64 protein-coding genes, 1 other RNA gene, 1 pseudogene and 1 other annotated feature (1 of these 67 cut by a window edge) are annotated in these 55573 nt (G+C 53.5%); of the genes and pseudogenes, 21 read left to right on the plus strand and 45 right to left on the minus strand.

Going from position 1 to position 55573, the window contains the following annotated elements:
• Positions 1-523: 523 nt before the first annotated feature.
• From clpB to rluD, 3 genes are all read right to left on the minus strand, one after another.
• Positions 524-3097: an ATP-dependent chaperone ClpB gene (clpB, locus tag PGR09_RS10230; protein WP_015703191.1), complete on the minus strand. Its 2574-nt coding sequence runs from the start codon at positions 3095-3097 to the stop codon at positions 524-526.
• 129 nt (positions 3098-3226) lie between these two features.
• Positions 3227-3958, minus strand: a complete 732-nt coding sequence (gene yfiH, locus PGR09_RS10235; protein WP_047044442.1) for a purine nucleoside phosphorylase YfiH — start codon at positions 3956-3958, stop codon at positions 3227-3229.
• Positions 3955-4935, minus strand: a complete 981-nt coding sequence (gene rluD / locus PGR09_RS10240; RefSeq protein ID WP_047044438.1) for a 23S rRNA pseudouridine(1911/1915/1917) synthase RluD — start codon at positions 4933-4935, stop codon at positions 3955-3957. The genes yfiH and rluD overlap by 4 nt, the downstream gene beginning before the upstream one ends.
• Positions 4936-5066: 131 nt before the next feature.
• On the opposite strand from rluD, the gene bamD reads away from it, so the two are divergent.
• From bamD to pheA, 4 genes are all read left to right on the plus strand, one after another.
• Complete coding sequence (bamD, locus tag PGR09_RS10245) at positions 5067-5804, plus strand: outer membrane protein assembly factor BamD (RefSeq protein ID WP_015370268.1); 738 nt, start codon at positions 5067-5069, stop codon at positions 5802-5804.
• Between the two features lie 272 nt (positions 5805-6076).
• On the plus strand, positions 6077-6412 hold the full coding sequence (gene raiA / locus PGR09_RS10250; RefSeq protein ID WP_002914111.1) for a ribosome-associated translation inhibitor RaiA: 336 nt from the start codon (positions 6077-6079) through the stop codon (positions 6410-6412).
• Positions 6413-6524: 112 nt separating this feature from the next.
• Positions 6525-6649: a sequence feature (Phe leader region), on the plus strand.
• Complete coding sequence (gene pheL, locus PGR09_RS10255; RefSeq protein ID WP_100279143.1) at positions 6526-6573, plus strand: pheA operon leader peptide PheL; 48 nt, start codon at positions 6526-6528, stop codon at positions 6571-6573. (Overlaps the previous feature by 48 nt.)
• A gap of 25 nt (positions 6650-6674) precedes the next feature.
• Positions 6675-7835, plus strand: coding sequence for a bifunctional chorismate mutase/prephenate dehydratase (gene pheA / locus PGR09_RS10260; protein ID WP_045395094.1), 1161 nt, complete (start codon positions 6675-6677; stop codon positions 7833-7835).
• On the opposite strand, the gene PGR09_RS10265 is transcribed toward pheA, so the two are convergent.
• From PGR09_RS10265 to aroF, 3 genes are all read right to left on the minus strand, one after another.
• The gene (locus PGR09_RS10265) at positions 7832-8704 is read right to left on the minus strand and encodes an SMP-30/gluconolactonase/LRE family protein (RefSeq protein WP_430916109.1); all 873 of its coding nucleotides are present in this window, start codon (positions 8702-8704) and stop codon (positions 7832-7834) included. The genes pheA and PGR09_RS10265 overlap by 4 nt on opposite strands.
• Positions 8705-8772: 68 nt before the next feature.
• Positions 8773-9894, minus strand: a complete 1122-nt coding sequence (tyrA, locus tag PGR09_RS10270) for a bifunctional chorismate mutase/prephenate dehydrogenase (protein WP_015703194.1) — start codon at positions 9892-9894, stop codon at positions 8773-8775.
• Positions 9895-9903: 9 nt separating this feature from the next.
• Entirely contained in the window at positions 9904-10974 is a 1071-nt protein-coding gene (aroF, locus tag PGR09_RS10275; protein WP_348876863.1) for a 3-deoxy-7-phosphoheptulonate synthase AroF, read from the minus strand.
• Positions 10975-11317: 343 nt separating this feature from the next.
• On the opposite strand from aroF, the gene PGR09_RS10280 reads away from it, so the two are divergent.
• Genes PGR09_RS10280 through PGR09_RS10290 form a run of 3 tightly spaced genes read left to right on the plus strand, consistent with a single transcriptional unit; the run spans position 11318 to position 13535 of the window.
• Positions 11318-11827, plus strand: coding sequence for a YfiR family protein (locus tag PGR09_RS10280; RefSeq protein WP_026612240.1), 510 nt, complete (start codon positions 11318-11320; stop codon positions 11825-11827).
• Complete coding sequence (gene dgcN / locus PGR09_RS10285) at positions 11820-13043, plus strand: diguanylate cyclase DgcN (protein ID WP_047044434.1); 1224 nt, start codon at positions 11820-11822, stop codon at positions 13041-13043. The genes PGR09_RS10280 and dgcN overlap by 8 nt, the downstream gene beginning before the upstream one ends.
• A gap of 12 nt (positions 13044-13055) precedes the next feature.
• On the plus strand, positions 13056-13535 hold the full coding sequence (locus PGR09_RS10290) for an OmpA family protein (protein ID WP_045395099.1): 480 nt from the start codon (positions 13056-13058) through the stop codon (positions 13533-13535).
• 5 nt (positions 13536-13540) lie between these two features.
• Here the strand turns inward: PGR09_RS10290 and PGR09_RS10295 are convergent, their stop codons facing one another.
• The 7 genes from PGR09_RS10295 to ffh form a co-directional block, all read right to left on the minus strand.
• Positions 13541-14911, minus strand: a complete 1371-nt coding sequence (locus tag PGR09_RS10295) for a PepSY-associated TM helix domain-containing protein (protein WP_430916110.1) — start codon at positions 14909-14911, stop codon at positions 13541-13543.
• Positions 14912-14967: 56 nt separating this feature from the next.
• Complete coding sequence (locus tag PGR09_RS10300) at positions 14968-15417, minus strand: DUF2946 domain-containing protein (protein WP_430916112.1); 450 nt, start codon at positions 15415-15417, stop codon at positions 14968-14970.
• A 120-nt stretch (positions 15418-15537) separates the two neighbouring features.
• On the minus strand, positions 15538-15885 hold the full coding sequence (gene rplS, locus PGR09_RS10305; RefSeq protein ID WP_002914145.1) for a 50S ribosomal protein L19: 348 nt from the start codon (positions 15883-15885) through the stop codon (positions 15538-15540).
• A gap of 39 nt (positions 15886-15924) precedes the next feature.
• Positions 15925-16692 (minus strand): tRNA (guanosine(37)-N1)-methyltransferase TrmD, encoded by a 768-nt coding sequence (gene trmD / locus PGR09_RS10310; RefSeq protein WP_008806092.1) that lies wholly within the window; start codon positions 16690-16692, stop codon positions 15925-15927.
• Positions 16693-16723: 31 nt separating this feature from the next.
• Positions 16724-17272: a ribosome maturation factor RimM gene (gene rimM / locus PGR09_RS10315; RefSeq protein WP_015703198.1), complete on the minus strand. Its 549-nt coding sequence runs from the start codon at positions 17270-17272 to the stop codon at positions 16724-16726.
• Between the two features lie 18 nt (positions 17273-17290).
• The gene (gene rpsP / locus PGR09_RS10320) at positions 17291-17539 is read right to left on the minus strand and encodes a 30S ribosomal protein S16 (RefSeq protein ID WP_015370257.1); all 249 of its coding nucleotides are present in this window, start codon (positions 17537-17539) and stop codon (positions 17291-17293) included.
• 238 nt (positions 17540-17777) lie between these two features.
• A complete protein-coding gene (gene ffh, locus PGR09_RS10325) occupies positions 17778-19142 on the minus strand; it encodes a signal recognition particle protein (protein WP_020078159.1) in 1365 nt (454 codons plus the stop codon).
• Positions 19143-19308: 166 nt separating this feature from the next.
• On the opposite strand from ffh, the gene PGR09_RS10330 reads away from it, so the two are divergent.
• Both PGR09_RS10330 and PGR09_RS10335 read left to right on the plus strand, forming a co-directional pair.
• Positions 19309-20100 carry a cytochrome C assembly family protein gene (locus PGR09_RS10330; RefSeq protein ID WP_015703199.1) on the plus strand — a complete coding sequence of 264 codons (792 nt, stop codon included), beginning with the start codon at positions 19309-19311 and terminating at the stop codon, positions 20098-20100.
• Positions 20101-20117: 17 nt separating this feature from the next.
• Positions 20118-21404 (plus strand): HlyC/CorC family transporter, encoded by a 1287-nt coding sequence (locus PGR09_RS10335; protein WP_026612238.1) that lies wholly within the window; start codon positions 20118-20120, stop codon positions 21402-21404.
• 103 nt (positions 21405-21507) lie between these two features.
• Here the strand turns inward: PGR09_RS10335 and grpE are convergent, their stop codons facing one another.
• Positions 21508-22098, minus strand: a complete 591-nt coding sequence (gene grpE / locus PGR09_RS10340; RefSeq protein ID WP_015370253.1) for a nucleotide exchange factor GrpE — start codon at positions 22096-22098, stop codon at positions 21508-21510.
• A gap of 123 nt (positions 22099-22221) precedes the next feature.
• On the opposite strand from grpE, the gene nadK reads away from it, so the two are divergent.
• The 3 genes from nadK to bamE all read left to right on the plus strand — a co-directional run bounded on the left by nadK (position 22222) and on the right by bamE (position 25334).
• A complete protein-coding gene (gene nadK / locus PGR09_RS10345; protein ID WP_015370252.1) occupies positions 22222-23100 on the plus strand; it encodes an NAD(+) kinase in 879 nt (292 codons plus the stop codon).
• An 86-nt stretch (positions 23101-23186) separates the two neighbouring features.
• Positions 23187-24848 carry a DNA repair protein RecN gene (gene recN, locus PGR09_RS10350; RefSeq protein WP_047044422.1) on the plus strand — a complete coding sequence of 554 codons (1662 nt, stop codon included), beginning with the start codon at positions 23187-23189 and terminating at the stop codon, positions 24846-24848.
• A 147-nt stretch (positions 24849-24995) separates the two neighbouring features.
• Positions 24996-25334: an outer membrane protein assembly factor BamE gene (gene bamE, locus PGR09_RS10355; RefSeq protein ID WP_047044418.1), complete on the plus strand. Its 339-nt coding sequence runs from the start codon at positions 24996-24998 to the stop codon at positions 25332-25334.
• Between the two features lie 62 nt (positions 25335-25396).
• Here bamE and PGR09_RS10360 read toward each other — a convergent pair whose 3' ends face one another.
• Both PGR09_RS10360 and PGR09_RS10365 read right to left on the minus strand, forming a co-directional pair.
• Positions 25397-25687: an RnfH family protein gene (locus PGR09_RS10360; protein ID WP_015370249.1), complete on the minus strand. Its 291-nt coding sequence runs from the start codon at positions 25685-25687 to the stop codon at positions 25397-25399.
• Positions 25677-26114: a type II toxin-antitoxin system RatA family toxin gene (locus tag PGR09_RS10365; protein ID WP_015370248.1), complete on the minus strand. Its 438-nt coding sequence runs from the start codon at positions 26112-26114 to the stop codon at positions 25677-25679. The genes PGR09_RS10360 and PGR09_RS10365 overlap by 11 nt, the downstream gene beginning before the upstream one ends.
• Positions 26115-26267: 153 nt before the next feature.
• Here PGR09_RS10365 and smpB point away from each other — a divergent pair, with 153 nt between their 5' ends.
• Together smpB and ssrA are read left to right on the plus strand one after the other, a co-directional pair.
• A complete protein-coding gene (smpB, locus tag PGR09_RS10370; RefSeq protein ID WP_015370247.1) occupies positions 26268-26750 on the plus strand; it encodes an SsrA-binding protein SmpB in 483 nt (160 codons plus the stop codon).
• A gap of 143 nt (positions 26751-26893) precedes the next feature.
• Positions 26894-27256: a transfer-messenger RNA gene (ssrA, locus tag PGR09_RS10375) on the plus strand.
• Between the two features lie 181 nt (positions 27257-27437).
• Here ssrA and PGR09_RS10380 read toward each other — a convergent pair.
• The 14 genes and pseudogenes from PGR09_RS10380 to PGR09_RS10445 all read right to left on the minus strand — a co-directional run bounded on the left by PGR09_RS10380 (position 27438) and on the right by PGR09_RS10445 (position 39615).
• Entirely contained in the window at positions 27438-27656 is a 219-nt protein-coding gene (locus PGR09_RS10380; RefSeq protein WP_072056497.1) for an ogr/Delta-like zinc finger family protein, read from the minus strand.
• Positions 27657-27721: 65 nt separating this feature from the next.
• Positions 27722-28822: a phage late control D family protein gene (locus PGR09_RS10385; protein WP_430916114.1), complete on the minus strand. Its 1101-nt coding sequence runs from the start codon at positions 28820-28822 to the stop codon at positions 27722-27724.
• The gene (locus PGR09_RS10390; protein WP_430916115.1) at positions 28819-29304 is read right to left on the minus strand and encodes a phage tail protein; all 486 of its coding nucleotides are present in this window, start codon (positions 29302-29304) and stop codon (positions 28819-28821) included. Before PGR09_RS10390 ends, PGR09_RS10385 begins: the two co-directional genes overlap by 4 nt.
• Entirely contained in the window at positions 29301-32375 is a 3075-nt protein-coding gene (locus PGR09_RS10395) for a phage tail tape measure protein (RefSeq protein ID WP_430916116.1), read from the minus strand. The genes PGR09_RS10390 and PGR09_RS10395 overlap by 4 nt, the downstream gene beginning before the upstream one ends.
• On the minus strand, positions 32368-32487 hold the full coding sequence (locus tag PGR09_RS10400) for a GpE family phage tail protein (protein WP_012440340.1): 120 nt from the start codon (positions 32485-32487) through the stop codon (positions 32368-32370). Before PGR09_RS10400 ends, PGR09_RS10395 begins: the two co-directional genes overlap by 8 nt.
• Before the next feature lie 14 nt (positions 32488-32501).
• Positions 32502-32804, minus strand: coding sequence for a phage tail assembly protein (locus PGR09_RS10405; RefSeq protein WP_047079026.1), 303 nt, complete (start codon positions 32802-32804; stop codon positions 32502-32504).
• Positions 32805-32858: 54 nt separating this feature from the next.
• Positions 32859-33374, minus strand: coding sequence for a phage major tail tube protein (locus PGR09_RS10410; protein ID WP_047049581.1), 516 nt, complete (start codon positions 33372-33374; stop codon positions 32859-32861).
• A gap of 9 nt (positions 33375-33383) precedes the next feature.
• Positions 33384-34556, minus strand: coding sequence for a phage tail sheath protein (locus PGR09_RS10415; RefSeq protein WP_430916117.1), 1173 nt, complete (start codon positions 34554-34556; stop codon positions 33384-33386).
• A 314-nt stretch (positions 34557-34870) separates the two neighbouring features.
• Positions 34871-35062: a hypothetical protein gene (locus PGR09_RS10420; protein ID WP_430916118.1), complete on the minus strand. Its 192-nt coding sequence runs from the start codon at positions 35060-35062 to the stop codon at positions 34871-34873.
• Between the two features lie 1574 nt (positions 35063-36636).
• A pseudogene (locus tag PGR09_RS10425) lies at positions 36637-37191 on the minus strand (phage tail protein); the annotation flags it as partial.
• Positions 37188-37793, minus strand: a complete 606-nt coding sequence (locus tag PGR09_RS10430) for a phage tail protein I (protein WP_430916119.1) — start codon at positions 37791-37793, stop codon at positions 37188-37190. The pseudogene PGR09_RS10425 and the gene PGR09_RS10430, both read right to left, overlap by 4 nt.
• Positions 37786-38694, minus strand: a complete 909-nt coding sequence (locus tag PGR09_RS10435; protein WP_430916120.1) for a baseplate assembly protein — start codon at positions 38692-38694, stop codon at positions 37786-37788. The genes PGR09_RS10430 and PGR09_RS10435 overlap by 8 nt, the downstream gene beginning before the upstream one ends.
• On the minus strand, positions 38681-39040 hold the full coding sequence (locus PGR09_RS10440; RefSeq protein WP_087877061.1) for a GPW/gp25 family protein: 360 nt from the start codon (positions 39038-39040) through the stop codon (positions 38681-38683). The genes PGR09_RS10435 and PGR09_RS10440 overlap by 14 nt, the downstream gene beginning before the upstream one ends.
• Positions 39037-39615, minus strand: a complete 579-nt coding sequence (locus tag PGR09_RS10445; RefSeq protein WP_430916197.1) for a phage baseplate assembly protein V — start codon at positions 39613-39615, stop codon at positions 39037-39039. Before PGR09_RS10445 ends, PGR09_RS10440 begins: the two co-directional genes overlap by 4 nt.
• Before the next feature lie 130 nt (positions 39616-39745).
• Here PGR09_RS10445 and PGR09_RS10450 point away from each other — a divergent pair, with 130 nt between their 5' ends.
• Positions 39746-40525: a DUF2971 domain-containing protein gene (locus PGR09_RS10450; protein ID WP_430916121.1), complete on the plus strand. Its 780-nt coding sequence runs from the start codon at positions 39746-39748 to the stop codon at positions 40523-40525.
• 2 nt (positions 40526-40527) lie between these two features.
• Here PGR09_RS10450 and PGR09_RS10455 read toward each other — a convergent pair whose 3' ends face one another.
• The 12 genes from PGR09_RS10455 to PGR09_RS10510 all read right to left on the minus strand — a co-directional run bounded on the left by PGR09_RS10455 (position 40528) and on the right by PGR09_RS10510 (position 46339).
• On the minus strand, positions 40528-40977 hold the full coding sequence (locus tag PGR09_RS10455) for a phage virion morphogenesis protein (RefSeq protein WP_430916122.1): 450 nt from the start codon (positions 40975-40977) through the stop codon (positions 40528-40530).
• Complete coding sequence (locus tag PGR09_RS10460) at positions 40970-41401, minus strand: phage tail protein (RefSeq protein WP_430916123.1); 432 nt, start codon at positions 41399-41401, stop codon at positions 40970-40972. The genes PGR09_RS10455 and PGR09_RS10460 overlap by 8 nt, the downstream gene beginning before the upstream one ends.
• Positions 41364-41612, minus strand: a complete 249-nt coding sequence (lysC, locus tag PGR09_RS10465; protein WP_227509255.1) for an Rz1-like lysis system protein LysC — start codon at positions 41610-41612, stop codon at positions 41364-41366. Before lysC ends, PGR09_RS10460 begins: the two co-directional genes overlap by 38 nt.
• Entirely contained in the window at positions 41497-41925 is a 429-nt protein-coding gene (gene lysB, locus PGR09_RS10470) for an Rz-like lysis system protein LysB (protein ID WP_162619027.1), read from the minus strand. The genes lysC and lysB overlap by 116 nt, the downstream gene beginning before the upstream one ends.
• A complete protein-coding gene (locus PGR09_RS10475; protein WP_430916125.1) occupies positions 41922-42299 on the minus strand; it encodes a DNZ54_00345 family protein in 378 nt (125 codons plus the stop codon). The genes lysB and PGR09_RS10475 overlap by 4 nt, the downstream gene beginning before the upstream one ends.
• Before the next feature lie 4 nt (positions 42300-42303).
• Complete coding sequence (locus PGR09_RS10480; RefSeq protein WP_001069919.1) at positions 42304-42813, minus strand: lysozyme; 510 nt, start codon at positions 42811-42813, stop codon at positions 42304-42306.
• Entirely contained in the window at positions 42794-43009 is a 216-nt protein-coding gene (locus tag PGR09_RS10485) for an HP1 family phage holin (RefSeq protein ID WP_000171565.1), read from the minus strand. Before PGR09_RS10485 ends, PGR09_RS10480 begins: the two co-directional genes overlap by 20 nt.
• A gap of 3 nt (positions 43010-43012) precedes the next feature.
• Positions 43013-43216, minus strand: a complete 204-nt coding sequence (locus PGR09_RS10490; RefSeq protein ID WP_063160523.1) for a tail protein X — start codon at positions 43214-43216, stop codon at positions 43013-43015.
• On the minus strand, positions 43216-43680 hold the full coding sequence (locus tag PGR09_RS10495) for a head completion/stabilization protein (protein WP_047049561.1): 465 nt from the start codon (positions 43678-43680) through the stop codon (positions 43216-43218). Before PGR09_RS10495 ends, PGR09_RS10490 begins: the two co-directional genes overlap by 1 nt.
• A 93-nt stretch (positions 43681-43773) precedes the next feature.
• Entirely contained in the window at positions 43774-44424 is a 651-nt protein-coding gene (gpM, locus tag PGR09_RS10500; RefSeq protein WP_045895157.1) for a phage terminase small subunit, read from the minus strand.
• A 3-nt stretch (positions 44425-44427) separates the two neighbouring features.
• Positions 44428-45489: a phage major capsid protein, P2 family gene (locus PGR09_RS10505; RefSeq protein WP_047049557.1), complete on the minus strand. Its 1062-nt coding sequence runs from the start codon at positions 45487-45489 to the stop codon at positions 44428-44430.
• Between the two features lie 16 nt (positions 45490-45505).
• Positions 45506-46339, minus strand: coding sequence for a GPO family capsid scaffolding protein (locus PGR09_RS10510; protein WP_047079473.1), 834 nt, complete (start codon positions 46337-46339; stop codon positions 45506-45508).
• Positions 46340-46482: 143 nt separating this feature from the next.
• On the opposite strand from PGR09_RS10510, the gene PGR09_RS10515 reads away from it, so the two are divergent.
• The 6 genes from PGR09_RS10515 to PGR09_RS10540 all read left to right on the plus strand — a co-directional run bounded on the left by PGR09_RS10515 (position 46483) and on the right by PGR09_RS10540 (position 53362).
• Positions 46483-48249, plus strand: coding sequence for a terminase ATPase subunit family protein (locus PGR09_RS10515; protein ID WP_430916126.1), 1767 nt, complete (start codon positions 46483-46485; stop codon positions 48247-48249).
• On the plus strand, positions 48249-48956 hold the full coding sequence (locus tag PGR09_RS10520) for a terminase large subunit domain-containing protein (protein ID WP_430916128.1): 708 nt from the start codon (positions 48249-48251) through the stop codon (positions 48954-48956). The genes PGR09_RS10515 and PGR09_RS10520 overlap by 1 nt, the downstream gene beginning before the upstream one ends.
• Positions 48953-50005 (plus strand): phage portal protein, encoded by a 1053-nt coding sequence (locus PGR09_RS10525; protein ID WP_049045156.1) that lies wholly within the window; start codon positions 48953-48955, stop codon positions 50003-50005. Before PGR09_RS10520 ends, PGR09_RS10525 begins: the two co-directional genes overlap by 4 nt.
• Before the next feature lie 606 nt (positions 50006-50611).
• The gene (locus PGR09_RS10530; RefSeq protein ID WP_047079041.1) at positions 50612-51613 is read left to right on the plus strand and encodes a hypothetical protein; all 1002 of its coding nucleotides are present in this window, start codon (positions 50612-50614) and stop codon (positions 51611-51613) included.
• Positions 51613-52692 carry a hypothetical protein gene (locus tag PGR09_RS10535; protein WP_001085272.1) on the plus strand — a complete coding sequence of 360 codons (1080 nt, stop codon included), beginning with the start codon at positions 51613-51615 and terminating at the stop codon, positions 52690-52692. The genes PGR09_RS10530 and PGR09_RS10535 overlap by 1 nt, the downstream gene beginning before the upstream one ends.
• Complete coding sequence (locus tag PGR09_RS10540; protein WP_047079042.1) at positions 52679-53362, plus strand: hypothetical protein; 684 nt, start codon at positions 52679-52681, stop codon at positions 53360-53362. Before PGR09_RS10535 ends, PGR09_RS10540 begins: the two co-directional genes overlap by 14 nt.
• A 93-nt stretch (positions 53363-53455) precedes the next feature.
• Here the strand turns inward: PGR09_RS10540 and PGR09_RS10545 are convergent, their stop codons facing one another.
• The 3 genes from PGR09_RS10545 to PGR09_RS10555 all read right to left on the minus strand — a co-directional run.
• Positions 53456-53689 (minus strand): DinI family protein, encoded by a 234-nt coding sequence (locus PGR09_RS10545; protein WP_001217561.1) that lies wholly within the window; start codon positions 53687-53689, stop codon positions 53456-53458.
• 11 nt (positions 53690-53700) lie between these two features.
• Positions 53701-53889, minus strand: coding sequence for a hypothetical protein (locus tag PGR09_RS10550; protein ID WP_001154444.1), 189 nt, complete (start codon positions 53887-53889; stop codon positions 53701-53703).
• A gap of 161 nt (positions 53890-54050) precedes the next feature.
• Positions 54051-55573, minus strand: partial view of a replication endonuclease gene (locus PGR09_RS10555; RefSeq protein WP_430916129.1) — the 3' portion only. 886 nt of this gene lie beyond the right edge of the window; only the last 1523 of its 2409 coding nucleotides appear in the window; its start codon lies off the right edge, out of view; its stop codon occupies positions 54051-54053.

Consider the following 55573-nt stretch of genomic DNA (forward strand, 5'->3'; position numbering starts at 1 on the left):
TGTGTTAGGCCTGCCGCCAGCGTTCAATCTGAGCCATGATCAAACTCTTCAATTTAAGTTTGATGCTCGTGAATTAAACTTCGTAATGAATTACGTATGTTCACTCAGAGACTTGGTATTCATTTTTCGTCCGAGGACGTTAAGAATCCATGTCACTTTGAGTGCCCACACAGATTGTCTGATAAATTGTTAAAGAGCAGTTGCAACGCGGCTTTCAGCTCACCGTTGCGAGGTCCCGTATATTACGTTTTCCTCATTCAGAGTCAAGCGCTTATTTCGCTTTTCTCTGTCGGTTTTCAGCGTCGTATTTCTCTGCTGAAACCCTGCTGACCCGGCGGCTTGTTTGCCGTTGTTCCGTGTCAGTGGAGGCGCATTATAGGGAGTAATTCTGAAGTGACAAGCATAAATTCAAAAAAACAATTCAAGCGCTCACTTTTCAACCAAATCATCGTTTGGACTTTAATTCTTGCCTGGTTTTTAAACAAAAACGAGCCCAGAGGGCCCGTTTTTGTCGTTTTGTGACTTACTGCACTGCCACGATACGGTCGTCTTTCACCACCAGCTCGACGGTTTTACCCGGAACCAGCTCGCCAGACAAGATTTGCTGGGCTAACGGGTTCTCTATCTGTTGCTGGATGGCACGTTTCAATGGACGCGCACCGTATACCGGGTCGTAGCCATTTTCGCTCAGCAGCTTCAGCGCCTCATCGGACATATGCACTTCATAGCCGCGCTCTTCCAGACGTTTATACAAACGCTGCAGTTGGATCTGCGCAATAGAAGCAATGTGTTTTTCACCCAACGGATGGAAGACCACCACTTCATCGATACGGTTGATAAACTCCGGACGGAAGCGCTGACTAACCACGCCAAGCACCAGATCCTTCATATGACCGTAGTCCAGCTCGCCGAAACGTTCCTGAATCAGATCGGAACCGAGGTTAGAGGTCATGATGACAACCGTATTACGGAAGTCGACCGTTCTCCCCTGCCCGTCGGTCAGGCGACCATCGTCAAGCACCTGCAGCAGAATGTTAAATACATCCGGATGCGCTTTTTCCACTTCATCCAGCAGGATGACGGAATAAGGACGACGACGAACCGCTTCGGTCAGATACCCGCCCTCTTCGTAACCCACATATCCCGGAGGCGCACCGACCAGACGCGAGACGGAGTGTTTCTCCATAAATTCGGACATATCGATACGCACCATCGCGTCGTCGCTGTCGAACATGAAGTTAGCCAACGTTTTGCAAAGCTCGGTTTTACCCACCCCGGTCGGGCCGAGGAACAGGAACGAACCAATAGGCCGGTTCGGGTCAGACAGCCCGGCGCGGCTACGGCGAATGGCGTTGGATACCGCTTCAACCGCTTCATCCTGGCCAATGACGCGGTGATGCAGATCCTGCTCCATACGCAGCAGTTTTTCGCGCTCGCTTTCCATCATGCGCGCCACCGGAATACCGGTCCAGCGCGCCAGCACTTCGGCGATCTCGGCATCTGTAACTTTGTTACGTAACAGGCGCATCGTTTTGCCTTCAGACTGGGTGGCTGCCGCCAGCTGTTTTTCCAGCTCCGGAATTTTACCGTATTGCAGCTCGGACATCCGCGCGAGGTCGCCAAGACGTCGTGCTTGTTCGATGGCAATTTTGGCTTGTTCCAGCTCGGCTTTAATAGTCTGCGTACCGGAGAGTGATGCTTTTTCCGCTTTCCACTCTTCTTCCAGCACCGAATACTGGCTTTCTTTGTCCGCCAGCTCTTCATTAAGCATATCGAGACGTTTCAGGCTCGCTTCATCGGCCTCTTTCTTCAGCGCCTGCTGTTCCAGCTTCAACTGGATGATACGGCGATCGAGACGGTCCAGCTCTTCCGGCTTCGAGTCGATCTGCATACGGATGCTGGATGCCGCTTCATCGATAAGGTCGATAGCTTTATCCGGCAACTGACGGTCGGCAATATAGCGATGCGACAGGGTCGCCGCCGCCACGATGGCCGGGTCAGTGATCTGCACGTGGTGGTGCAGTTCATAACGTTCTTTCAGACCGCGCAAAATCGCGATGGTATCTTCTACCGTCGGCTCGGCAACAAACACTTTCTGGAAACGACGTTCCAGCGCAGCGTCTTTTTCAATGTACTGGCGGTATTCATCAAGGGTGGTGGCGCCGACGCAGTGCAGTTCACCGCGTGCCAGGGCCGGTTTCAGCATGTTGCCGGCATCCATCGCGCCGTCGGCTTTACCCGCGCCGACCATGGTGTGCAGCTCATCGATAAACAGGATAACGTTGCCTTCCTGTTTCGCCAGATCGTTCAGCACGCCTTTCAGACGTTCTTCGAACTCGCCGCGATATTTCGCCCCGGCCACCAGCGCGCCCATATCCAGCGCTAATACCCGACGGCCTTTCAGCCCTTCTGGTACTTCGCCGTTGACGATACGCTGCGCCAGTCCTTCGACGATTGCCGTTTTACCCACCCCGGGCTCACCAATCAGTACCGGGTTGTTTTTAGTACGGCGCTGAAGTACCTGGATGGTACGACGGATCTCTTCATCACGGCCGATCACCGGGTCCAGCTTGCCTTGTTCGGCCCGTTCGGTCAGATCGACGGTAAATTTTTTCAATGCCTGACGTTGGTCTTCGGCACCCTGATCGTTCACGCTTTCACCTCCGCGCATTTGTTCAATCGCCTGAGTCACATTGGCGGTTGTTGCTCCGGCAGATTTCAGCAGGTCGGTCAGCGTACCGCGTGATTCAAGCGCCGCCAGAACGAACAGTTCTGACGAAATAAAGTTATCCTTTCTCTTTTGCGCCAGCTTGTCGCAAAGATTGAGAATACGCACCAGATCCTGAGACGGCTGCACGTCGCCGCCGGTACCTTCTACCTGCGGTAAACGGCTCAGCGCCTGTTCGATTTGGCTGCGTAACGCCACGGCGTTAACACCCGCCGAGGTTAATAAAGGATGTACCGATCCCCCTTCCTGATTCAGCAAGGCGCTCATTAGATGAAGTGGTTCGATGAATTGGTTGTCGTGCCCGAGTGCTAGCGACTGGGCATCGGCAAGAGCAAGCTGGAATTTATTAGTAAGACGATCCAGACGCATAACTCCTCCCATAAACAGGTCAAATTTGCTACTGGAGATTAAATGAGGTCATCCCTCAATTATTCAAGGTTAAAGACCTGAACTATGTGAAAAATAAGTTTGCCTTCTGGATCGTCTTGATTCTCTAGGTTATATCAGCCAAATGAAACTTGCCATACGACCTGTGGTCTTGTCGCGACGATAAGAGAAAAAATCATCCTTTTCACTTAGAGTGCAACGATCGCCGCCGAAAATCTGCTCCACGCCGACGTTTGCCAGGCGCTGACGAGCCAATTGATAGATATTAGCAAAATATTTTTCACCGGCAGGACGGAAGGCGCTCTCCGCCTGGGCATCTTTGGCGATGAAAGCCTCGCGCACTTCCGCACCGACTTCAAACGCCTCAGGGCCTATTGCCGGACCAAGCCAGGCCAGGATATTTTCCGGTTTATCATTAAAGCAGGCGACCGTTTCTTCCAGTACGCCTTCACATAAGCCGCGCCATCCGGCGTGCGCTGCCGCCACCTCGGTTCCGTCGCGGTTACAGAACAGCACCGGCAGGCAGTCCGCGGTCATCACCGCACAAACGGTACCCGGCGTATTACAGTATGACGCATCGGCGCGTTTTGACACGTACGGCCCGCCATCCAACTTTAGTACCGTGGTACCATGCACCTGCTCCAGCCACACCGGATAAGAGGGTAATCCGCCAGCGGCAAACATCCGCCGGCGGTTTTCTTCGACATGCGGGAGATCGTCGCCGCAATGGGCGCCAAGGTTCAACGAGTCATACGGAGGCAGGCTCACGCCGCCCACACGAGTAGAACTACAGGCCGCCACGCCTTTCGGCATTGGCCACTGCGGAACAATCAGCTTTGTCATAACCAGTCAATATCGTCCTTATGGGCTTCAAAATCGGCGCGCATGGCGTCGATCAGATCCACCATATCCTGCGGGATCGGCGCATGCCATTCCATCTCAATACCGGTAATTGGGTGATACAGACGCAGCATCGTCGCGTGCAATGCCTGGCGATCGAATTTGCGTAGCGCGCTGATGAACTCGTCCGATGCCCCTTTCGGCGGACGCGGGCGGCCGCCGTAAACCTGATCGCCCACCAGCGGATGGGTGATATGCGCCATATGGACGCGAATCTGGTGGGTACGGCCGGTTTCCAGACGCAGGCGCAAACGGGTGTGGATACGGAAATGTTCCATAATGCGGTAATGGGTCACCGCCGGTTTCCCCATCGGGTGAACCGCCATATGCGTGCGCTTGGTTGGGTGACGGCTGATCGGTTCTTCAACCGTACCGCCAGCGGTCATGTGGCCGATGGCCACCGCTTCATACTCGCGGGTAATTTCGCGCAGCTGCAGCGACTCGACCAGACGCGTTTGCGCCGGAATAGTCTTCGCCACGACCATCAGGCCGGTGGTGTCTTTATCCAGACGGTGGACAATTCCCGCGCGCGGTACATCGGCAATGGGCGGATAGTAATGCAGCAGCGCATTCAGCACAGTACCGTCAGGGTTGCCCGCACCGGGGTGCACAACCAAATCACGTGGTTTGTTGATGACCAGGATGTCGTCATCTTCATAGACGATATTGAGCGGAATATCCTGCGGTTCAAAACGCACGTCTTCCTCGATCTCAACATCGATAGAGACGGCCTCGCCGCCAAAAACTTTTTCTTTCGGCTTGTCGATGACATTGCCATTTACCAGCACGCGCTGGTCAAGGATCCATTCTTTTATCCGCGAACGTGAATAATCCGGGAACAATTCGGCCAAAGCCTGATCTAAGCGTTGACCGAGTTGATTTTCGGACACCGTTGCGGTGAGTTGTACTCGTTGTGCCATATACAGCTTCTTCGTTTAACGTTGGGTTTTACGGCTTTGCCGTTTAATATAGTGTGCTATTGTAGCTGGTCTTAATCGGGAGCAGGAACAGAGATTCTCCCGCATAAACATTTTGAGGAAGTCAAAACGTCATGACGCGCATGAAATACCTGGTGGCAGCAGCCACACTGAGCCTGGCTTTGGTGGGTTGCTCTGGCTCAAAGGAGGAGGTGCCTGATAATCCGCCGAATGAAATTTACGCGACCGCCCAGCAAAAGTTGCAGGACGGTAACTGGAAACAGGCAATAACGCAACTGGAAGCGTTGGATAATCGCTATCCATTTGGTCCTTACTCCCAACAGGTACAGCTGGACCTGATTTATGCGTATTACAAAAATGCCGATTTGCCGCTGGCTCAGGCCGCAATCGATCGTTTCGCTCGTCTGAATCCTACGCATCCAAACATTGACTACGTCATCTATATGCGCGGCCTGACTAACATGGCCCTCGATGACAGCGCTCTGCAGGGCTTCTTCGGCGTCGATCGTTCCGACCGCGACCCGCAGCACGCTCGCGACGCATTCAATGATTTCTCGAAGCTGGTTCGCGGTTATCCGAACAGCCAGTACGCCACTGACGCCTACAAGCGTCTGGTGTTCCTGAAAGATCGTCTGGCGAAGTATGAGCTATCGGTGGTGGATTATTACACCGACCGCGGCGCCTGGGTTGCCGTTGTGAACCGCGTTGACGGTATGCTGCGTAACTACCCGGATACACAGGCCACTCGCGATGCGCTGCCGAAGATGGAAAACGCCTATCGTCAGATGCAAATGAACGCGCAGGCTGACAAAGTCGCCAAAATCATCGCCGCCAACGGCAAAAACACCTGAGGGTGATAGCAGAAAGCAAAACGGCAGCCACGCGGCTGCCGTTTTTTTATTCAATGAACACCAGCGCTGAAGCGGTTTAGCGCCGAGTTAACTCATCAAATATGGCCCCCTTTCTTCATTTCGACAAGTAAAATCTCATCCGTTCCTGTCCTGTCTCACAAAATGAATTCGTTGACAAAAAGTGACATTTAAATGTGATTTAGATCACACATTTTGACATTGGGCGAGGTATGCTGGGTTCACCAAGACGGGAAAGACAAGAGGTAAAATTTATGACAATGAACATTACCAGTAAACAAATGGAAATTACTCCGGCAATCCGCCAGCATGTCGCAGACCGTCTCGCCAAACTGGATAAGTGGCAAACCCATTTAATCAACCCGCACATCATTCTCTCTAAGGAGCCGCAGGGTTTTATTGCTGACGCAACCATCAATACGCCGAACGGTCATCTGGTTGCCAGCGCGCGTCATGAAGACATGTACGCCGCCATTAACGAATTGATCAACAAGCTGGAACGGCAGCTGAATAAAGTGCAACACAAAGGGGAAGCCCGCCGCGCCGCCACATCGGTGAAAGAGGCAGGCTTTGTGGAAGAAGAAGAGTAATCCTTAACTTAAGTTGTGTCATGCCACGCGCCTTCGGGCGCGTTTTTCGTTTTTTATTGACAGGATGAAAACAGTACAGGTACTGTAATCCACACTAACCTAAGGAATTCATCGTGAAACGACTCCCGTTCTTCTTCGCATTCTTTTTTACCTTCCCCTGACTGGGAGGCGGTTCGTCGTATAAGAAAGAATGCGAAGACGAATAACAAGGCCTCCCACGCGGGAGGCCTTTTTTATTGATAACAAGAAAGGCAACACAATTATGACCGAGGAAAACCCATTACTGGCCCTGCGCGACAAAATAAGCGCCCTTGATGAAAAACTGCTCGCGCTGCTGGCCGAACGCCGCGGCCTGGCGGTGGAAGTCGGGAAAGCGAAGCTGGAATCGCACCGTCCGGTACGCGATATCGACCGCGAACGCGACCTGCTGGAGCGTTTAATGACGCTTGGCAAAAAGCATCATCTGGACGCCCACTACATTACCCGCCTGTTCCAGCTGATTATTGAAGACTCCGTTCTTACCCAACAGGCGCTACTGCAGCAGCATCTCAATAAGATTAACCCCCACTCCGCGCGTATCGCCTTCCTGGGGCCTAAAGGTTCGTACTCACATCTTGCCGCGCGCCAGTACGCCGCGCGTCATTTTGAGCAATTTATCGAAAGCGGCTGCGCGAAATTCGCCGATATCTTTGAGCAGGTCGAAACCGGTCAGGCCGATTACGCCGTCGTGCCGATCGAAAACACCAGCTCCGGCGGGATCAACGATGTGTACGATCTGCTGCAGCACACCAGTCTGTCGATCGTTGGCGAACTGACGCTGCCAATCGATCACTGTGTGCTCGTTTCGTCCTCAACGGACGCCGATAAGATCGAGACCGTCTATAGTCATCCGCAGCCGTTCCAGCAGTGCAGCCAGTATTTAAGCCGCTATCCGCACTGGAAAATCGAGTACACCGAGAGCACCTCGGCGGCGATGGAAAAAGTCGCGCAGGCAAAATCTCCCACCGTTGCCGCGCTGGGTAGCGAAGCCGGCGGCGCGCTGTACGGGCTGCAGGTGCTGGAGCACTGCCAGGCTAACCAGACGCAAAACATCACTCGTTTCCTGGTGCTGGCGCGTAAAGCGGTGAACGTATCCGATCAGGTGCCGGCGAAAACGACGTTGTTAATCGCCACCGGCCAACAGGCGGGCGCGCTGGTTGAAGCGCTTCTGGTGCTGCGTAACCACAACCTGATCATGAGCAAGCTGGAATCGCGCCCAATCCACGGTAACCCGTGGGAAGAGATGTTTTATCTGGATATTCAGGCCAACCTGGAATCCCTTCCTCTACGTAAAGCCTTAAAAGAGCTGGCCGAAATTACCCGTTCGATGAAAGTACTGGGCTGTTACCCGAGCGAAAACGTCGTGCCGGTCGACCCGGCTTAACGTTCAATAAATTGCCGTTTCTTCATCCCTGCCACCGCAACCGGCAGGGTGAAGATGGCGCCGGAAAGCGGATATTGCGCCACTTCGTCGGCGTCCATATTTTCCCGGGTGGTAGTGATATAGAGCGTTTTCATGTCCGCGCCGCCGAAACACACCATCGTGGGGCAACGCACCGGCACGCGATACTCTTCCAGTTGTTCTCCGTTCGGCGAAAAGCGGGCAATCCGCCAGCCGTCAAACATCGCGCTCCAGTAACAGCCTTCTTCATCAACCGCCGCACCGTCAGGGATCCCCTCTCCCGGATGGAAACGACGAAACACTTCCCGTATGCCCGGCTCGCCCTGCTCATCCAGCGGCGTGCGGTAAATCACCGCGTTTGGCGTATCGGAGGTATACATCCAGCGCTTATCGTCGCTAAATGCCAGACCATTAGCACCATGAATATCGCACTGCACCACCTTTGGCGTCAGGTCATTATCAATCCGTACCAGCAGCGCGCCATTGTAATCCCCCGGCCCCCAGAAGGTCCCTGCGTAAAAACGGCCATCCCGGTCGGTGCCGCCGTCGTTAAAACGCGCCAGATCCGGGTTACTTGGGTTATCACAAATTTTGCGTTGCAGCAGACCACGGGCATCACAAAGCCAGATACCGCTACGTAAGGCAACGATAAAACCGCCCTTCTCGCGCAGAGCAAAGCATCCCACTTCTTCGGGAAATTGCAGAACCTGGTGTTCTTTACTGCGTGTATCGTAGCGGTGAATTTCGCACTCCAGAATATCCGCCCAGTACAGTACCTGTTCGGCATCGCTCCAGGTTGGGCATTCCGGCAGGTGCCCGACGTAATCAAACAGCGGTTGCGGTTGAGCCATCTTTTCATCCCTATAAAAAAAGCCAGCGGGTTACCCCTCTGGCTTTATTGTATACACGTTTAGCGGACTTACTGTCGATTATCATTCGCCTGACGCAGCAGCGTGCGGCTTTCGCTCTGGAAGCGCTGGGCGTAATCGCCAAACCAGTGTTCGACTTTACGGAAGCTGTCGATAAACGCCTGTTTATCGCCCTGCTCCAGCAGGCCAATCGCTTCGCCGAAACGCTGGTAGTAGCGCTTAATCAACGCCAGATTATTTTCTGACGACATAATGATGTCGGCATACAGCTGCGGATCCTGGGCAAACAGACGCCCCACCATCGCCAGCTCCAGCCGATAAATCGGCGAAGAGAGCGCCAATAGTTGCTCAAGACGAACGTTCTCTTCGGCCAGATGCAGGCCATAGGCGAAAGTGGCAAAGTGACGCAACGCCTGAATAAACGCCATGTTCTGATCGTGCTCAACGGCGCTGATGCGGTGCAGTCGCGCCCCCCAGACCTGAATCTGTTCAAGGAACCACTGGTACGCTTCCGGCTGACGCCCATCGCAGTAAACCACTACCTGTTTCGCCAGGCTGCCGCTGTCCGGGCCAAACATCGGGTGCAATCCCAATACCGGGCCGTTATGCGCCGCCAGCATCGCCTGCAGCGGCTCGGCTTTGATGGAAGCCAGATCGACCAGAATGCAATCTGCCGGCAGCGGCGGCAGACGTGAAATCGTCTCGGCTGTGGTATGGATCGGAACGCTGACGATAACCATCCCGGCATCGGCGACAATCTCTGTCGCCCGCGGCCAGTCTTCTTTTTCCAGTACCCGCACCTGATAGCCAGACAGCGTCAGCATCTTCTCAAACAGACGTCCCATCTGCCCGCCGCCGCCAACAATGACCACCGGGCGCAGATTCGGATGCAGCGTTTTGAAGCCTTTGTCGTTTTCACTTGAATACGATTCGCGCATCACCCGACGCAGAACATCCTCGATAAGATCCGGCGGCACGCCGAGCGCCGCCGCCTCTTCCCGGCGGGAAGCCAGCATCGCGGCTTCCCGTTCCGGTACGTAAATCGGCAGGCCATATTTACTCTTAACCTCGCCAACCTCCGCCACCAGCTCCAGGCGCTTTGCCAGCAAATCAAGCAGCGCCTTATCAACTTCATCAATTTGATCGCGCAATGCGGTCAGTTCAGCAACCATACAATCCTCTTAAGCCAGACGTGCCGCCAGATGTCCGCGCAGATCGCTATCGAGCTCGCGCAGCAGTGCATCGGTAGTTTCCCAGCTGATGCAGGCATCGGTGACGGATACGCCATACTTCATATCGCAACGGGGCTGCTCAGAAGACTGATTGCCTTCGTGGATATTGCTCTCAATCATCAGGCCAATGATGGAACGGTTGCCATCTTTGATCTGCGCGACGACGGATTCCGCAACCGCCGGCTGACGACGGAAGTCTTTATTGGAATTACCATGACTGCAATCTATCATCAGCGACGGTTTCAGTCCCGCCTGCGCCATCTCTTTTTCGCACTTCTCAACATCTTCCGGGCCGTAGTTAGGCGCTTTGCCGCCGCGCAGAATGACGTGACCATCCGGATTCCCCTGGGTCTGCAGCAGGCAAACCTGGCCGGCCTGGTTGATGCCGACAAAACGGTGCGGCATGGCGGCGGCGCGCATGGCGTTGATCGCCGTCGCCAGGCTGCCATCGGTACCGTTTTTAAAACCAACCGGCATCGACAGACCGGATGCCATTTCACGGTGGGTCTGCGATTCGGTGGTACGCGCGCCGATAGCGGACCAGCTGAACAGATCGCCAAGGTATTGCGGGCTATTAGGATCGAGCGCTTCTGTTGCCAGCGGCAGGCCCATATTGACCAAATCAACCAGCAGGCGACGCGCGATCTTGAGACCGCCTTCAACATCAAACGAGCCATCCATGTGCGGATCGTTAATCAGCCCTTTCCAGCCAACGGTAGTACGGGGCTTTTCAAAATAGACGCGCATCACCAGGTAGAGGCTATCGCTGACCTCTGCGGCAAGGGCTTTAAATCGACGAGCATATTCGATAGCAGCTTCCGGATCGTGAATTGAGCAAGGACCGCAGACCACCAGCAGACGCGGATCGCGGCCGGCAATAATGTTGGAAATAGTCTGCCGGGAGTGGGCGATCTGCGCTTCCTGCTCCACGGTTAACGGGAATTCGGCTTTCAGCTGATCCGGGGTAATCAGAACTTGTTCATCGGTAATATGTACGTTATTCAGCGCGTCTTTTTGCATGATGGCGATCCTGTATAGCTCGTTTGCGATAGTTGTTGCCTCAGCGGGCATGACGTAACCATACCATATAAAGTAAAGATATCAATCCATATTACGTAAACTTTAATTTACACCAGCAAAATAATTGGCATCGGATTGGCCGCAAACTGTTCATATAAATGTACACATGACGAAAGACTCTTTTTGCCGCCGCGCTTTACTCATTCCTTTACTAAAATTCCTGGTAAGGATTATCTCAAAGCGGCCGGGGCAGCTAATGACGCTTTTTGCCAATAATGCTATTCTCCGCTCAGGCAACTGCGAACTGCGTTTCCCGTGCAATAACGATTTGACGGACCCGTTAATGAAAGAGTTTTACCGTCTATTTTTGCTTTTCTTTTTGCTCATCGCGGGAGTTCCCGCTTTTGCCGCTGAGACATCTGAGAACGTTCGCGCCATAGTTTCGGGGATTGTGACTTATACGCGCTGGCCAAATTTATCCGGCCCGCCGAAGTTATGCGTTTTTTCCACCTCCCGATATATCCGCAGTTTGGCTCAGGAAGCGCCGGAAAATTTACCTTATCAACCGGTGATAGTTCGAAATTCACAGGAAGCCCTAAAGGCCAGCTGCGACGGTTTGTATTTCGGCAGTGAAACCCCGGATCAGCAGTCTGCATTAACAAAAAAATATGGCTCCCGTCCCCTATTACTCATAGCGGAACAAAATACCGATTGCTCTTTTGGCAGCGCTTTTTGCTTGCTCATAAATGACGATAGGGTGAGGTTTTCCGTTAATCTGGATGTCCTGACGCATAGCGGTGTACGGGTCAATCCGGACGTACTGATGCTTGCCCGGAAGAAATCACATGAATAAGGATTTTTCTCAGGCCCCGCGCCCCACTTTCAAAAACGCGTTACGCCGAATCAGCATGATAAGCGTAGTGATTTCGATGACGCTGGTCTGGCTTTTGCTCAGCGCCGCCTCTGTCATCACGTTAAAACAGTACGCGCAAAAAAATCTTGAGCTCACCGCGGCAACCATGGGCCGCAGCCTCGAAGCGGCACTGGTTTTTGGCGATGCCACCGCCGCAGAAGATACGCTGGCGACGCTTGGAAGACAGGGGCAATTTTCCGAAGCCACGCTTCTGGACAGCCGTCAGCGTCATTTCGCCGACTGGCGTAATGACGCCTTAGTTAAAAACGAAAAATTCAGTGGTTATATTAGTAAATGGCTGTTTCCTGAACCGACTGTCCAGCCAATCTGGCATCAGGGAAAAATAATCGGTGAGCTTCGTCTGAAGGCGCTCGATCGGTTAATCAGTCATTTTCTCGGTGTTTCGCTGATCGTATTGACCGGCAGTATTCTGCTGGCGTCCGTTATCGCCCTGATGCTCACCCATTCTCTGCACCGCGGTATTGTCACCGCGCTGCAAAGTATTACCGAAGTGGTACATGATATCCGCGAAAACCGCCATTTCTCGCGCCGTGTACCGGAAGAACGTATTGAGGAATTCCATCTCTTCGCCCAGGACTTCAATAGCCTGCTCGGAGAAATGGAGGATTGGCAGCGTCAGCTGCAGGCAAAAAATGCGCAACTGCTGCGCAGCTCGTTACATGATCCACTAACGGGATTGGCGAATCGCGCGGCGTTTCGCAACGTCATCGGTAAACTGATGGACGATGACGCGGCACGCCATAGCTCGGCGCTGCTGTTTCTTGACGGCGATAATTTCAAACTCATTAACGATAACTGGGGACACGCCGCCGGCGATAAAGTCCTTATTGAGGTCGCCAGCCGCCTGATGGCATTCGTTGGCGACCAACACCAGGCATGGCGTCTGGGCGGCGATGAATTCGCCATTTTATTGCACGATGTGCATACAGAAACCGAAGTCCAGGCGCTTTGCGCAACGCTGTCCGAACAGTTTCTCCAGCCATTCAACCTTCACAATGGCCACACGGCAACGCTCTCTCTGAGTATTGGCTATGCTTTGACCTGGGAGCACACCTCGGTGGAGGAGCTGCAGGAACTGGCCGATCAGAATATGTATCGGATGAAAAACCAGCGTTTTCATCACACACAAAAATAAGAAGGAATTACTATGCTCAGGCAATTTATTGCACCCACTCTTCTGGCTGCATTTCTCCTCACCGGGTGCCAGGCGCCAGGTAAGTTCTCTAAAGAACAGGTCGCAGCAATGAAGTCTTACGGCTTTACCGAAGCCGCTGGTGATTGGTCTTTAGGTTTGTCTGACAGCATTCTGTTTGACAAAAACGACTATCGCCTGCGTCCCGAAAGCCAGCAGCAAATCCACAGTATGGCCGCACGGTTAGCTGAGACCGGTATTACCCATAGCCGTCTTGAAGGTCATACCGATAACTACGGCGAAGACAGCTACAATGAAGCGCTGTCATTAAAGCGCGCCAACAGCGTGGCGGATGCCTGGGCTGAAGGCGCGAAAATCCCGCGCAGTAATCTAACCACCCGCGGATTAGGTAAAAAGTACCCCATCGCCAGCAACGATACCGCTGCAGGCCGTGCTGAAAACCGCCGCGTTACCGTGGTGATCAGCACGCCTTAAGCAGGTTAGTCTACCGACTTAGCCAGCCTCATCGCTGAAGCCGCGCGCCAGCGCAGGTAATCAACCACGAGGCACGCCGCGAGGCTGACGCCCATCAGCGGCACCGCCAGCCCGAGCAGAAGCGCGATTAGCAGCGCAAGCGCCCGGGCGGCGACACTTAACCCCAACCACGCTTGCACCAACGTCTGTGCTGGATTAAACGCACTCTGCGTCGGACGGCGGATCCACCACAGGCGGTAGCCGACGATGATCATGACGCACAGAGCCACCCCGAACGCCACCAACAGCAACTGGTTCGCCAACCCGAACAGTAAACCCATATGAAAATCGACGCCCCATCGGGTCAGCTTAGCCATCAGCGGGAAATCGCTAAAGCGGGTACGATCCACGACTTGTAACGTCTCGCCATCAATGGCCACCGCATCGACCCGTGTCGGCCAGCTACGGTCAATTTCATTCACCGTCCACGCCATCCCCGCGCTTTTGGGCGGCCTGATCTCCAGCTTGCTGGCCGTCAGCCCTGCGGCCTGCGCCACCTGCAATACGCTATCGAACCGTTCCGCAGTCACTTTCACCTGTGGCTCATCCATTGCCATATGCGCCATGTGGTGCCCGGCATGCGGATCGGGCGGCATCGCCTCCCCGCCATGAAGTTGCGTATTGACCTGCGGTGTTAGCCAGCCAAACGCGGCGCGCATCTTATCGACGTTACCGCCCGCCCACTGCGACCAGGTTAAGCCGGTGGCGGAAAACAGCAACATGCCAACCAGCAACATCCAGCCCAGCGTCACGTGCAGACGGCGGGTATTTTGCAGCCGATTGTTTATCCGCCGCTTCGGACGAGTCATCGCCCATAGCGCAATACCGCCCAACGCCGCAACCCACATCCAGGAGGCCGCCAGTTCGCTGTACAGCCTGCCGCCGTCACCCAACAGCAAGGATTTATGCGCGTAATCAATCCACTGGCGCAGCGGTAAAATCCCGCTGGTACCGTAAACCGTCAGATCGCCTTTGACCCGTAGCGTCACCGGGTCAACAAAAATAGCCCGATTTTCTGATTCCCCCAGCCGCGGGTCGGCAAACATCACCCGCGTCGTTTCGCCGGCGGTAATCCCCGGGCGCACGGCCTGCAGGCGGAGATTGTTTTGCGTAGCCTCTTTGGCGACGGCAATTTGCGCGCTAAGAGGCTGTTTTTCCCCGTTGAGCGAGCCCTGTAAGGCGTCATGGTACAGCCAGTTTTCCAGCTGCGGCGTGGAGACATACAGCGTGCCGGTCAAGGCCGCGACAAAGATAAATGGTCCGATAAACAGACCAATATAGAAATGGAGGCGCCGCAGCAGGTTTAACCATGCCGCGCGCGAGGTGCAGGTTGTCATACTCTTCCTTTTTTAAAGCAAAAGAGGTCGTTGCGCAGTACGCAGATTCATTTTTATTAAAGGGAAAAAGCAGACAGCCGCGGCGGCGCGCGGGTTTCAGGGTAGAGCCAGGGGAAGTAGTGCCAGTGTTTTAATACCGGGCGAGAAACCGGCAGGCGAATGCGCCGCAGGATCATGGCGAAGAACAGCGCCAGCGCGAACAGCAGCCCCGGTACGTGCGCTAATAGCACGCAATAGCCGCAGGCTTCGGCGTGATCAACCGGCATGCTATGCGCCGGCTGTGACGCGCTGTCAGCGCCGTGCATCATTACCATCTCATGCCCGGACATCCCATCATGAGACTCGCCCATCGGCATAGCATGATGCATGCCCGGCGTCGCACTCATGGGGTCTTTCTGTAGCGAAATGGAGATCAGCGGCGCCACCACGATCAGCAGGATCGCAAACAGCGCCAGCCAGGCGGCCCGCCGTTGAAATGCTGGTTGTGAGAAAATAGTGCCGTTCACCGCCCCTCCGAAATCCGGGCGATATTGTAATTGATTTACATCAAAATAGTTAAAATTTAGATAAAAAAAGGGCCAGCCATCCGGCCAGCCCTTTCTATCAGGATGTCGCGAAAGCGAATCTTAGTTAAGACGCTCTTTGATACGAGCAGACTTACCGGTACGCTCACGCAGGTAGTACAGTTTAGCTTTACGTACAGCACCACGACGTTTAACAGCAATGCTGTCAACTACCGGAGAGTGAGTCTGGAAGACACGCTCAACGCCTTCGCCGTTGGAAATTTTACGAACAGTGAATGCAGAGTGCAGACCGCGGTTACGAATAGCGATAACCACGCCCTCGAATGCCTGCAGACGTTTTTTGGAACCTTCAACAACCCATACTTTCACTTCCACGGTATCACCCGGACGGAAGGAAGGTACGTCCTGCTTCATCTGTTCTTGTTCAAGTTGCTTAATAATGTTGCTCATAATTTAATCTCTTATCCTGGGTAAACTGATATTGGGGGCTCACGCCTGCCCATCATGTTTATGCTGCTGTTGCGCGTGTTCGCTTTTGAACTGCGCCAGCAACTTTGCTTGCTCTTCAGTCAGAGCCAGGTTTTCCAGAAGTTCAGGTCTTCTAAGCCAGGTGCGGCCCAGCGACTGCTTCAGACGCCAGCGACGTATCTCAGCATGGTTTCCCGACAGCAATACTGGCGGTACTTCCATCTCTTCTAACACTTCAGGACGGGTATAGTGCGGGCAATCCAGCAACCCATCAGCAAAGGAATCTTCCGTTGCTGATGCTTCATGTCCCAGAACTCCCGGAATGAACCGGGAAACGGAGTCAATCAGCGTCATTGCCGGTAACTCACCACCGCTGAGAACGTAATCGCCGATTGACCATTCTTCGTCAATTTCGGTTTGGATTACGCGCTCGTCTATCCCTTCGTAGCGACCACACACCAGAATCAGTTTCTGATTCGTTGCCAGTTCGCTGACGCCCGCTTGATCAAGCTTGCGCCCCTGAGGTGACAGATAAATCACCTTTGCGCCTTCACCTGCCGCGGCTTTTGCTGCATGAATGGCATCCCGTAAAGGTTGAACCATCATTAGCATCCCCGGTCCGCCGCCGTAAGGACGATCGTCCACGGTACGGTGCCGGTCATGAGCGAAGTCGCGAGGACTCCAGCTTTCGATGCTCAGCAGGCCATTTTTTACTGCCCGGCCAGTTACCCCGTAATCGGTAATTGCGCGGAACATTTCAGGAAACAGGCTAATTATGCCAATCCACATAGCGCCGTCTTTTACCGTTTATCCGGAGAATTTAAAAACCAGGATCCCAATCTACTTCGATAGTACGAGTAGCGAGATCGACTTTCTTGATAACCTGCCCATCGAGGAACGGAACCAACCGCTCCTTGATGCCAAATGCATCTTTCAGGTTTGCCTTGATGACGAGAACGTCATTCGACCCGGTTTCCATCATATCAATGACTTTACCCAGGCTATAGCCTTCGGTGGTAACTACCTGGCAGCCCATCAGGTCTTTCCAGTAATAGTCGCCCTCTTCCAGCGCCGGCAGCTGCGATGAATCCACGATAATTTCGCAATTAGTCAGGAGATTCGCCGCATCACGATCGTCAATGCCTTTCAGCTTGATGATGATGTCCTGATTGTGGTGGCGCCAGCTTTCCAGCTCAACAACCTGCCACTGACCCGCCTTCTGGATTAACCAGGGCTGATAGTCAAAAATGCTTTCAGCGTCTTCGGTGGAGGAAAACACTCTGAGCCAACCACGGATACCGTAGGAAGAACCCATTTTCCCCAATACAATCGGATCAACAGGTGCTTGTGCGGTGTGTTGCTTGCTCATCATGACCACCGTGACAGATTAAGCTGCTTTGTTAGCGGCTTTGATCAGCGCGGCAACGCGATCGGAAACAGTAGCGCCCTGGCCAACCCAGTGAGCGATACGATCCAGATCCAGGCGGGTGCCTTCTTCTTTCTCGGTAGCGATCGGGTTGAAGAAGCCAACGCGCTCGATGAAGCGACCGTTGCGTGCATTACGGCTGTCGGTGACAACAACCTGGTAGAACGGACGCTTTTTAGCGCCGTGACGTGCTAAACGAATAGTTACCATAACATCCTCTTGTGTGAATAAAACAACCGGGCCCCATCGAGGAACGGAGCCCGGTGTCATATTAAAAGCCCGAAAATTTTACTGATTTCTGTGCAAAAATCAATTCAAAACTACATACGCTAAATAATTCGAGTTGCAGGAAGGCGGCAAGTGAGTAAATCCCCGGGAGCGTACACAAGTACGTGACCGGGGTGAACGAACGCAGCCAACGCATCTGCGGCTTGAATTATGACGCGTATTAGCGGCCAGGGAATCCTGGCGGCATCATCCCTTTCATCCCACGCATCATCTTCATCATGCCGCCTTTCGACTTCATCTTCTTCATCATGCGCTGCATGTCGTCGAACTGCTTCAGCAGACGGTTCACGTCCTGCACCTGCATTCCGCAACCGGCGGCGATACGGCGTTTACGCGAACCTTTAATGATTTCCGGCTTGGCGCGCTCTTTCATCGTCATCGAGTTGATGATCGCTTCCATACGCACCAGCACTTTGTCGTCCATCTGCGCTTTCACGTTATCGGGAATTTGCCCCATGCCCGGCAGTTTGCCCATCAGGCTGGCCATGCCGCCCATGTTTTTCATCTGGCGCAGTTGCTCAAGGAAGTCGGTCAGGTCGAAACCGTCGCCTTTCTTCAGCTTGGATGCCAGCTTCTCGGCCTGCGCGCGGTCAACTTTGCTCTCGATATCTTCGATAAGCGACAGCACGTCGCCCATGCCGAGAATACGAGAAGCGATACGGTCCGGGTGGAACGGCTCCAGCGCTTCGGTTTTCTCGCCGACGCCGAGGAATTTAATCGGCTTGCCGGTGATATGACGAATCGACAGCGCCGCACCGCCGCGGGCGTCGCCGTCCACCTTGGTCAGCACCACGCCGGTCAAAGGCAACGCTTCGTTAAAGGCCTTCGCGGTATTCGCCGCATCCTGACCGGTCATCGCATCGACGACGAACAGCGTCTCAACCGGATTAATCGCGGCGTGGACCTGTTTGATTTCGTCCATCATCGCTTCATCGACGTGCAGACGACCGGCGGTATCCACCAGCAGCACGTCGTAGAATTTAAGCTTCGCTTCTTTCAGCGCCGCGTTGACGATATCAACCGGCTTCTGGCCCACGTCGGACGGGAAGAAATCCACGCCGACCTGCTCTGCCAGCGTTTCCAGCTGTTTAATCGCCGCCGGGCGGTATACGTCCGCGGAAACGACCAGCACTTTTTTCTTGTGCTTCTCGCGCAGGAATTTACCCAGCTTACCGACGCTGGTCGTTTTACCCGCACCCTGCAGGCCCGCCATCAGGACGACGGCCGGCGGCTGCGCGGCTAAATCCAGCGTCTGGTTTTCTTCGCCCATCGCCGCAACCAGCTCGTTGCGAACAATTTTGACGAACTCCTGACCTGGCGTCAGGCTTTTATTGACTTCATGGCCTACCGCGCTCTCTTTGACGCGGCTGATGAAATCACGCACCACCGGAAGCGCGACGTCGGCCTCCAGCAGCGCCATGCGCACTTCGCGCAGGGTGTCTTTAATGTTGTCTTCGGTAAGGCGTCCGCGGCCGCTAATGTTGCGCAGCGTACGCGACAAACGATCGGTTAAATTATCAAACATTGTCTCTCGCCTGAGGTGGAAACGGTCGGTCGCCGCAGCGACACAAAAATACGAATTTGGCGCAGTATAACACGACATAAACCTGAATGTGCTGCAACGGTTGGAGCAGACGTCGCGTGACGCTATACTGCTTCTCTTTCTTATTTAGTCAACAGTCGACGCTCCTATGCCTGTGTTTGCTCTACTTGCCCTTGTCGCCTACTCCATCAGCCTTGCGCTGATCATCCCTGGCTTGCTGCAAAAAAACAGCAGCTGGCGGCGGATGGCGATTCTCTCCGCGACGATAGCGCTGATTTGCCACGCCTTCGCGCTGGAGTCACGTATTTTCCCCGGCGGCGAAGGTGGGCAAAATCTCAGCTTACTTAACGTCGGCTCGCTGGTCAGCCTGATGATCTGTACGGTGATGACCATCGTCGCCTCGCGTAATCGCGGTTGGCTATTGCTACCTATCGTATACGCCTTCGCGCTGATCAACCTCGCCTTCGCCACCTTCGTGCCTAACGAGTACATCACCCACCTCGAAACCACTCCTGGGATGTTGGTGCATATCGGCCTGTCGCTCTTTGCCTACGCCACGCTTATCATCGCCGCGCTGTACGCGCTGCAGCTGGCGTGGATTGACTACCAGCTGAAAAATAAAAAGCTGGCTTTCAGCAGCGAAATGCCGCCGCTGATGAGTATTGAGCGTAAAATGTTTCATATCACCCAGGTTGGCGTAGTGCTGCTGACCCTGACGCTATGCACCGGGTTGTTCTATATGCACAACCTGTTCAATACCGAAAATATTGATAAAGCGGTGCTGTCTATCGTGGCCTGGTTTGTCTATATCGTACTGCTGTGGGGGCACTACCACGAAGGCTGGCGCGGCCGCCGGGTGGTCTGGTTTAACGTCGCCGGAGCCGGGTTGCTGACCCTGGCTTATTTTGGCAGCCGCGTCCTTCAGCAGTTTGTTAGTTAAAGACTAAGGAGTCTCTCCTGGAACACATTTCTACCACCACGCTGATCGTCACGCTGATCATCATGGTGATTATCTCCGCCTATTTCTCCGGTTCCGAAACCGGCATGATGACGCTGAACCGCTATCGGCTGCGCCATATGGCGAAACAAGGCAACCGCCCGGCTAAGCGTGTGGAAAAGCTGCTGCGTAAGCCGGACCGCCTCATTAGCCTGGTGCTCATCGGCAACAACCTCGTCAATATCCTGGCCTCAGCGCTGGGGACCATCGTCGGCATGCGTCTGTACGGCGACGCTGGCGTGGCTATCGCCACCGGCGTGCTCACCTTTGTCGTGCTGGTGTTTGCCGAAGTCTTACCTAAAACCATTGCCGCCCTGTATCCGGAAAAGGTCGCCTACCCCAGCAGTTTCCTGTTGGCGCCGCTACAGGTACTGATGATGCCGCTGGTGTGGTTGTTGAACACCATTACCCGCGTACTGATGCGCATGATGGGTATTAAGACCGATCACGTCATTAGCGGCGCATTAAGCAAAGATGAACTGCGAACGATTGTGAATGAATCCCGTTCACAAATCTCACGGCGGAATCAGGACATGCTGCTGTCGGTCCTGGATCTGGAAAAGGTCAGCGTTAATGACATCATGGTGCCGCGCAATGAGATCGTCGGTATCGATATCAACGATGACTGGAAATCTATCGTCCGCCAGCTAACCCACTCGCCGCATGGCCGTATCGTGCTTTATCGTGATTCGCTGGACGATGCCATCAGCATGCTGCGCGTCCGTGAAGCCTATCGTCTGATGACGGAAAAGAAAGAGTTCACAAAAGAGATCATGTTACGAGCGGCAGATGAGATTTACTTTGTGCCAGAAGGTACGCCACTCAGCACGCAATTGGTGAAATTCCAACGTAATAAAAAGAAAGTCGGTCTGGTGGTCGATGAATATGGTGATATTCAAGGACTGGTCACCGTTGAAGATATTCTTGAAGAGATCGTGGGAGACTTCACTACCTCGATGTCGCCGACCCTTGCCGAAGAAGTGACGCCGCTTAATGACGGCTCGGTGATTATTGACGGCGGCGCCAACGTGCGGGAAATCAACAAAGCGTTCAACTGGCACCTGCCGGAAGACGACGCGCGTACCGTTAACGGCATCATTCTGGAAGCGCTGGAAGAAATCCCGGTCCCTGGAACCCGCGTACGTATCGAACAGTATGATATCGATATTCTCGACGTACAGGACAATATGATTAAGCAGGTGAAGGTGATGCCGGTGAAATCATTACGCGAAAGCGTGGCGGAATAGCGCAGCCAGCAAAGAATAACGGCGAACTTCAGTTCGCCGTTATTTTATTTAAAGCCAATAAAAACGGCCACCCGCAGGCAGCCGTTACTGGCGAACTAACGAATTACTTCGCTTTCGCGACGGTTACCATCGCGGCGCGAATAGTACGACCGTTCAGGGTATAACCCTTCTGCATCACGCCCAGCACGTTGCCGGCAGCCACATCGTCAGACTCGACCATCGCGATGGCCTGGTGCACGTTTGGATCCAGCGGTACGTTGGTATCGGCAACCACTTCAACGCCAAACTTACGCACGACGTCCAGCATCGATTTCAGGGTCAGTTCGATCCCTTCAACCATTGGCGCCATATCCGGGTTAGCTTTATCAGCCACTTCCAGCGCGCGATCCAGGCTATCGATAACCGGCAGCAGTTCGTTGACGAACTTCTCCAGCGCAAATTTATGCGCTTTCTCGATATCCTGTTCGGTGCGACGACGCAGGTTGTCTTCTTCCGCTTTTGCGCGCAGCATCACATCACGTTCACGCTTTTGCGCTTCGGCCAGCTGTGCTTCCAGATTCGCAATTTTTTCATCGCGCGGATCCACCTGCTCAGCAGAAACCTCAGGCTCTACAGCCTCTACGTTGTCGTGCTGCTCCGTGATAATTTCTTCCGGGGCTTGCCCCTCAGGCGTTTTCTGTTCTTTACTACTCATGAATTTCTCCGCGTTTTTTTCGCATTCATCTCGCTAACTTCGCTTATTATGGGGATCAGTTTCCGGGATTCAAGGGAAGCAGACAGATTGTCATCATTCATTTAACCCAAGGACATCCAGATCATGAAGAACCATTTCAAGTGTATCGGCATTGTGGGACACCCTCGTCACCCAACCGCCCTGACCACACATGAAATGCTCTGGCGCTGGCTATGCGGCAAAGGCTATGAAGTATTGGTCGAGCAGCAAATCGCCCATGAACTCCAGCTTAGCAATGTAAAAACCGGCACGCTGGCGGAAATCGGCCAGCAGGCGGATCTGGCGGTGGTGGTCGGCGGCGACGGCAATATGCTCGGCGCGGCGCGCACGCTGGCGCGCTATGACATCAACGTCATCGGCATTAACCGCGGCAATCTTGGTTTTCTTACCGACCTTGACCCGGATAACGCGCTTCAGCAATTGGCCGACGTACTCGAAGGCCACTATATCGCAGAAAAACGTTTTCTGCTGGAAGCCCAGGTATGCCAGCATGACTGCCAGAAGCGCATCAGCACGGCTATTAATGAAGTGGTGCTGCATCCGGGTAAAGTCGCGCACATGATTGAGTTCGAAGTCTATATCGATGAAGTGTTCGCCTTCTCCCAGCGCTCCGACGGCCTGATCATCTCCACGCCTACCGGTTCGACGGCCTATTCGCTCTCTGCGGGCGGCCCTATTCTCACGCCTTCTCTGGACGCCATCACCCTGGTGCCGATGTTCCCGCATACGCTATCAGCGCGACCGCTGGTGATTAACGGCGATAGCACCATTCGCCTGCGCTTCTCGCAGCGCTGCAACGATCTGGAAATCAGTTGCGACAGCCAGATTGCGCTCCCCATTCAGGACGGCGAAGATGTGCTCATCCGCCGCTGTGATTATCACCTCAATCTGATTCATCCGAAAGACTACAGTTATTTCAATACATTAAGCACTAAGTTGGGCTGGTCGAAAAAATTGTTCTGATTTTACAAGCTGCCTCTTTACTGGATAAAAAACCAGTTTATACTGTACGAAAACACAGTAATGGTTTTTCATACAGGAAGGCAGCTATGTTGGCGCAACTCACCATCAGCAATTTCGCTATCGTTCGTGAACTGGAAATTGATTTTCACAGTGGCATGACCGCCATTACCGGGGAAACCGGCGCCGGGAAATCCATTGCCATCGACGCGCTGGGGCTGTGCCTCGGCGGCCGAGCCGAAGCTGACATGGTGCGCCGCGGCGCCAGCCGTGCCGACCTGTGCGCGCGCTTCGCGCTGAAAGATACCCCTGCCGCCCAGCGCTGGCTGGAAGAGAACCAACTGGAAAGCGGGCGTGAGTGTTTACTTCGCCGCGTGATCAGCGCTGACGGTCGCTCCCGCGGTTTTATCAACGGTACCGCCGTGCCTCTTTCTCAGCTTCGCGAGCTGGGCCAGTTGCTTATCCAGATCCATGGCCAGCATGCCCATCAGTTACTCACCAAAGCCGAACATCAGAAAACCCTGCTCGATGGTTATACCGGTGAGTATGCGCTTACTCAGCGCATGGCGGAACGCTACCGCCAGTGGCACCAGAGCTGCCGGGAGCTGGCTCAGCATCAGCAGCAGAGCCAGGAGCGCGCCGCCCGCGCAGACCTGCTGCAATACCAGCTCAAAGAACTGAACGAATTTAATCCTCTGCCGGGCGAGTTCGAACAGATAGACGAAGAGTACAAACGTTTGGCCAACAGCGGCCAGCTGCTCAGTACCTGTCAGCATGCGTTAACGGTACTGGCCGACGGCGAAGAGGCCAATTTGCAAAGCCAGCTTTATACCGCTAAACAGCTGGTTAGCGAGCTGGTCGGTATGGATAGCAAACTCTCCAGCGTGCTCGATATGCTGGAAGAAGCCTCTATTCAGCTCAGCGAGGCGACCGATGAGCTGCGCCACTACAATGACCGTCTCGATCTCGACCCTAACCGTCTGTTCGAGCTGGAACAGCGCATTTCCCGGCAGATTGCGCTGGCGCGTAAGCATCAGATTGCTCCGGAAGAGCTGCCGGCGTTCTATCAGGCCATGCTGGATGAGCAGCGCCTGCTGGACGACAGCGCCGGTTCGCTGGAGTCGCTGAGCCAACTGGTCATTGAGCATCACCGCCTGGCGCTGGAAACGGCGCAGGAACTGCACGCCCTGCGTCAGCGCAGCGCCGATGAACTCACCCAGTTGATAACCGAAAGTATGCACTCACTTTCTATGCCACACGGGGTGTTTGCCATTGATGTCGCCTTTGATGAACGCCATCTGACCGCCGAAGGCGCCGACCATATTGAGTTCCGCGTCACCACCAACCCGGGGCAACCGCTGCAGCCGATCGCTAAAGTGGCCTCCGGCGGCGAGCTGTCGCGTATCGCACTGGCTATTCAGGTTATTACCGCCCGTAAAATGGAAACCCCGGCGCTGATTTTCGATGAGGTCGATGTCGGCATCAGCGGCCCGACGGCGGCGGTGGTCGGCAAACTGCTCCGCCAGTTGGGAGAATCCACGCAGGTCATGTGCGTGACTCACCTGCCGCAGGTTGCTGGCTGTGGTCACCATCATTTCTTTGTCTGCAAAGAGACCGATGGCGAGATGACCGAGACGCACATGCATGCGCTGGATAAACGCGCCAGACTGCAGGAACTGGCCCGTCTGCTGGGCGGTAGCGAGGTTACCCGCAACACCCTGGCGAACGCGAAAGAGTTGCTTGCGGCGTAAACTTTTTGATTTTCACAGAGTCATAGTGAACAGCAAATTGCCAATAGACCTGCAGTCGAAGGTTCCCAACCGGGCAAAGGTCTATTATTATCGGCATATTACAGATGAGCCACGTATTGCTCGGGCCCAAAAAGGAATCAAATCACTATGCGCTGTAAAACGCTGACTGCTGCCGCAGCGGTTCTCCTTATGTTGACCGCAGGCTGTTCCACTCTGGAACGAGTGGTTTACCGTCCTGATATCAACCAGGGTAACTATCTGGCACCAACCGATGTCGCAAAAATTCGTGTCGGCATGACACAACAGCAGGTTGCTTATGCGCTGGGTACGCCGATGATGTCAGATCCATTTGGTAGCAACACCTGGTTCTACGTTTTCCGCCAGCAGCCGGGCCATGAGAAAGTGACCCAGCAGACCCTGACGCTGACCTTCGACAGCAGCGGTGTGTTAACCAACATTGATAACAAACCGGCGCTGACCAAGTAATCTCAGGCCAGTTGAAATGCAAAAAGCGCTCAATGAGCGCTTTTTTTATTGTGCATTCCCGCTTATTTCTCGGCGTGCTTTTCAGCCCGCTGTCGGCGCAGCTCTTTCGGGTCAGCAATCAGCGGGCGATAAATCTCTACGCGGTCGCCATCATGGACTTCGTCGTGCAGCTTGACCGGACGGCTGTAGATGCCGACTTTATTCTTCGCCAGATCGATATCTTCGCGCAGCGCCAGAATACCGCTCGAGATAATCGCCTGCTCGACCGTTGCCCCAGCCTGCAGCTTCACGCGTTGCAGGTACTGTTTTTCCGGCAACGCATAGGCGACTTCAACCACAATATTAGCCGACACGATACACCTCTTTGGCGCGCGTGGTGAACGCCTGCACCATATTGGCGGCCAGCTCTTTAAAGATGCGACCAAAAGCCATTTCAATCAGCTTGTTGGTGAACTCAAAATCGAGATGAAACTCAATTTTGCACGCATCCGGGCTGAGCGGAATAAACTTCCAGCCGCCAATCAGCTTTTTGAACGGCCCATCGACCAGGCTCATCAGGATACTCTGGTTATCGGTCAGCGTATTACGCGTCGTGAAAGTCTTGCTGATGCCGGCCTTGGACACATCAACCGCCGCGGTCATTTGCGTCGGCCCGGCCTCCAGCACTCGGCTACCGGTGCAGCCTGGCAGGAAATCGGGATAGGACTTCACATCATTTACGAGTTGATACATCTGTTCCACGCTGAAAGGCACCAGCGCAGTACGGCTAATCTGAGGCATAGCAGGTTCCACATTTAAACACGGGACAAATAATATCATTTATCTGCTGCTAAAAAAAACGCTGTACCATAACTCGTGCTAAGATAGCCCATTACGCCTCGCAGGAAGGATTGAGGTAACAATGTTTAGAACTAGCGATGACTTCAGGACATTATGACTAAGAAAAAAGCCCACAAACCTGGATCAGCCACCATTGCGCTGAATAAACGCGCCCGTCACGAATACTTTATCGAAGATGAATACGAGGCAGGCCTCGCGCTGCAGGGTTGGGAAGTGAAATCTCTGCGTGCCGGCAAAGCCAACATCGGCGATAGCTATGTCATTCTGAGAGATGGCGAAGCCTATCTTTTCGGCGCCAACTTTACGCCAATGGCGGTCGCCTCCACGCATTACGTTTGCGATCCGACCCGTACCCGCAAGCTGCTGCTCAATCAGCGCGAGCTCGATGCGCTATACGGCCGCATTAACCGCGAAGGTTATACCGTCGTCGCCCTGTCGTTGTACTGGAAGAACGCCTGGTGCAAAGTGAAAATCGGCGTAGCGAAAGGTAAGAAACAGCACGATAAGCGCACCGACGTGAAAGATCGTGAATGGGCGGTCGATAAGGCGCGCATCATGAAGAATGCCGGGCGGTAATCCCCCCTCTCTGCGGGCCAGCTCCCTCTGGCCCTACGCTATATTGCTGTTGTCGCTGCTTTTTCATTCGATATGCCGCCAGAATCCTCGCTTCAGGGGCTGGTAACCACCTTCACAAATCTGTTATACTTCAAGTACACATTGGGGCTGATTCTGGATTCGACGGGATTCGCGAAACCCAAGGTGCATGCCGAGGGGCGGTTGGCCTCGTAAAAAGCCGCAAAAAAATAGTCGCAAACGACGAAAACTACGCTTTAGCAGCTTAATAACCTGCTTAGAGCCCTCTCTCCCTAGCCTCCGCTCTTAGGACGGGGATCAAGAGAGGTCAAACCCAAAAGAGATCGCGCGGATGCCCTGCCTGGGGTTGAAGTGCTAAAACTAATCAGGCTAGTTCGTTAGTGGCGTGTCTGTCCGCAGCTGGCGTGCGAATGTAAAGACAAACTAAGCATGTAGTACCGAGGATGTAGGAATTTCGGACGCGGGTTCAACTCCCGCCAGCTCCACCAAACAAAACAAAGGGTTACGTGAAAACGTAACCCTTTTTTCTTTGATGGTGGCGGCAAAATGGCGGCAGCCACTTTACCCAATGCTCAACAACTTCTGTATCCGTTTAGATAACGAATGTGATTCACATGAACGGGTGAAATTCCTGACGCATAAAAAAACCTGCCTCAGCAGGTTCTTGGTTTAAAAATTCATGTGCCCTTGACCACCCGGCAAAGGGTGCGGTGGTGCATTATTAATTAATGTCGGCGTTACGATAAACCGCACTACCGTTTCATGGGTGACAAATGTGCTGCCACAATTAATGTTCTGGCACTGACAGTAACGCTCCTTCGTGCTGTCCGTAACCTGAAAACTGCTCCGAGTATGCGCCGCATGTCCACACTTTGGGCAATTCATCATTTTTTATTCTCCGCCACCTTAAGTTCTCAATAATGATACACACATAATCAATATTGAGAACTTATTTATTCCATTTCTAAATCATCAATTTTTACTTCAAGCTCCAGACTGGTAGTAAAGCCATTATCCGGGCTGACGGTATGCGTCAAAGTTGTAATGGTCCATTCGGCCTCGTCGATAGGCTGCTTAAAACCGCCCACCTTTACTGGCATTTCTGTATAGAGATCTGCCCGGCCCTCTGCAAGCTGCAGGGAGAATGACGCAACACCACGCTGCAAACGCTCCCACTGCATTTTTGCCGCACGCTCAGCATTACTGCGGTTTGCATAGGTGCGATTTAGTACCAGCACGTTTTCATCCGTTCCCACCAGATAATCACCCTGTTTTGCTTCCGCCTCTTTAGGTGTGGTGGTTTTCTTCCGACGGCGCTTAACTTTCGTTGTTTCTTTTTTCTTAGGTTCACGGGTATGCAGCCAACTGGCAATTACGCCGGTATAAGCACCACGATCAGCCAGGGTAAAACGATGACCGTCACCGGCTTTACGCTCAATGGTGATAACAGGCAATGGCTTACCGCTCGCCGTTCTTCCCTGCCCCTGCCGGATAAACAGCAGGTTTCCATCCTTAACGGAAGCAATCGCGCCAAACTGGCGCGCCAGTTTCATCAGAAAACTGGCATCGCTTTCATTGGTCTGGTCCATATGATCCAGCGCCTTATCTGTCAGGTCTTTACCCAGCGCCATTTTGAGCTTATGCCGGGCGGCAATTTCCTTTACAACCTCCCCCACCGTTGTCTGGTGCCATGACTTTTCACGCCGGGTATTGAGGGTTTCCCGGAAATCTGCACTCCGCGCCCGGATGGTAAGACGATCAGGGGCACCGCTATGCTCAATCTCATCCACAGTGAATGCTCCTTTTGGGAAAAGCAGCTGGCCCTTCCATCCCAGCGCCAACTGGATAACGGCACCACGTCGCGGCAGAACAATCTGCCCGTCAGCGTCGTCCAGCTCCAGATCAAGCTGGTCTGCTTCAAAACCCCGGTTATCGGTCAGCGTCAGACTCAGCAGACGTGCATCCAGTACGGTAGTCACGTCCTTACCTTCAATGGTGATACTGAAAGCCGGGCTTTTGCTGTTGGGATCAAAAAGTTCAGAACTAACATTCACTGCAGCATCCCTCCAACCGTGTTTTTAATATTACCTATTGCAGACGTTGCAGAGTTCTGCAGATTACTGAGCTGATCGCTGAGATTACCGAACATATCAGACAGCGACTCATCAACCCTTTTCAGGGTCAGCGTAAACTCAATACGGCGAGGCATTCCGCTTGCAAAAAACTCCGTTTTTGTCTGACTCAGCCCCTCGATCACAAACATGCCGTAAATGGTCCCGCTCCCCTCAATCAGGGGCCACGCTTTGCCCAGCTCAGCCATTTGCTCTAGTGCCAACAATGACAGCCTGCCGCCGGTGACTTCCGGCAGCAGTACACCAGATAACGTCAGCGAATCGTTATCCGGTCCAAGAAACTGCGTTGATGGTCGGCGGTTCACCCGGCTGTTTGCGGCGTGTCGCCAGCTTCGCTGATACTGCAGCTCCTGATAGGGCACGGTACGCAACATAAAGGCATATAACCCAAGCACCATCATCATGAATCATATCCCCCTTGATCGCTGAAATTACTGCGCGCTTTCGCCCTGGCTTTGCGCTCGCGCTCATCAAGCTGCCGCGCGACTTCGCGGGCAATATCCTGCGCACACTGCCCAGGTTGGGCAGTGATATGAATGGGCGCGTTAATCTCATAACGGATCACTGACGGTACGCTGGCAGATTTCACAGGTTGACTTTGTTTGTATGCCATTGCTGGTAGGCTGTACGGATGCAGAGGTGCGGCCTCTGCAGGCGCTGCAGCTACGCCCATAACACCTGCAACGACAGAAGCCAGCACGGCAGTGCGCCGCCTGCTGGTCACATTTGCGGGACCGTTCACTATTTCAGGGCCGTTCTCCCCAACGATGCCAAACTGACCACGCGGGATCGTGCCTCCGCTGTCATACATACCTGCAAACCCCATAGACGGAAATCCACCTGGCGGCAGCACTACCTTACCGTCACTGTTCACCGTGGCTGGCTGTTGCCGTGTAATCTGTTCGGGGAGTTTTGCTTTTGCCGCCTCCTTACTGACGATGCCGAGTTTTTCAAGTAACCACGACACACCTGATTTAAGCGACTCAAGCGGATGCATCACCATATTCAAACCTTCAGCCAGCGCCTCACCAAACCTGCGCCCCATTACCGCTGCGCTGTTCAGTTCTTCGGAAGTGGATTTAACCGGCGTGAGCAAATCAGTAAACCATCCCCACAAAGCCTGCACCCTGTCACCAATCCACTGAAAAACAGGCCGCAATGGCTCAAAGGCAGCACTGATCGGTGCAGCTGCGGCTTTAAACCCCTCCACCACACCACCTAAAAATGCCCTGATGGGCTGCCAGTATTTCCACACAACCAGCGCCACACCAGCCAGCGCAGCTACAACCAGCCCTATTGGACTGAGCAGCGCACCCAGCAGGCCGGAAATCCCGTACAGCGCAACGCGAAGTAATGCCATCGGGCCGGAAACCAAAAAGCGCAGCACGCCGCCAGCGGCAGATAACCCACCCCGCAGCGCCGCCAGCGGATTCATCACCATACCAATCACATTACGTATGCCTGACATTCCCGCACGCAGCATGGTAAGCGGTGCACCTGCTACCGCTTTCAGTGCGTTGCCAGCCAGCCCGGCGGAACGTCGAAGTGAATGAAGGGGTGCGCTCAGCAGCCCGGCACTGCCGCCGGATGAGGCCATCGCCCGACGTAACAGGGAAAGCGGCGCGCCTGCCAGCCATGACAACGCACTGCCGGTGCGGGTCACTGCCGCAGTGACAGACGGTAAAGTTTTTACACCCAGCACAGACAGGCCCAACCGGATCACCGCCAACGGCCCCAGCACAGCAGCCACCGCCACTGCCAGCGTACCGAGCACAACGGTGATCGCGGCAGTCGCTGCTGCAACTTTCATCAGCGTGCCTGCCAGCTGCGGGTTGGTCTCCACCCAGCGACGTAATGCGCCGGTGACGAGTTTTACAGAATCCATAATGTCCATCAGTGGCTGGCGTAGCGTTTCGCCCAGACTACTGAAAGCGTTCTGCGCACCTGTTTTAACCAGCAACCACTGCGCAGATAAAGAGTCTTTATTAATATCAGATTCTTTCTGCATGGAGCCGTTCGCTTCATTGCCTGAGGTGAGTTTTAGCTGACGCTGTAACTCCGGCAGGTTGTTAGCCAGCTTTGCTGCGTCGTCACCAAATTCTTTACCAAAAACCATGGTCATGGCAGACAGGCGCTTATCTTTGGGTAGCTTGTTGACCTTCTCCAGAACGCGCTGGATAGTGCCCATTGCGTCGGTGGTCATCTGTTTCTCAATCTCTGCGGGATTGAGTTTAAGCAAGTCCATACCTTCAAAAAAGCGCTTGCTTTGCATGGTTGCAATGGAAAGCTCACGTACCATGGCATTTGAGGCACTCGCGGCAATTTCCGGTGCTGCGCCCAGAGAAAGGAAGGTTGAACCCAGCGCGGCGGCCTTTCGGAAGTCGAGGCGGTCAGCCACGCCCCCCATGCGCTGCAGCACGTTGATAATATCCCCACCCTTTGACATGGCGTTATCGTCCAGGTAATTCAGCGCATCACCCAGCTGTTCAATATTGCGGGTGGGGACTTTATACAGCTGCGCAATTTTACCCAGCCCTTCCGCCAGTTCGTCAGCGGGTAGCTCAAACGCCGTTGCCGCTTTTGCCGCCGTGGAAGCAAAGGCCAGCAGGTCACGCTTCTGGTCTTCGTAAGGATCGTCCTGATTGATGACACCCATGCGTGCGCCACCTTCAACCAGCGCGGCATAATCTATAGCGCCATTCTCCATTGGCAGCTGTTCACTGGCGGCCTTGATGGCAGCCTGCATGTCATAAAACTTTTTCGTGCGGTTGCCATTATCGTCCCGCAGCCCGTTTACCTGCTTTGCCACGCCTTTCATGGCATCTTCCATGCTGGCATAGCTCTTAACTGCTGCCACTACTGGCGCACCCATTGCCACTCCTGCAGCCGTGGTGGTAGCCCCTGCCCCGGCGATACGATCCCGCACCTCAAGACGGCGCGAATACTGATCGCGGACGGCGTTCATCCGCGCCTGCTGTTCGCCCAGGCGTTTCAGGGATTTCTGCTGCCGGTCCAGCGCCTGCCGGGTTTCGTCGGTATTCTGCCGCAGTTCCCGTTGCGCACTACTGAGCTTTTTCGTGTCCAGTCCGGCTTCATTGAGCGCAAGACGCTGGCGCTGTACCGACTGACGCAAGCCGTTATATTTACTCTGCAACTCTGTAACACGGTTTTTTGCCTGCTCAAGTAGCCGAGCCTGCGCCGCCGTCGGGCGGTTGGTGGCAGAGAATTGCGTGGCAAGTTTAGCCGCTTCTTCGCGTGCGGCTTTAAGGCTGTTGCCGGTGACTGCTAACTGAGCACTGGCCTTGCGGAAACCGTCAATACGGCCCGCCTGGGCATCTAACTCTTTTAAACGGGCGCGGCTTTGCTGAATGGCTGCAGCCAGCTCTTTTGAGCTGGTCTGCGCGGTTCGGAATGGGCGGGTGAGCTTGTCAACCGCATTAAGAATCACCTGCAGGCGCAGGTTATTGTCACTCATCGCTGGCCCCACTTCTTTGTATCGCTTTATGCCGCCACTCCAGCACATCAGTCAGCGGCATAACGTCAGTGACGGACGGCGACCAGTGAAAGATGGTGGCAATATCTGCCACCAGATCATCAACCGTCAGGCTGTCGGTAAACCGGCAAGCACCGACTTCTTCAACAAAAAAGTCACCACCTCAACCGACAACGCGGTGAGATCGGCAGGGTCCAGCTCAGCCATTTCCTGCGCGGTCAGCGTCGGGGTGGAGATGCGCGGAATAACGGTCATCATCGCGCCCACGTCCATATCCATAATGGCCTGCAGACGGGTGCCACGCAGTGCACCGGATTGCGGCTTACGCAGCACAATTTCCGTAATTTCCGTTTTACCGCGCTTGATCGGGGTATCCAGTGGTACGGTCTTTTCAGTCAGCTTGTCGCTCATGTTCTTTTCCTGTTAATGAAATACTGGCGCGGCTTCCCGCACCGTTAAGGTTAATCAGAGGCCGAGGGCATTACGGTGTGCTTCCATCAGGTCCACGCCGTCAACGATTTCAATCATGTTGACCACATCAACCTCATAGAGCACCTCACCGTTAATGGTCAGCTTCGCGTAGCTGTTGGTGCTGCTGACTTTGGTGGCGCTACTCTCTCCGGTTTTCCACTCGCCGGAATCCACTTCTTTATGACGCCCGCGCACAACCAGCTCAACGGCCTGCACTTCGCCGGTATCGTCACGCTGAATGGAGCCGGTGAAACGCAACTGGATGCCGTCAACGGTGGCCTTGCCCATTTGCTTGAATAACAGCAGTTCGGTGCCGCCGATTGAAAATTCCGTATCCAGTGCGCCGTCATCCAGCCCCATGTCCACGTCCACCGCGCCCGGCATACCGCCGCCGCGATACTTCTCAAACTTGCGGGTGAATTTCGGCAGGGTCAGAGACTCAACGATCCCCTGCCAGTTGTTCCCGTCGTTGAACAGGTTCAGGTGTTTTAACTTACGTGGTAAAGCCATGGTGTCCCCTTACGCGCTGACCTGGCTGGAGAAATCCAGCAGGTATCGATCGGTGATACGCTGGCGCAGCATCAGGTTTTCAAGCGGCGGCACTGGCGTGTAGTCGTAGTCAATGGTGAGCTTCCCGGCTTTCAGGGAGTCTTTATCGTTCACCGCCTCATCCAGCCAGCAGTCTGCGCCGATGATGTAGCCCTGCGTTTTCAGGCTGCGCAGTTTGGCGCGGATACCTTCGATAATGTCGCGGGCCAGCGACGGGTTAAGCACGCCATCCACCGCCCACATGTGCGCCTCTGCAATGGTGTCAGCCAGCACCTGCGCCGTGCGGGTGTAGTTCTCAAAAGCAAACAGCGGATCATCGCTGAGGCAGCGGGAACCCCAGAAGCGGAAGCCATCTTTGCGGATAAGCGTGGTGACGTCGTTCTGGTTCAGCAGCCCCGCATCGGTTGCCGGTTCCTGCAGATCCCAGAACACATCAGCGGAAATACCGGTGACACCATTCACGCCCACGTTGGACAGGGTTTTGTGCCAGCCGGTCTGCTCGTCAATTTTGGCACGCAGGCCCAGCGCGCGGGCGGAAGCATAAGCCGTCGCATCGGCATTCAGCACGGTGTCAAAGTTGATAAAGTCAGGCCAGATCAGCATCCCCTCGCGCTGGCTGAAATTGTCACGGTAGGCAATCGCTTCTTCCACCGTTTTGCAGCCATAGGCTGACAGGTAAGCAAACCCGCGCAGACTCTGCGCCACGCTCAGCAGCTCAGTGGCAACCGCCTGCGTGTCGTGTCCCGGTACGCCGAGAATGCGCGGCTTGACGCCGAGCTGCGACTGAGCCGAAAGCAGCGCTTTCATGCCCGTTTTTTTACCGTCAGCAGTCACGCCGCCGATAATATTGGAGGTGGTTTCCGCTTCGGTTTCGCCCTGCGCCACGCGCACAACGACAGTCACAGGTTTAGCCTGGTCGGCAATGGCATCCAGCGAGCGGGCCAGCGTGCCGGACTCACCCGCTTTGCCGCTGGCGGTCAGCACATCTGTCAGCAGAACCGGCTTATTAAGGGGAAACATGGACGCATCAGCATCATCGCCGGTGCAGACCATGCCCACGATGGCGGTGCTCACCGTGGTAATGGATCGGGTGCCCTCGTTGACTTCAACAACGCGCACCCCGTGGTGGTAATCCTGAGCCATAAGGCAGTCTCTCCGGTTTACAGGGGGTGTGCCTATGTTCTAGTTGATATGCACGCAGCGCACGTGCCGGGCTATGTGTGGGAAATGACACAATGGGTTGATGCGCCGCGCGATAATTGCACCCATTTCAGTGAGATAAATGGCATCGCTGCGGCGTTTCAATATTTGCAAAAGAATTACATTCCTACTGCGCTACCTCTGAGCCAGAAGGCATCACGTGGCCTGATGCACCAACAGCCAGTAAGAACACAAAGCCCCTCACCATCACAGAGGGGCCGTCTCGAGCAGATTAATTTATGCCTGTTTTTTGTAAATCAACTGTCCTGAGTTGCCGGAGGCGTAAGAGCTGGCGGAGGGGTGAAAACCTCTCCGTCGTATGCCCAACCAATACCAGCCGATATATCATCAATATTCACAGTAATATAATCATCGAAAATATCACCATATCCATCCCAGATGACTACATTTTCAACTATGCCATTTTTTATCAGGGCGTAATTACTCACTATGCAAACTCCTCAATAATTACCATTCCACTGGCTCCGTTGCCACCTGGCTGGTATTGACCACCAGTGCTGATATATGAACCTGATCCACCGCCGCCGCCACCAGGAAATTGTCCGTAAAACCCTGCTGCAACAGTAATTGCGGACATTGATGAACCGAATGAGCCGGAGCCACCAGTGCCGAAAAACGCTGAATCAATCCCGCCAATTGGATATGCCGCAGCAGTCGGGCTGGACGGTATAGTCAGTAGACAACCTGTTGATGCGCTAGCCCCAGGTGCTCCATCGGCTGGCTTACCATGAACGTTACTACGGCCCTTACCACCACCTGCAACTTTTACAGTCCCAACTGACGTTTCTCCGCCGTCATTACCGTAACCATCATTTGTACCGCCAGCGCCGCCAGAACCGATGATAACTGGCAAATTTCCCGTAACGTCAATAAACGCCTCGCCATAAACACCGCCAGAACCGCCAGAGCCGCCAGAGCCGCCCGAACTAGCAGAAGCAACGGAACTACCGCCGCCACCACCGCCTCCCCATAAACGTATTTTAATTTTCTTAGCACCAGTGGTCGGAATATACGTTCCTGATGATTTAAATACGCGCGTATTGATTAATCGTCCGACGTAACCACTGCTATCTCCCAAACCAAGGTTTTTGACAAACTGCGCTGGGTCAGGAATATCAGCGCCATTCTGGTCTTTTGCTAACTTCTCAGTCAGTTTATTCAGAACGGTGGTCGCAAAGTTTGGATCGTTCCCCAGCGCATCAGCTAGTTCTTTGAGCGTATCCAGCGTCTCAGGGGCACTACCCGCAAGATTCGCAATTGCTCTCGCAACAAACTGGGTAGTAGCTAGTTTTGAACTTTTGTCCGTAGCTGCAGGCGTGGTAGCCGTTGGTGTTCCGGTGAAGTTCCACCCGCTGCTGCTCCCATGTAACTCGATTGAGCTGTCGGTACTACCAATAGGGCGCAAATATATTCCTGCTGCCGAACCTGCCCCCGACTCACTGCTGATAACCAGTGCATTATTCGCGTTATCCCTGAGCACCGTCGCTGCACCGAGCGTAATCAGAGATTCAGCACCCGATTTACCGACCTGCAGCGCCCCCGAAACACCGAGACGCCCCGTAATATCACCACCGGCTAAAGAGAGGTATTTCGACAACTCGGCCTGATTACCGACCCGCATCAATGACCATCCGCTAGTCGTATTGTTATATCGGGTACCAATAAAAGAGATACTCCCTGCGTTGTGAGAGATAAAAATAACAGTGCACCCGTAGCTGTTATCCCTGACACCTAAACAATGCGCGTAAACATACTCTCCTGTACCGTTTGGCAGACCGGTGGGGATATTGGTACAACTCTCCATTTTAAGGAGCAAAGACTCACCGGCGCGGAAAATACGTGTTTTAAAATCAATCGCAGTGGTGCTTATTTTATCCGCCCCCAGACCAAAGCTGCCGACGCCAATAACCTTACCCGCATCGGTTCCGACGTCTTTTGTCGCTGCCGTTCCCAGCTCCAGCGAGTCACGCGCTTTTGATTTGTCGGTCAGCTCTGACAGGTTATTTTCTGCCTGCAAATACTGAGGATGCGGGTTAGCCTCCGCCAGGTGGGCTTTCATCGCCTCGTCCGTATAGAGCCTGACCTCAATCGCGGTATCGTCCACATACTGACGGGTAGCCAGCACGACTGCCGGATCAATTTTGAGAGTGATATTGTCGGTGCTGCTGGTAATCAACACCATGCGTACGGTCTGCGTGCGTCCACTCCCCTCCGCCAGCTGCGGCTTGTAACTCTCCGGGCAGTTGCCCACGGCGATCAGTGCGCCGGTTTCATCGAACAGACCAATTTCGCGTATCCACCATCCTCCCTCAGTTTCGGGGATCACCTGCTCAGCAATAATCTGGCTACTGTTCTGCGGATCGATATACAGCATATTGAGGGAAGCCCGGCGCTTTTCAGCAACCAGCTTTGTCTGTTGTGCGCTGGGCGTGGGCAGCACGCCGCCACCATCGCCTACCGCCATATGGGTAATTTTCAACGGAACACCGAGCGCGGCGGCGCTTGCCAGTTTCGCCGCCCCGATATCCGTCAGCAGGGTATAGAATTTTGCGCTCATGGATTCACTCTCATTGTGTCAATAACATGGACCGCCCCGCCCTCGTAAGCGGTGCCGCCGGAAATAATGGTTTCGTTGATATACGGGTAAACCGTAATTTCTTCGCCCGTGTAAGTGGCTGCCCCCACAAAAAATGGACCACTGCTCTGCAGGTTAATGGACATACCGATCAGGTGGCGGCTGCAGGGTTTGGCGTCACTAATCAGGCGCTCCAGCTCCAGATAAGTTTCTTCTGTGATCCCCTGCTCCTGCACGCCAATGTCCAGGCGAAACGTGCCCGGCGTCTCACCAGTCTGCCACCACTCAATGATGCGGATCAGGAAGCCGAACGGCTCCACCACGCGCCGCACGGCGCTGGTTGTCCCCTTATGCTGATGAATATAGAAAGCGTCCTGTACCACCCGGCGCTTGACACTCTCCGTCCAGCTTTCGTCCCAGCGGTCAACGGAAAACGCCCACGCCAGATACGGCAGAAAGCTGACCGGACACGTTGCCGGGTTCCATAAATCGCGCAGCGGCACCTGCAGATCGGAAATCCCGCTGCAGGCCTGCGCCAGCCGACGCTCAAGCGGCGATGAACCGGGCGGCAGCAGACTATTCATCCGTGCCCCCGTTGGTTACGCTCCATTCCGTACAGGATGCCGCCTGCGTCTTATCCAGCACCACATCATCCAGCGGGGAGGCCAGCTCCACACGCTGAACCCCCTCAACGTGCAGCGCGGCATAAATGGCACTGCGACGGATATCACGACCCAGCCGCGTCTGACTGGCGATATACTTCTGCAGGCTGGCTTTTGCCGCCGCCATCACCGGCTCAGCTTCCGGCCCCGGATAAAGAAAGATCGTCGCATCCACGGTGTACGGAATTATTTCAGCGCTGCGCACCGTCAGTCGGTCTGCCACCGGGCGCACGTTCTCGCTGTTAAGCGCCTGCTCCACCACCGCCAGCAGATCAGCCTCTGCCGCACCATCACCTTCACGGCTCAGTACAGTAAGTACCACCTCCGCCGGTGCCGGGCTGGTTGCGCTGGCATCTGCCACACGCCCGTCCGCGCTTCTGGCGTGAAACTCATAGGCCGCCGTCGGCCCCGCAACGGACAACCCCTCAAACGCAGCCGGAACACGCAGGCGCAGCGCTTCATCGCTCTCCATGACGGCAGCAACCGGCGGCACTGCGTCGTTATCGGCAGGCGTTACAGTCAGGCGTTTCACGTTGTAGTTGGATGCCAGCTGATCGAGATCGCCGCCGATGGCATACGCCACCATGACCGCCTGCGCGGCCTCATTAATACGCTGGCGCAACAGAATTTCGCGGTAGGTACTTTCCTGCAGCAGCTTGGTGACGGGTTCAGATTCCAGCGCCAGCGTGCGCCTTACCGCGTCCTGCTCATCCAGCGGATAAAGGTCCACAAAAGCGGCCTTGCGCTCAGCCAGCAGCGTCTCAAAATCCGGCACATCCACTATCTGCGGCGCGGGCAGTTGGAAAAGGTCAATTACTGCCATTTTCTGCTCCTGTTGATACCGAAAGGGAAACCGGCGCGCCGTTATTGCGCTGCCCGGTAAGCTCAACCACCATGGAGCCGTCAAAATTGCTGCTGATGGTGATGGAATCCAGCGTAAGCCGTGGCTCCCAACGGCTCAGCGCCACATAGACCGCAGACATGACCTGCAGGCGTAGCGCCGGATTCTGCGGCTGATCAATCAGGGCGGACAGCAGGGAACCATATTCCCGGCGGGCAATACGGCTGCCCTGCGGCGTCAGCAGAATATCCCGCACTGACTGGCGCAGATGGTCCGTATCAGTAATAGCTTTGCCGTTGCCCTGGCTCATGCCGATATACAGCGTCATACCGGGCCTCCTGATGTATCGCCGCCGTACTTCACGCCGGTGTGACCGTGTTTATCCACCACGATCCCGTTAGAACTCATCGCGCCGCCGCCATGGGTGACGCTGCCATTGATCACCATCTCGCTGTTAATGCGCGTGGTGTCAGCCTCCACCACAAACACACCAGTTTTGAGGGTGATATTGTCCGCCGCCTCGATCACCATGGATTTGATGCCCCGTACATGCCACCGCCCGGTGGTGGGTTCATACTCAAACCAGCCTCCGTCCGGGTACTCCGTCACGCAACCGTCCACGGAATCCGACGGCGGCGCAAACTGATTGGAGTAGATGGCAGGCAACGCAAAAGCGGTTTCCAGATTGCCGCCCATACTCAGCACCACCACCTGCTCATCCGGCGACGGGCACCACCATGTACGGGCACCACCGGCACGTAGTGTCAGCCAGTTAATCCAGTTGGTTTCAAGCTCGCCCACTTTCACCCGGCACAGCCAGTTTTCCCGGTCCACTTCGGTCACGGTGCCGGTGCGGATCAGGTTGGTGATAAGGCGCATGATTTCGGTCAGTTGTGTATTCATTTCATGAGAGTGCATCAACAAAACAAATCAAAAAACCTATCGTCTTTGTATGGAGTCTCTTACAATGTTGCATTAACAATATTTGTTGGTTTATTAAATATAAAACAATCACAACTTGAGTTATTTAAAAATGATTTTATATAAATATGTTGATTCGAGAACTGCGGATTTAATACTAAGCAATTCAACCTTGAAATTCTCCAAGGCATCTTCACTTAATGACCCATTCGAGCTAACAAGCTTGCATTATGATTCTGAATCTCAAGACTCAGAACAAGCTATAAGATTTATTGCTACCTCTATGTCATACGGTATTCTTTCGCTTACCCGCAACCCTTTGAATCCTCTTATGTGGGCTCATTACGCCAAAGGCGAAAAATTAGAAGGGACAAGGGGAATCTCCCTCGACATAAGAAATGGCTCCCATGCAGGGTTTGTATTTGGTATAGATGCAGATGAAGCAGGGTTAAATGAAAATGGTTCCAATGTCATTCCCGCAAAGTTTGGAAGCGTAATTTATGCTTCAACAAAACCAAAATCTCCTTTCATAAATTCAACGAATTCATTTTTTTATGAAGGCCTTCAAGATACATACAACCCAGATATACTTGAGGCCCTGCAAAGAACATTTCTGTACAAACCTGCTTATTGGTCATATGAGGAAGAAGTTAGAGTTGTAAGAAATGTTCACCGGCGCAATACAGAAATCCAGGAGATAGACAGATCAAGCATTAAGGAAATGTATTTAGGGTTTAGAAACTCTTTTAATAAAAACTATTTAATTCAAAAGCGTGATGAAATAAATGCTGTACTACCTCTCTGTAAAATTTATGTATGTGGCTTCGATCAGTCAGAGTGGACCTTTAATAAATTGCCGATTAATGAAGCAATTAATCAATGCCTTTCTTAAAATTATGACTCCGACAGCCAGCGCAACAGCGTATCACGGGCGATGGTTTCCACCTCACCATTCACCCCCAAAAGACGGCGTGCCGGGTACCGCGCCTCCGGGCCGTTGCGTCTGACTCGATCACGCAAACCATAATGGTGAACACGGGCGATGCGCTGTACCTTGCCATCAAACTGCACGCTGGCAGAGTCCGCACTGGCGGTGGTTTTCAGGTATTTTGTGGTGCGAAGCTTTGCAAACATCTGGCGTTTGATGCGCCCCTTCTTGCTGCGGGCTGTCACCCGGCGCGGCTCATAGCCGCTGCCGTCAGGATTACGTTGCAGCCTGATGTTCTGCTGCTGCGTCCGGCGCAGCTGTTGCGCCAGCTGCCGCATCATACGGCTGCGTGCGGCGGGTTCCAGATTTGCCAGCAGCGCCGTCAGCCAGTCATCCACCCTCTGCAGTTCATCCACGTTTCACCGTCCACATTTCCTCTGGTTCGTCCGGCTCCGGCACCGCTTCAACGCTCGACACGCTGCCGTCAGTGCTGACCAGCACGCGCTCTGTCAGTTGCAGATTCATGCTGATATCGCACACATCGTTGCGCAGAATATCCACTTCAAAGGTGAACAGTTTTTCGCGCAGCGCCGGGTTATTGATAGCGTCCGGCTGGTTGTCATTTAGCCACAGCAGCACAGGAGCCATCAGCAGATTCTGGTCACCGCTGAAATCCTCGATCACCACGTTCAGGGTGTAGCGGTATTCCCATGACATGGAGCTGGCCCCGGTTGCCACCAGTGAACCGTTATCAACGAAAAGGTGCAGCTTGTCCGGGTTGCCGCGGACATAAGCAACCGCTTTATTCAGGGCGCTGCGTAAGGACTGCGGTTTGTTCACTGTCTCGCTCCTGACACGCAATAATCGTGTCCACTTTGTCAGCACAGACCGCCCAGGCGGCCTCGGTTTCATCCAGCGCCGCATTCAGATCGCCGTTACTGCGCGGCGCTGACCTTTCCAGGCGGCACTGCGTCACTCTGGGACAGCCACTCACGGTAAGCTGCACCTCCGGCGAGGGCCGGACGCTCCCGCAGCCGGATAATGTCAGCAGGCAAAGGAGTGTCAGCCCAGCGGCGCAAATCCTCGTTTTCACGTTTTAGCTCCTCGATCCGGCGCTGACGGTTGCGCAACAGTGCGGTGGTTTGCTCCGCTGCCGCATAAAGCCTCGTCTGCTCCCGGCTGTTGGTTTCGGTCAGAATGGACAAGCCGATCAGCTGGCTGTTTTTCTTCGTCAGCTCCTGCTTTTTGCTTTTCAGCGCCGCGCCCAGCGTCTCGATGGCGTGGCTGGCATTGTTAAGCCGCCACGACTGCCAGCCCAGCGCCGCAAGCGCCAGCGCCAGCACTACCGCCAGCGCACGCATCAGGCCGCCATCGGCTCATGAAGCTGCGCGCGGGCAATCTGATACAAAACCAGCGTCAGCAGGTAAAACACCAGGGTGATCACCCATCCCGACAACGCCAGGTACAGAACAATAAGCAACCTGATAGCCCAGGTACGCACGGGTTTTACGGGGTACGCCCTGAATTTGATTAATGCCGCCCTGACCTCATCGCGCGCCCGCTCTCCGGCTAACCACCCGACAGCGCACAGCGCAGCAAGTAGCCAGGCGAGGAAGCATGACACCCAGACAGACGCACCAACCAGAATCGGCGCACCGCTGCGCGGATACAGCGGACTGATAACCAACAGCGCAGCCCATGCCAGCTGGAAAAAAACGCTCATGACTTTCTTTTTCATTCCGTTATGCTCCTTTTAAGCACCAGGCCATTTCCCGCGCGCGGCGATTGTCCAGCCCCTGATTAAACACACCTTTGACATATACCCAGCGCGGCAGCTGATGGCAGGCATCTGCCCAGCGCCGCTGGTTCAGCAACTTAACCAGCGTGGAGCTGCAGGCGTTGCCGGTGCCCACGTTGAAAGCAAACGACACCACCGCGTCATAGACTTTTTGCGGCATCGGCTGCACCACACATTTATCCAGTGCCCGCTCCACGCGCAGCACGTTGGTGATAAGTCCCTGCGCCGCCTGCCGTTCCGTGATGGTTTTACCCGGTACCACACCGGACGTATTGCCGATCCCGTCGGTCCACACGCCCGCGCTGCACTGATAAGGCTGCAGGCGGCACCCCTCGTAATCGGCAATCAGTTTCAGCCCCTCAACAGAGGTATGAAGCGACTGAAAACCGGGCAGCGTGGCAGCAATAGCCAGCACCGCCCCGACAAGGCAGCGCTTAACGATTGAAGGATTCATATTCCCCCCGCGAAATCTTGCCGCCACGTAACAATTTGAAAGACTGGTGTTTGTAGTACCAGTTGATAGCCAGCATCAGCACACCAATCAGTACGCCGCCAACCGTTGACGCATCCTTGAGCGACAGATCGCCCAGCCATGCCAGCAGCACGGCGATGCAGTAAGTGATAAAGGCGCTGATTCGTTCAAGCGTCATAATTCAGTCCCATAGCTGGACGGTCTGCGCCGTGGTTGACGCCGTAATGTCCGGCAGCTCCACCTGCAGCCCGTGCGGTAAAAATGGGCCGTACTCAGCCAGCCCCGGATTTGCCTGCAGAACCTGCTCAGTGACACCCTGCGTGCGCTCGTAATGACGCCAGCAAAGCGCGTCCACCGTGTCATACTGATGCGCACGCACTTTCATCAGATAAGCTCCACCGTACAGTGCGGTGCATCCTGCACCCGGCTGATTGCCCAGCGGGCATCACGCCACAGATCGCCGCTGGCCTCCGCCAGCTCCTCCCCTCGCTTCACGCCTGACGCCGTGGCGTCATAGTCCTGATAACGCTCATTGAGCACAGCGCGCGCCCAGCAAAAAACAGCGTTGTGGTAGTGCTGGATACGCTCGCTTTTGCCGTCCAGCATTTCTGCAGGAACGTCTGCAAGTGTCTGCCAGCCCAGCATCTGCTGACGGTGGCGGAAGTCGTACAGCTCAGCGTTAACCTCAGAAATAGCCGTCAGCACAACCTGCTTTAAACGCGGCTGCGTCACCGTGCCGTCAGTACGCATCACACTGCGAAATTCCGACAGGTCCACATCAGGCCAGAACGGCGTATTTTTGATGACCTCCGCCTGTTCCGGTGCCTGTTCGGGCGCAACAAACTTCATGCGGCTTTCTCCTGAATAAGTGGGCGGTGGACGGGATTTTGATGTGGCAGTGCCTTTCGCCACCCCGTGCCGCCCGTGCGCGGGGCACGTTCTTTAGCGGCTGTCATTGCGCAGTCTGCGCTCCAGCTGCTGCTTTTCTTTTTTAACGCCACAGCGGGGATCGAGCTGCAGCGCATGGGTAAGGTGATTCAGGGCAGATGCCGGGTTGCTTTCGCTCAGTACAGCGCCGATGGCTTTATGCAGACGCGCCCGCGACTGGTCCGGCATATCCAGATCGGCTGTCAGGTCCAGCGTCTGCAAAAGCAGATCAGCATCAAAACCGGCAGCGGCTAGCAGAGCGCTTTGCGCCGCGTCTGCCATTTCTTCTGCCAGCACGGTCTGCACGTTACGGTTGCCCAGCGGCATCACCCAGCCATGGCGCAGCGCATGACGCCCGATTTCCAGCGCACCGGCATAATCACCGGCATCGATACGCCACAGCATCACGTACATCAGCACGTCATCCTGCTGCGCACCTCCGGCAGCCAGCACCCCCTCCGCCCAGGCGGAATATTTCGGCAGCAGCTCCACCTTGATTTCCGCCTTTTTCACCGTGGACTGGACGCCCTTGAGGCGGCGGCGGTCTTCTGCAAGTTGCAGCAGCATCAGGTCATAGCCCGACGCATGGCGAACACTGCCGCCCTCACGGGCGGCCTGTTCGGCCTGAATGCGCAGGCGGTGCTGCCGTGCGGGACTCAGGCTCATGCGTTATTCCCCACCTTCCGGTGCGGCAGGCGCGCTGAAATCACCGATTTCGATGTTTTCAACCAACGCCGCGCAGCGGTAGTCCTCGACCACATACGCCTCGTTGACGGATTCAAAGTTTTCAATCCGGTCACGTTTTGGGTTGTCGATAACAGAACGTCGGCGGGTGTCTTCCTGCCAGTAGATGGACAGGTTATCCAGACGGGTGATCAGCAGGGCTTTTGCCGGGAAGAAAGGCGCGCGTACAGCCTGCAGGCCGCCCATACGTTTCTGACTGATGATCAGATCGGCGGCGATTTTCTCGCTGTTGTCCTGCTCTTTGTTGACCAGCGGGAAATATTTGTCAGAAAGCAGTTCACGTCCGCAGACGACAACCAGATCGTCATCATCCTGATAAACCACATCGATCAACTCATTGACGGCATCCATCACCACGGCGTCCAGGTTGGCATAGTCTCCCCCTTTCCCCACCTTGACCGCGCCTGCAGTCGTTGCGCCGTCTTTTGTTGTGCTGCCCATGACGTGATCCGGCGCGTCTTCGCGAATTTTTTGCAGCCAGCCTTTATTGACGTCCTGCAGCAGCGGGTTTTCAGCACGATTGGAGGTTTTGGCGCGCTTCACGCCGTTAAAGCCGATCATGATACGGTCCAGTGCCTGACGCTTAACAATGGCGTTGCGGATACGCACCTGGAAGTCCTGGAATTTCGCCCACAGGTCCAGTTTTGCGTAGGTCAGCACCGTATCAAAGTTGGTCTGCTCGCATTTGTATTCCACGTCTTCCATCAGCGTCGGATCGGTAGGCTCGCGCTCTTTGGTGGTGGTATCGGTAGTCCCGGCAATGGTGCTGCCAACGCCCAGCCCCAGCAACTGCCCGGACTGCTCAGTGACCGGCGTGATGTTAATCAGCGTCAGGAAAGCAGCAGACTGCTGGATCTGGTCTTCCAGCGTCTGCTGCACAGACGGCTCCACGGTGAACTTGCTGGACAGTTCTTCAACTTCCACACCGTTCAGACGCGCCAGTTGCTGCAGGTAAGCATTAAAGGCAAAGCGGGTATTTTTTTTCATCGGGTTTTATGCTCCATCAGCAATTGGTCAGGGTGCCTGCCGGTGCGTCACCGCCCGGCGCGCGCTGGCGGTAGTCTTTACGGCTGTCTTCACGGCTCAGCTTCTGCTCAAGCTCGGCAAAGGCGGCCTGCTGCTCCTGCAGTGAGGACTCCAGCTCAGAAAGGCGCTTGTCCTGTTCGGTCAGGGATTTATCCGTGCGCTCGCTCAGGTTCTGCTGCTCGGTGGCAACCAGTTCCACGGCTTTATGCACGTCGGAGAAACTCGCCTCATCTGTCTGCTCTTTTTTGGTTAACAGCGCGGTGATGCGGGCAAAGAGGGACGGCTTTTCGTCCTGGGCTTCTTCCAGTTCGATCAGCGTTTCTTCAGCTGCGGTAAACAGGTTTTCAGGACTCTGCTTGCGGTTAGCCAGCGGGTTCTGTTTAGCACTGGCACTGAATGCCAGCATTTCGGTACCAAGGCTCGCCGGATCATCAGTGGCAGCCAGGCCAACAAGGTAGGCTTTTCCGGTGTCAGCAAATTTCGGACTGACTTCCATAGAGGTGAATTGTTTTTGCCATTGCTTAATCAGGCTGATCAGATCAGGCGACGGATTAATATCGGCATACAGCGCCATTTTCCCTTTTAGAGGCCCTTCTGTGATTTCCTCGGCTGTTAAGCCGGTGACATGCCCATAACGCTTAAACGTGCCATCTGGTGAGTAGCCTTTAATGTGCTCAAGGTTAATTTGCGCGGTATAGACCGTCGGGTTGTAGCTGGCAGCCATTTGTACCAGCCATTCACGCTGGATCTCGCGTCCATCAGTGGTGGCACCTTCCACCCCGATGCGGAAACGCTTTGCTTTCACTGTCATGAGCCGTGCTCCGTTAGAAAAAACTTACTGGAGCCTTATGTTTGCGGTGATGGGGGGAGTGAAACAACGCGCGGCACTTGTACGGTCAGCCACACAAACCGCAGCCGGGGAAAGCCGTCAGGCTAGGCCGTATGTTGGGGGCCATGAACACGACACTGACCCCCGCAGACCTCGATCCCCGTCGGCAGGCTATGCTGCTGTACTTTCAGGGATACCGCGTAGCCCGCATTGCTGAAATGCTGGGCGAAAAAGTTGCAACCGTTCACAGCTGGAAGAAGCGCGATAAATGGGGCGAGTATGGGCCGCTGGATCAGATGCAGCTCACCACCGCCGCCCGTTACTGCCAGCTCATCATGAAGGAGCAGAAAGAAGGGAAAGACTTCAAGGAAATTGACCTGCTTGCGCGCCAGTCAGAGCGCCACGCCCGGATCGGTAAGTTTAACGATAGCGGGAACGAAGCAGACTTAAACCCGAAAGTTGCCAACCGTAACAAAGGGCCACGCCGCCAGCCCGAAAAGAATGTTTTCACTGATGAACAGACCGAAAAGCTGGAAGAAATCTTCCGCAACGGCATGTTTGAATATCAGCGCCACTGGTGGCAGGCAGGCGTTAAACACCGCATTCGCAACCTGCTTAAATCACGCCAGATCGGGGCAACATACTTTTTTGCCCGTGAGGCGCTGATTGACGCCATCACCACGGGGCGCAACCAGATTTTTCTCTCAGCCAGTAAGGCACAGGCGCACGTTTTTAAGCAATACATCATCGACTTTGCAAAAGAGGTGGATGTTGAGCTGAAAGGCGACCCGATGACCCTCAGCAACGGCGCGTGCCTGTACTTCCTCGGTACCAACGCCCGCACGGCGCAGAGCTACCACGGCAACCTGTACCTTGATGAATATTTCTGGATACCGAAATTCCAGGAGCTGCGCAAGGTTGCCTCCGGTATGGCCATTCATAAGAAATGGCGACAAACCTACTTTTCCACGCCGTCCAGCCTGACCCACAGCGCCTATCCGTTCTGGTCCGGCGCACTGTTCAACCGGGGCCGCGCCAAAGCGGACAAGGTGGATATTGACCTGACCCACAGCAACCTTGCACGCGGCGTGCTCTGCCCGGACGGACAGTACCGCCAGATCGTCACCGTGGAGGATGCGGTGCGCGGCGGATGTAATCTGTTCGACCTCGACCAGCTGCGCATGGAGTACAGCCCGGACGAATACCAGAACCTGCTGATGTGCGAATTTATTGACGATCTGGCGTCAGTATTCCCGCTCAGCGAGCTGCAGGCGTGCATGGTGGACAGCTGGGAAGTGTGGGCAGATTTTCAGGCGCTGGCGCTGCGCCCGTTTGGCTGGCGCGAAGTCTGGATCGGATACGACCCGGCGAAAGGGACGCAGAACGGTGACAGTGCCGGGTGCGTGGTAGTGGCACCACCAATCGTGCCGGGCGGTAAGTTCCGTATTCTTGAGCGGCATCAGTGGCGCGGGATGGACTTCCGCGCCCAGGCTGACGCCATCAAAAAGCTGACGCAGCAGTACAACGTGACATATATCGGCATCGACTCGACCGGTGTCGGTCACGGTGTCTACGAGAACGTGAAAGCGTTCTTTCCTGCCGTGCGGGAGTTTGTCTACAACCCCAACGTCAAAAACGCCCTGGTACTCAAGGCATACGACATTATCAGCCACCGCCGTCTGGAGTTTGACGCGGGACACACCGACATTGCGCAGTCCTTTATGGCTATCCGCCGCGCCACCACCGCCAGCGGAAACCGCCCTACCTACGAAGCCAGCCGCAGCGAAGAAGCCAGCCACGCAGATTTGGCCTGGGCAACGATGCACGCACTGTTTAACGAACCACTGCAGGGCGAATCCGCCAATACCAGCAACATTGTGGAGATATTCTAATGAACCCGACTTTTATCAACTCTTTTTCAAAGACCTGCATTAAAACCAGAGCTATCCCGTTTAATTACCAGATGGGATGGACCGCAGGTATGCGGGGCAGGAATCGCGTGCTAACAAAAATGAGGCAGTGCGGTGCTGATTGGTTTTTCTCGCTTGAGGCGCTATCTGATGCACTGACTACCGGACGAAACCAGATTTTCCTGGGGTGCGGCGATGCTCAGTCTCAGATTAACAGAGCCTACATCAATGCACTTCTGAATCGGGCCGGACCACAACTGCGAAGCCGCGTATCGTGCATGACAGAATCCCGTCTTGAACTGACCAACGGCGCACATATCTACTTCATCGACCCGGATAGTCTTTGCGCCGCGCTGCATGGAAACGTCTACGCGTCAGAGTATGCCTGGGCAGATTCCCCGAAAAATATGATTTTGCTCGCCAAAAGCCTGTCCATGCACGCCTGCTATCATGCTACCTACTACACCACCCCAAGCCCCAGCCCGGAAGCATGGCAGGAATACAAAAAGCTGATTGCTAGCAACAACACAACCAGAATGATTTTTACGGCTGAAGACGCCGCAACGTCAGGGGCAACGCTCTTTGATGATGAATGGCTGAATACAATGAAAAGCGAATTATCAGCAGCGGACTGGAGAATGATGTTTATGTGCGAATGGCCCCAGGCTGATAAGGAGCAGGTGGCATGAGCAAACGCAAAAACCGGAATAACCGCGCAGCGGTAGATCACAACGCTAAATCAGGCGGCGCGGCGGCGGAAGCATTCAGCTTTGGCGACCCGGTGCCGGTGTTAGACCGTCGAGAATTGCTGGACTACGTGGAATGCGTACAGATGGACCGCTGGTATGAGCCGCCGGTGAGTTTTGACGGGCTGGCGCGAACCTATCGCGCCGCCGTGCACCATAGCTCACCGATTGCCGTAAAGCGTGACATTCTCAGCAGTACCTACATCCCGCACCGCCTGCTCAGCCAGCAGGCTTTTGCCCGTTTCGTCCAAGATTATCTGGTGTTCGGTAACGCCTATCTGGAAAAACGCACCAACCGGCTCGGCGGCGTTCTCTCACTTGAGCCAGCACTGGCGAAGTACACACGGCGAGGTGTGGACCTCGACACCTATTGGTTTGTGCAGTATGGCCTGACCACGCAGCCCTATGAATTTACGCAGGGCAACATCTTTCATCTGCTGGAGCCGGATATTAACCAGGAGATTTACGGGCTGCCCGGCTATCTCTCCGCCATTCCGTCAACCCTGCTCAACGAGTCCGCAACGTTGTTCCGCCGGAAGTATTACATCAATGGCAGCCACGCGGGCTTCATCATGTACATGACCGACGCAGCACAGAATCAGGAGGACGTGAACAACATCCGCCAGGCAATGAAAAGCGCCAAAGGGCCGGGCAACTTCCGTAACCTGTTTATGTACTCTCCCAACGGTAAAAAGGACGGCATCCAGATCATCCCGTTGTCGGAAGTTGCGGCAAAGGATGAGTTTCTGAACATCAAGAACGTGAGCCGCGATGACATGATGGCAGCACACCGCGTACCACCGCAGATGATGGGCATTATTCCCAACAATACAGGCGGCTTTGGTGATGTGGAAAAGGCCAGCCGCGTCTTTGTCCGCAACGAACTGATGCCGCTGCAGAAGCGACTTCAGGAGCTTAACGACTGGCTGGGCGAAGAAGTAATCCGCTTCGAGCCGTACACCTTAGATATTCAGAATGAAAGTCAAAAATAAGTAAATAACTGCGAAATCATGGGGATAGGCCGCCAATTAAGCGGCCTATTTTATTACCAAGTCCTATAGTCCACGTTTAGCCAATCCTTATGCACCACACTTTTTATCATTTGGGGAGCATCTCAAACGGCGACATTTGCGGCAGTACGATTGAGGAATCAATCGCTCACCCTCCACAGTCCTAAAACCAAACACTTCTTCAATTTTGTTCAAATCACCACTTGCAACAACCCCGCAACAGGGGCAAACAGCCTCAATTTGAAATGCCATGTCTATCTCCATTTCACACGATGAATGTAGGGTAATACTTCCCTTCAAATGAAAATGAGACAAGGATCTTGAAACCTCACCTTAACCCGCTTGCGCGCGCTCGTATCCCCGCCACGCCTGCCCGCTTTGTGTAGTGGTTTTCATGCACCTGCATGACATAAGTAAAAGCCCGCCAGAACTGGCGGGACTGAGCAAAAACGATCCTTTTGCGATCATTCATTTTCATGCGCTATAGTCATGCAACAAACGCATACGAACCATATGGTTAGATTACTCATCAAGTCAGGTGGATTTTCAGGCAGATTGCCACAGCAATTGTAAAGGAGCGAGATTGAAATGGGTGGAGAGACTTCAGCTATACAACGAGTCGCGGGTAAGATTTCTAATGATATTTTCTCAGTGTTCAAATGGGATCGTGCCGCTAGAGAGGACATGAATTGGGATTGTTGCCAAGAGGCTCATTCCAAGAAAACGCATCCAAGCGATGTTGTATTTTTCTACATAGACCCATATGAGGAGGAAATGGTCTATCTCAACACAGACCTCAAAAGCTATGCAGAAGGTACTATTGGGAAAAAAATAGTCGAGGGAGCTTTAACATCGCTTGCTTTAGCTACCGAGTGTGCAAATGTGAGTGAAGAATGGCGATTGAAATATGTTCATGATGATTCATTAGGTTATAACGTAAGAGGGTTATTATTCTTATATAACCATGATAATTTATATGATAAAGACTTCTATGAGAATATTACAAAAAAATTAGATCACTCATCTATAAATTGCCCCCCAAACATCAAACTACATTTGCTTGATCCTTATAAAATATCAGATTTGATAAACATATCTTCTGACATAACTAAATTAATTGGTTCAGGCAAACTTCCTCAACCTGATAAGTTCACATATTATTACCCAGATCTTTCCCTAACAAGAATAAAGCACCCTATTAATCAGACAACACCTGCAACAATTGAATTATTAACATCACCCTATATTATAATAAAGCATGAGGCTTTCAGTTGGCTCAGAGATAAAAATCCTGAGGGATATGTTGTTTATTACAATCAACCGGGGGATTCAGTAGACGAATTCGTTTACTTCTTTGATATGTTATCAACTTATCAGATATTAACCGAAGGTAAACCAATCGTATTACGCCATTGTCACATTCACCCAAATGAAAATGCTATTCATCATTTTGAAAGAGCGAAAAAGAAATACAGCACAGACTGGCTCTTAGGCGAGGATGAAAGACTTTTTCTTAAAATTGACTTCGACAAGACAGACAAAATTGTTGTTGAATATAATCTTGAAAAAATCGGCATGGAGCAACGATAATGGCTAAAAAACTATATTTCGCTACTGATAAAAATATTTATGATGCATTACATCATAAAAGGATAACCGCTGCAAAGTTGCATGAATTATTGTTGAATCGAGGAGTGTTTTTATCACCAGAACTCGACAAGGAAATACTAATTGAGGAGATATCCAAACTTCCTCACGGATTTAATGAATTAGAACACATAAAAAAACTGGTCAAAACATATGACCCAAGGGAAAGCACTACTAGTGTGAGCTTCCAAACCTCAACAAATCAGGCCGAATTAAAAAGTGCTGCTGAAGCACTAAAAAAAACATGCTCCCCTAGTAAAGGTCAAAGCCTGAATATTGTAGCTAAAAAAGATGGCTCGCTTACAGTAGAATACAAATATGAAGAAATAGACCTGTCTAAAACTGCATTACGTCAGATCGACAAGCGGAATGTTATAATAGAACTTCGCCCTGGAGCTGACAAAGTTGAAGTACGTATGCCTCAAAACCCCGAGGCAAAAAAAGTTATTGAGAGCTTGCAAAACGAGCTATCTAAAATCAAGTCCGAACCTATCGAGCGCTTCGAAATATCATTGCTAGCAATAACTGATCCTACATTGCGAAGTCAGTTTTTTCAGGAATTAATGAATGGTCTACGTGGTTATGAGACTGATGACGTAACAAAAGTCGAATTAAATCGCAGTACTGATGCTAGTGAGGATGAAGACAAGGAAGAAACTATTGATACCGGATTTGTTAAGAAAGCCGTCCTTAATGGTGAAGGGGTAAATAGTTCAGCTATATTTTCTCAACTACATGAGAAAGGTTATTATATCGGGCGTATTGCATGGTCTTCAAAGCCGACAAGTGGAATTGGAGACAGAATCAACGTCGAAGCGTTTTTCAAAGACTCAGAAAAATGCTGTGACTTTGCCTATCAAATTAAAGGGATAAACAATCAAAAAGAAGACGGTTTCAATGTAACCATTCGCGCGGCAACGGCACAAGAGAAAAAACATATTAGTGAATTAATTGAGTCCGCCGCTGAAAATGCCTATAATATAATAATAGGATCAGAGGTGAACGAAGATGAAAAAGGTTAAATGGCTTAAGTTAAACATACGGCTTGAGTTTGAAACAGCCGTTAGACGTCTTTCTCTTGATTCTTTTACAGAGGATAAAGGGAAAGGGTTCATTTTTGATAAAATACGCCATGATTTTGCAAATGGGCGCTTCGTCGAGCGTATTGTTTATCATGACAAAATATCAAGCTTTGACGGAAGCGAAACTACCGTTGAAAGAATCGAATATCGCACCACAAATTTTAGCGTGGCTTTAGACTCTCTTCCTGTAATGCAGATTACTAACCCACCCAGAACTTTAAAGCCTTTTTCGCAGGCTTTGGTAAAAAATCTTGGCTTAGGTGTTAGTTTGGAAGAAATTGACATAAATCCTATAGACTGGCTTAATGAAATATCTTCAAGTGTAAATATCAATTTAACACAACTTGATATTTCAAGGGTTAGAGTTTCTGATTACGCTACAGCTAAAATGCAAATAATTGGCAGCAGTGATCTTAGGAAGTATTATAAAGAAGAATTAGAGGGTAAAAAAATAAGAATTGACAGGCTTGTTTGCTCTGTTAATTCATTAGAATATTCCGGTAAGCTCAAGATCACCAATAGCGGCCTTGCTTATATTGATGTTAGAAATGAAAATGAGTTTACGAAAATCGTTTTTGATACGTTAAAAAAAGTCACCCTTCAATCATAGATAGCTTATAAGGAGTTACTTCACCTAACGCCTCGCCTTTCGTTGTTCAACCTCGTGGGCGTCAGAATCAAGTTCTGACGCCCACAATGTTTCTTAATGCAGCCAGCTATCGTCCTCCCAGACCTGCTGCATAATCTCCATCACTCGCTTTTTGTCTTCATCCAGTTTTAAGCCGCTCAGCTCAACGCCATTAGCGCTACCTTTGCGGATACGAATTGCTGTTTTGGGATACAAAGGGCGCAAATTACGGTAAAGCTCGGATTCAAGGGCGTCCAGTGTAGCCTGGCTAATCTTCTGCTCTTTATCGATCATTATTTCAATGCGCATACAGATTTACCTTAACTGGTTACATCCATCGACCGGCTGTATTCATGGCTACGAATTTTCGCCATCAACTCGTCAGTCAGTTCTGACACCCACTGGATAGCCAGCCGCTTTTCTTCGTCGCTGCACTCACTAGCCGCTACAAGCTTGATAAAAAAATCAATGCGCTGGAGCTTCAGCGACTCCAAAAGATAATCCTGCATTTTCCCTCCTATCACTACTTCGGATACATATTAACTGTATATATATCCACTGTTTATAATTACAGTATAATAGGAAATGTAAAATGTAAAACTGTTTTTTGTCAGTCAATTGGATAGATCTGATGAGGATCAATAAGAGCAAGAATTGTTAAAGCTTGGCATCAGTACCACTGACGCCATTTGTCATCTTCCTGCAGCCGATGGTTGCGGTAAAAAATACGCAGTCCGGCACCTGACGGGATACTGCCGCCGCGCAGAAGCAAATCAATCTCTGATTCGCTGCCATCGAACCCTCTGGAACTCAGCTCTGCCTCAAGCTGCAGGCGCTGCTGAACCGAAATATTCTGTTTATAGGCTTTTTTCCGCTTCGGTTTTACCAGCCTTAGCCTGGCTGTCAGCTCCCGCCGTTCCTTCTGGCCCATGCTGTGGAGATATTCCTGCAACTCCTTCTCATCCATGGTTTTAACATCGGGTAAATCACCCCCTGATTTGTTCAGATTTTCAACAGGGGGACAGTTATTGCCACGAGTCCAAGGGGCGCAAGCGCCCTGGTCGGCTCTCGCCTCCTGAACGTCAACGGCCTTACGAACCTTTTTCCACTTCACCGCGTGCGTGCAAATCTTGCCCTCTGCAATCGGGGACCAGATGCCATAGATACGGATACCGTGATCGCCGTAGGCGCTCGGTTCTTCGTTAAGCTCATAGGCCGTGCGGACAAGGTGATGTTTGCGGGGAACCAGCACACCGCCCTGCTTCATGATGTAGGTGGCAAAGCAGCCCGCATCAGCCGCCGCCAGTACCGCATCCAGACGCGGGTTATCCAGTACCGGCGCGCCCGCTTTGCGTTCACCCTGCACTCTTGCCGCCTGACCAGCCAGCAAGCGCAGCTCGCGGTATGCCTGACGCCCCGGAATACCAAAGAAACGGAACTGCTGGACACGATGCAGTGACGCCCAGGCGCTGACATGCTCGGCGCTGTCACGCAGTGATCTGCCGGTTTCTTTGCTGATTTCTTTAGCCAGCCCGCGCCCGTCGATATTTTTGCTGATGTATTTGGCGATATAGCTGGTCGGCGTACCCTTACGCGGGTTGATAAGCTCGGACTTGAAGCGCGGCCCGGTATTGGTGCCCAGCTCCTCGCGGTCTTCACGGATGGCAAACTTACGCAGCAGTGCGGTGATGGAACGGCGGTCTTTTTTGCGCATGAAGCACAACAGATGCCAGTGCACGGTGCCGTCGTGGTGCGGCTCTGCCACCCGGACGCCATACCAGCGCAGCCCGGCCTTGTGCATTGCCTTGCGGAAAGCGGCGAAGGTATCAACCAGATAATCACTGCTCTGCCGGACTGTGGCGCAGGTCCATTTCGGATTAGGTCTGCCGTTGTTGAGGGTTGCGTGGAAGCGTGACGGGCAGGTGATGGTATAGAACACCGCACAGTCGCCGCGCATTTCCGCTATCAGCTCCAGCCCCTTAACACAGGCCATCATTTCATTACGGCGGTGTGCCGGGTTGCTGTTGCTGGCGTTCACCACGTCTTCCATGTCCAGCGTGTCGCCGTCTTCGTTGACCAGCTCATGCGAGCGGAAGAACTCCAGCGATTTGCGGCGCTGCTCGCGTTTATGGATCACGGCCTCATAGCTGACATACGGGGACGCTTTTTTGTTGACTAGGCAGACGGCGCGCA

The sequence above is a fragment of the Klebsiella sp. 141251 genome (genome assembly GCF_050600725.1).
GTDB classification, from domain to species: Bacteria; Pseudomonadota; Gammaproteobacteria; order Enterobacterales; family Enterobacteriaceae; genus Klebsiella; species Klebsiella aerogenes.

Bases quoted from the DNA above. Each gene is read 5' to 3' on its own strand.
- clpB (WP_015703191.1), bottom strand. From the start codon at position 3,097: ATGCGTCTGGATCGTCTTACTAATAAATTCCAGCTTGCTCTTGCCGAT.
- yfiH (WP_047044442.1), bottom strand. From the start codon at position 3,958: ATGACAAAGCTGATTGTTCCGCAGTGGCCAATGCCGAAAGGCGTGGCG.
- rluD (WP_047044438.1), bottom strand. From the start codon at position 4,935: ATGGCACAACGAGTACAACTCACCGCAACGGTGTCCGAAAATCAACTC.
- bamD (WP_015370268.1), top strand. From the start codon at position 5,067: ATGACGCGCATGAAATACCTGGTGGCAGCAGCCACACTGAGCCTGGCT.
- raiA (WP_002914111.1), top strand. From the start codon at position 6,077: ATGACAATGAACATTACCAGTAAACAAATGGAAATTACTCCGGCAATC.
- pheA (WP_045395094.1), top strand. From the start codon at position 6,675: ATGACCGAGGAAAACCCATTACTGGCCCTGCGCGACAAAATAAGCGCC.
- PGR09_RS10265 (WP_430916109.1), bottom strand. From the start codon at position 8,704: ATGGCTCAACCGCAACCGCTGTTTGATTACGTCGGGCACCTGCCGGAA.
- tyrA (WP_015703194.1), bottom strand. From the start codon at position 9,894: ATGGTTGCTGAACTGACCGCATTGCGCGATCAAATTGATGAAGTTGAT.
- aroF (WP_348876863.1), bottom strand. From the start codon at position 10,974: ATGCAAAAAGACGCGCTGAATAACGTACATATTACCGATGAACAAGTT.
- PGR09_RS10280 (WP_026612240.1), top strand. From the start codon at position 11,318: ATGAAAGAGTTTTACCGTCTATTTTTGCTTTTCTTTTTGCTCATCGCG.
- dgcN (WP_047044434.1), top strand. From the start codon at position 11,820: ATGAATAAGGATTTTTCTCAGGCCCCGCGCCCCACTTTCAAAAACGCG.
- PGR09_RS10290 (WP_045395099.1), top strand. From the start codon at position 13,056: ATGCTCAGGCAATTTATTGCACCCACTCTTCTGGCTGCATTTCTCCTC.
- PGR09_RS10295 (WP_430916110.1), bottom strand. From the start codon at position 14,911: ATGACAACCTGCACCTCGCGCGCGGCATGGTTAAACCTGCTGCGGCGC.
- rplS (WP_002914145.1), bottom strand. From the start codon at position 15,885: ATGAGCAACATTATTAAGCAACTTGAACAAGAACAGATGAAGCAGGAC.
- trmD (WP_008806092.1), bottom strand. From the start codon at position 16,692: ATGTGGATTGGCATAATTAGCCTGTTTCCTGAAATGTTCCGCGCAATT.
- rimM (WP_015703198.1), bottom strand. From the start codon at position 17,272: ATGAGCAAGCAACACACCGCACAAGCACCTGTTGATCCGATTGTATTG.
- rpsP (WP_015370257.1), bottom strand. From the start codon at position 17,539: ATGGTAACTATTCGTTTAGCACGTCACGGCGCTAAAAAGCGTCCGTTC.
- ffh (WP_020078159.1), bottom strand. From the start codon at position 19,142: ATGTTTGATAATTTAACCGATCGTTTGTCGCGTACGCTGCGCAACATT.
- PGR09_RS10330 (WP_015703199.1), top strand. From the start codon at position 19,309: ATGCCTGTGTTTGCTCTACTTGCCCTTGTCGCCTACTCCATCAGCCTT.
- grpE (WP_015370253.1), bottom strand. From the start codon at position 22,098: ATGAGTAGTAAAGAACAGAAAACGCCTGAGGGGCAAGCCCCGGAAGAA.
- nadK (WP_015370252.1), top strand. From the start codon at position 22,222: ATGAAGAACCATTTCAAGTGTATCGGCATTGTGGGACACCCTCGTCAC.
- recN (WP_047044422.1), top strand. From the start codon at position 23,187: ATGTTGGCGCAACTCACCATCAGCAATTTCGCTATCGTTCGTGAACTG.
- bamE (WP_047044418.1), top strand. From the start codon at position 24,996: ATGCGCTGTAAAACGCTGACTGCTGCCGCAGCGGTTCTCCTTATGTTG.
- PGR09_RS10365 (WP_015370248.1), bottom strand. From the start codon at position 26,114: ATGCCTCAGATTAGCCGTACTGCGCTGGTGCCTTTCAGCGTGGAACAG.
- smpB (WP_015370247.1), top strand. From the start codon at position 26,268: ATGACTAAGAAAAAAGCCCACAAACCTGGATCAGCCACCATTGCGCTG.
- PGR09_RS10380 (WP_072056497.1), bottom strand. From the start codon at position 27,656: ATGATGAATTGCCCAAAGTGTGGACATGCGGCGCATACTCGGAGCAGT.
- PGR09_RS10390 (WP_430916115.1), bottom strand. From the start codon at position 29,304: ATGATGATGGTGCTTGGGTTATATGCCTTTATGTTGCGTACCGTGCCC.
- PGR09_RS10395 (WP_430916116.1), bottom strand. From the start codon at position 32,375: ATGAGTGACAATAACCTGCGCCTGCAGGTGATTCTTAATGCGGTTGAC.
- PGR09_RS10405 (WP_047079026.1), bottom strand. From the start codon at position 32,804: ATGAGCGACAAGCTGACTGAAAAGACCGTACCACTGGATACCCCGATC.
- PGR09_RS10410 (WP_047049581.1), bottom strand. From the start codon at position 33,374: ATGGCTTTACCACGTAAGTTAAAACACCTGAACCTGTTCAACGACGGG.
- PGR09_RS10415 (WP_430916117.1), bottom strand. From the start codon at position 34,556: ATGGCTCAGGATTACCACCACGGGGTGCGCGTTGTTGAAGTCAACGAG.
- PGR09_RS10430 (WP_430916119.1), bottom strand. From the start codon at position 37,793: ATGAATAGTCTGCTGCCGCCCGGTTCATCGCCGCTTGAGCGTCGGCTG.
- PGR09_RS10435 (WP_430916120.1), bottom strand. From the start codon at position 38,694: ATGGCAGTAATTGACCTTTTCCAACTGCCCGCGCCGCAGATAGTGGAT.
- PGR09_RS10440 (WP_087877061.1), bottom strand. From the start codon at position 39,040: ATGACGCTGTATATCGGCATGAGCCAGGGCAACGGCAAAGCTATTACT.
- PGR09_RS10445 (WP_430916197.1), bottom strand. From the start codon at position 39,615: ATGAATACACAACTGACCGAAATCATGCGCCTTATCACCAACCTGATC.
- PGR09_RS10450 (WP_430916121.1), top strand. From the start codon at position 39,746: ATGATTTTATATAAATATGTTGATTCGAGAACTGCGGATTTAATACTA.
- PGR09_RS10475 (WP_430916125.1), bottom strand. From the start codon at position 42,299: ATGAAAAAGAAAGTCATGAGCGTTTTTTTCCAGCTGGCATGGGCTGCG.
- PGR09_RS10480 (WP_001069919.1), bottom strand. From the start codon at position 42,813: ATGAATCCTTCAATCGTTAAGCGCTGCCTTGTCGGGGCGGTGCTGGCT.
- PGR09_RS10485 (WP_000171565.1), bottom strand. From the start codon at position 43,009: ATGACGCTTGAACGAATCAGCGCCTTTATCACTTACTGCATCGCCGTG.
- PGR09_RS10490 (WP_063160523.1), bottom strand. From the start codon at position 43,216: ATGAAAGTGCGTGCGCATCAGTATGACACGGTGGACGCGCTTTGCTGG.
- PGR09_RS10495 (WP_047049561.1), bottom strand. From the start codon at position 43,680: ATGAAGTTTGTTGCGCCCGAACAGGCACCGGAACAGGCGGAGGTCATC.
- gpM (WP_045895157.1), bottom strand. From the start codon at position 44,424: ATGAGCCTGAGTCCCGCACGGCAGCACCGCCTGCGCATTCAGGCCGAA.
- PGR09_RS10505 (WP_047049557.1), bottom strand. From the start codon at position 45,489: ATGAAAAAAAATACCCGCTTTGCCTTTAATGCTTACCTGCAGCAACTG.
- PGR09_RS10510 (WP_047079473.1), bottom strand. From the start codon at position 46,339: ATGACAGTGAAAGCAAAGCGTTTCCGCATCGGGGTGGAAGGTGCCACC.
- PGR09_RS10515 (WP_430916126.1), top strand. From the start codon at position 46,483: ATGAACACGACACTGACCCCCGCAGACCTCGATCCCCGTCGGCAGGCT.
- PGR09_RS10520 (WP_430916128.1), top strand. From the start codon at position 48,249: ATGAACCCGACTTTTATCAACTCTTTTTCAAAGACCTGCATTAAAACC.
- PGR09_RS10525 (WP_049045156.1), top strand. From the start codon at position 48,953: ATGAGCAAACGCAAAAACCGGAATAACCGCGCAGCGGTAGATCACAAC.
- PGR09_RS10530 (WP_047079041.1), top strand. From the start codon at position 50,612: ATGGGTGGAGAGACTTCAGCTATACAACGAGTCGCGGGTAAGATTTCT.
- PGR09_RS10535 (WP_001085272.1), top strand. From the start codon at position 51,613: ATGGCTAAAAAACTATATTTCGCTACTGATAAAAATATTTATGATGCA.
- PGR09_RS10540 (WP_047079042.1), top strand. From the start codon at position 52,679: ATGAAAAAGGTTAAATGGCTTAAGTTAAACATACGGCTTGAGTTTGAA.
- PGR09_RS10545 (WP_001217561.1), bottom strand. From the start codon at position 53,689: ATGCGCATTGAAATAATGATCGATAAAGAGCAGAAGATTAGCCAGGCT.
- PGR09_RS10550 (WP_001154444.1), bottom strand. From the start codon at position 53,889: ATGCAGGATTATCTTTTGGAGTCGCTGAAGCTCCAGCGCATTGATTTT.